This window comes from Nocardia sp. NPDC004123 (assembly GCF_053603795.1).
The window spans coordinates 1-42,656 of sequence record NZ_JBSGGG010000048.1 but is presented as its reverse complement, the minus strand read 5'-3'; the positions used below and the strand labels follow the sequence as shown (position 1 = coordinate 42,656).

Annotated in this window: 45 protein-coding genes and 1 riboswitch; of the genes, 19 read left to right on the top strand and 26 right to left on the bottom strand. The window is 69.1% G+C overall.

The window, feature by feature from the left end; translation table 11 throughout:
* Together ACWEQQ_RS43580 and ACWEQQ_RS43575 are read left to right on the top strand one after the other, a co-directional pair.
* A partial coding sequence (locus tag ACWEQQ_RS43580; protein ID WP_452352369.1) for a TetR/AcrR family transcriptional regulator occupies nt 1–540 on the top strand: 540 nt, incomplete at its 5' end.
* 164 nt (nt 541–704) lie between these two features.
* Nucleotides 705–1,019, top strand: coding sequence for a hypothetical protein (locus ACWEQQ_RS43575; RefSeq protein WP_452352368.1), 315 nt, complete (start codon nt 705–707; stop codon nt 1,017–1,019).
* Here ACWEQQ_RS43575 and ACWEQQ_RS43570 read toward each other — a convergent pair.
* The 3 genes from ACWEQQ_RS43570 to ACWEQQ_RS43560 form a co-directional block, all read right to left on the bottom strand.
* Complete coding sequence (locus ACWEQQ_RS43570) at nt 1,003–2,232, bottom strand: cytochrome P450 family protein (RefSeq protein ID WP_452352367.1); 1,230 nt, start codon at nt 2,230–2,232, stop codon at nt 1,003–1,005. The genes ACWEQQ_RS43575 and ACWEQQ_RS43570 overlap by 17 nt on opposite strands.
* An 11-nt stretch (nt 2,233–2,243) precedes the next feature.
* Nucleotides 2,244–3,473 carry a cytochrome P450 gene (locus ACWEQQ_RS43565; RefSeq protein WP_452339851.1) on the bottom strand — a complete coding sequence of 410 codons (1,230 nt, stop codon included), beginning with the start codon at nt 3,471–3,473 and terminating at the stop codon, nt 2,244–2,246.
* Between the two features lie 143 nt (nt 3,474–3,616).
* Nucleotides 3,617–4,675 (bottom strand): polyprenyl synthetase family protein, encoded by a 1,059-nt coding sequence (locus ACWEQQ_RS43560; RefSeq protein WP_452352366.1) that lies wholly within the window; start codon nt 4,673–4,675, stop codon nt 3,617–3,619.
* Between the two features lie 317 nt (nt 4,676–4,992).
* Between ACWEQQ_RS43560 and ACWEQQ_RS43555 the strand changes: the two genes are divergently transcribed.
* The gene (locus ACWEQQ_RS43555; RefSeq protein WP_452339849.1) at nt 4,993–5,616 is read left to right on the top strand and encodes a carbonic anhydrase; all 624 of its coding nucleotides are present in this window, start codon (nt 4,993–4,995) and stop codon (nt 5,614–5,616) included.
* 91 nt (nt 5,617–5,707) lie between these two features.
* Here the strand turns inward: ACWEQQ_RS43555 and ACWEQQ_RS43550 are convergent, their stop codons facing one another.
* The gene (locus ACWEQQ_RS43550; protein ID WP_452339848.1) at nt 5,708–6,493 is read right to left on the bottom strand and encodes a COG4705 family protein; all 786 of its coding nucleotides are present in this window, start codon (nt 6,491–6,493) and stop codon (nt 5,708–5,710) included.
* Between the two features lie 96 nt (nt 6,494–6,589).
* Nucleotides 6,590–6,775, bottom strand: a complete 186-nt coding sequence (locus ACWEQQ_RS43545) for a hypothetical protein (RefSeq protein ID WP_354833141.1) — start codon at nt 6,773–6,775, stop codon at nt 6,590–6,592.
* 233 nt (nt 6,776–7,008) lie between these two features.
* Nucleotides 7,009–7,178, bottom strand: a riboswitch (M-box (ykoK) riboswitch).
* Nucleotides 7,179–7,583: 405 nt separating this feature from the next.
* Between ACWEQQ_RS43545 and ACWEQQ_RS43540 the strand changes: the two genes are divergently transcribed.
* A complete protein-coding gene (locus ACWEQQ_RS43540) occupies nt 7,584–8,102 on the top strand; it encodes a fluoride efflux transporter FluC (protein WP_452352365.1) in 519 nt (172 codons plus the stop codon).
* The gene (crcB, locus tag ACWEQQ_RS43535; protein ID WP_379400082.1) at nt 8,099–8,458 is read left to right on the top strand and encodes a fluoride efflux transporter CrcB; all 360 of its coding nucleotides are present in this window, start codon (nt 8,099–8,101) and stop codon (nt 8,456–8,458) included. The genes ACWEQQ_RS43540 and crcB overlap by 4 nt, the downstream gene beginning before the upstream one ends.
* 96 nt (nt 8,459–8,554) lie before the next feature.
* Here the strand turns inward: crcB and ACWEQQ_RS43530 are convergent, their stop codons facing one another.
* A complete protein-coding gene (locus tag ACWEQQ_RS43530) occupies nt 8,555–9,442 on the bottom strand; it encodes an alpha/beta fold hydrolase (RefSeq protein ID WP_452339845.1) in 888 nt (295 codons plus the stop codon).
* A gap of 553 nt (nt 9,443–9,995) precedes the next feature.
* On the opposite strand from ACWEQQ_RS43530, the gene ACWEQQ_RS43525 reads away from it, so the two are divergent.
* Nucleotides 9,996–10,520, top strand: coding sequence for a hypothetical protein (locus ACWEQQ_RS43525; protein WP_452352364.1), 525 nt, complete (start codon nt 9,996–9,998; stop codon nt 10,518–10,520).
* On the opposite strand, the gene cbiE is transcribed toward ACWEQQ_RS43525, so the two are convergent.
* Together cbiE and ACWEQQ_RS43515 are read right to left on the bottom strand one after the other, a co-directional pair.
* Nucleotides 10,517–11,761 (bottom strand): precorrin-6y C5,15-methyltransferase (decarboxylating) subunit CbiE, encoded by a 1,245-nt coding sequence (gene cbiE, locus ACWEQQ_RS43520; protein WP_452352363.1) that lies wholly within the window; start codon nt 11,759–11,761, stop codon nt 10,517–10,519. The two genes, ACWEQQ_RS43525 and cbiE, sit on opposite strands and share 4 nt — an antisense overlap.
* A complete protein-coding gene (locus ACWEQQ_RS43515) occupies nt 11,758–12,519 on the bottom strand; it encodes an SDR family NAD(P)-dependent oxidoreductase (protein WP_452352362.1) in 762 nt (253 codons plus the stop codon). The genes cbiE and ACWEQQ_RS43515 overlap by 4 nt, the downstream gene beginning before the upstream one ends.
* Before the next feature lie 67 nt (nt 12,520–12,586).
* Between ACWEQQ_RS43515 and ACWEQQ_RS43510 the strand changes: the two genes are divergently transcribed.
* Nucleotides 12,587–13,009, top strand: a complete 423-nt coding sequence (locus ACWEQQ_RS43510) for a PPOX class F420-dependent oxidoreductase (protein WP_452339842.1) — start codon at nt 12,587–12,589, stop codon at nt 13,007–13,009.
* 87 nt (nt 13,010–13,096) lie between these two features.
* Nucleotides 13,097–13,783, top strand: coding sequence for a serine hydrolase domain-containing protein (locus ACWEQQ_RS43505; protein ID WP_452352361.1), 687 nt, complete (start codon nt 13,097–13,099; stop codon nt 13,781–13,783).
* Here the strand turns inward: ACWEQQ_RS43505 and ACWEQQ_RS43500 are convergent.
* Nucleotides 13,678–14,805 (bottom strand): M24 family metallopeptidase, encoded by a 1,128-nt coding sequence (locus tag ACWEQQ_RS43500; RefSeq protein WP_452339840.1) that lies wholly within the window; start codon nt 14,803–14,805, stop codon nt 13,678–13,680. The two genes, ACWEQQ_RS43505 and ACWEQQ_RS43500, sit on opposite strands and share 106 nt — an antisense overlap.
* 272 nt (nt 14,806–15,077) lie before the next feature.
* On the opposite strand from ACWEQQ_RS43500, the gene ACWEQQ_RS43495 reads away from it, so the two are divergent.
* Nucleotides 15,078–16,046: a 5'-3' exonuclease gene (locus ACWEQQ_RS43495; RefSeq protein WP_452352360.1), complete on the top strand. Its 969-nt coding sequence runs from the start codon at nt 15,078–15,080 to the stop codon at nt 16,044–16,046.
* Here ACWEQQ_RS43495 and ACWEQQ_RS43490 read toward each other — a convergent pair whose 3' ends face one another.
* From ACWEQQ_RS43490 to dop, 13 genes are all read right to left on the bottom strand, one after another.
* Nucleotides 16,047–16,454 (bottom strand): hypothetical protein, encoded by a 408-nt coding sequence (locus tag ACWEQQ_RS43490; RefSeq protein WP_452352359.1) that lies wholly within the window; start codon nt 16,452–16,454, stop codon nt 16,047–16,049.
* A gap of 154 nt (nt 16,455–16,608) precedes the next feature.
* A complete protein-coding gene (locus ACWEQQ_RS43485) occupies nt 16,609–17,334 on the bottom strand; it encodes a DUF4333 domain-containing protein (protein WP_452339837.1) in 726 nt (241 codons plus the stop codon).
* A gap of 112 nt (nt 17,335–17,446) precedes the next feature.
* Complete coding sequence (locus tag ACWEQQ_RS43480; protein WP_452352358.1) at nt 17,447–20,143, bottom strand: DEAD/DEAH box helicase; 2,697 nt, start codon at nt 20,141–20,143, stop codon at nt 17,447–17,449.
* Nucleotides 20,144–20,146: 3 nt separating this feature from the next.
* Nucleotides 20,147–21,121, bottom strand: a complete 975-nt coding sequence (gene tatC, locus ACWEQQ_RS43475; protein WP_452339835.1) for a twin-arginine translocase subunit TatC — start codon at nt 21,119–21,121, stop codon at nt 20,147–20,149.
* 134 nt (nt 21,122–21,255) lie between these two features.
* Nucleotides 21,256–21,525: a Sec-independent protein translocase subunit TatA gene (gene tatA, locus ACWEQQ_RS43470; protein ID WP_354832182.1), complete on the bottom strand. Its 270-nt coding sequence runs from the start codon at nt 21,523–21,525 to the stop codon at nt 21,256–21,258.
* A gap of 65 nt (nt 21,526–21,590) precedes the next feature.
* Nucleotides 21,591–22,610 (bottom strand): 2-dehydropantoate 2-reductase, encoded by a 1,020-nt coding sequence (locus ACWEQQ_RS43465; protein ID WP_452352357.1) that lies wholly within the window; start codon nt 22,608–22,610, stop codon nt 21,591–21,593.
* 8 nt (nt 22,611–22,618) lie between these two features.
* Nucleotides 22,619–23,722 carry a helix-turn-helix transcriptional regulator gene (locus ACWEQQ_RS43460; protein ID WP_452352356.1) on the bottom strand — a complete coding sequence of 368 codons (1,104 nt, stop codon included), beginning with the start codon at nt 23,720–23,722 and terminating at the stop codon, nt 22,619–22,621.
* Entirely contained in the window at nt 23,719–24,711 is a 993-nt protein-coding gene (locus tag ACWEQQ_RS43455; protein ID WP_364609941.1) for a helix-turn-helix transcriptional regulator, read from the bottom strand. Before ACWEQQ_RS43455 ends, ACWEQQ_RS43460 begins: the two co-directional genes overlap by 4 nt.
* A 221-nt stretch (nt 24,712–24,932) precedes the next feature.
* The gene (pafA, locus tag ACWEQQ_RS43450) at nt 24,933–26,291 is read right to left on the bottom strand and encodes a Pup--protein ligase (protein WP_433561033.1); all 1,359 of its coding nucleotides are present in this window, start codon (nt 26,289–26,291) and stop codon (nt 24,933–24,935) included.
* Nucleotides 26,292–26,493: 202 nt separating this feature from the next.
* Nucleotides 26,494–27,264: a proteasome subunit alpha gene (prcA, locus tag ACWEQQ_RS43445; protein WP_452339832.1), complete on the bottom strand. Its 771-nt coding sequence runs from the start codon at nt 27,262–27,264 to the stop codon at nt 26,494–26,496.
* Complete coding sequence (gene prcB / locus ACWEQQ_RS43440) at nt 27,261–28,121, bottom strand: proteasome subunit beta (RefSeq protein WP_452339831.1); 861 nt, start codon at nt 28,119–28,121, stop codon at nt 27,261–27,263. Before prcB ends, prcA begins: the two co-directional genes overlap by 4 nt.
* Nucleotides 28,118–28,312: a ubiquitin-like protein Pup gene (locus ACWEQQ_RS43435; RefSeq protein WP_033089305.1), complete on the bottom strand. Its 195-nt coding sequence runs from the start codon at nt 28,310–28,312 to the stop codon at nt 28,118–28,120. Before ACWEQQ_RS43435 ends, prcB begins: the two co-directional genes overlap by 4 nt.
* A gap of 192 nt (nt 28,313–28,504) precedes the next feature.
* On the bottom strand, nt 28,505–30,004 hold the full coding sequence (gene dop / locus ACWEQQ_RS43430; RefSeq protein WP_354832167.1) for a depupylase/deamidase Dop: 1,500 nt from the start codon (nt 30,002–30,004) through the stop codon (nt 28,505–28,507).
* A gap of 132 nt (nt 30,005–30,136) precedes the next feature.
* On the opposite strand from dop, the gene ACWEQQ_RS43425 reads away from it, so the two are divergent.
* Nucleotides 30,137–31,360, top strand: a complete 1,224-nt coding sequence (locus ACWEQQ_RS43425) for a DUF418 domain-containing protein (RefSeq protein WP_452352355.1) — start codon at nt 30,137–30,139, stop codon at nt 31,358–31,360.
* A gap of 80 nt (nt 31,361–31,440) precedes the next feature.
* Here ACWEQQ_RS43425 and ACWEQQ_RS43420 read toward each other — a convergent pair whose 3' ends face one another.
* Nucleotides 31,441–32,172, bottom strand: a complete 732-nt coding sequence (locus ACWEQQ_RS43420; RefSeq protein ID WP_452352354.1) for a TetR/AcrR family transcriptional regulator — start codon at nt 32,170–32,172, stop codon at nt 31,441–31,443.
* A gap of 94 nt (nt 32,173–32,266) precedes the next feature.
* Between ACWEQQ_RS43420 and ACWEQQ_RS43415 the strand changes: the two genes are divergently transcribed.
* Both ACWEQQ_RS43415 and ACWEQQ_RS43410 read left to right on the top strand, forming a co-directional pair.
* Nucleotides 32,267–33,187, top strand: coding sequence for an AurF N-oxygenase family protein (locus ACWEQQ_RS43415; RefSeq protein WP_452352353.1), 921 nt, complete (start codon nt 32,267–32,269; stop codon nt 33,185–33,187).
* Complete coding sequence (locus ACWEQQ_RS43410; RefSeq protein WP_452352352.1) at nt 33,184–33,534, top strand: DUF4873 domain-containing protein; 351 nt, start codon at nt 33,184–33,186, stop codon at nt 33,532–33,534. The genes ACWEQQ_RS43415 and ACWEQQ_RS43410 overlap by 4 nt, the downstream gene beginning before the upstream one ends.
* Before the next feature lie 18 nt (nt 33,535–33,552).
* On the opposite strand, the gene ACWEQQ_RS43405 is transcribed toward ACWEQQ_RS43410, so the two are convergent.
* Nucleotides 33,553–34,242, bottom strand: coding sequence for a TetR/AcrR family transcriptional regulator (locus ACWEQQ_RS43405; protein WP_452352351.1), 690 nt, complete (start codon nt 34,240–34,242; stop codon nt 33,553–33,555).
* A gap of 129 nt (nt 34,243–34,371) precedes the next feature.
* Between ACWEQQ_RS43405 and ACWEQQ_RS43400 the strand changes: the two genes are divergently transcribed.
* Nucleotides 34,372–34,827, top strand: a complete 456-nt coding sequence (locus tag ACWEQQ_RS43400) for a nitroreductase family deazaflavin-dependent oxidoreductase (protein ID WP_354832155.1) — start codon at nt 34,372–34,374, stop codon at nt 34,825–34,827.
* A 3-nt stretch (nt 34,828–34,830) separates the two neighbouring features.
* On the opposite strand, the gene ACWEQQ_RS43395 is transcribed toward ACWEQQ_RS43400, so the two are convergent.
* Together ACWEQQ_RS43395 and ACWEQQ_RS43390 are read right to left on the bottom strand one after the other, a co-directional pair.
* On the bottom strand, nt 34,831–35,193 hold the full coding sequence (locus ACWEQQ_RS43395; protein WP_452339825.1) for an arsenate reductase family protein: 363 nt from the start codon (nt 35,191–35,193) through the stop codon (nt 34,831–34,833).
* A 46-nt stretch (nt 35,194–35,239) separates the two neighbouring features.
* On the bottom strand, nt 35,240–36,613 hold the full coding sequence (locus ACWEQQ_RS43390; protein ID WP_452352350.1) for a hypothetical protein: 1,374 nt from the start codon (nt 36,611–36,613) through the stop codon (nt 35,240–35,242).
* Between the two features lie 412 nt (nt 36,614–37,025).
* On the opposite strand from ACWEQQ_RS43390, the gene ACWEQQ_RS43385 reads away from it, so the two are divergent.
* From ACWEQQ_RS43385 to ACWEQQ_RS43360, 6 genes are all read left to right on the top strand, one after another.
* Nucleotides 37,026–37,406 (top strand): nuclear transport factor 2 family protein, encoded by a 381-nt coding sequence (locus ACWEQQ_RS43385; RefSeq protein WP_452352370.1) that lies wholly within the window; start codon nt 37,026–37,028, stop codon nt 37,404–37,406.
* Between the two features lie 185 nt (nt 37,407–37,591).
* The gene (gene helR, locus ACWEQQ_RS43380) at nt 37,592–39,790 is read left to right on the top strand and encodes an RNA polymerase recycling motor ATPase HelR (protein ID WP_452352349.1); all 2,199 of its coding nucleotides are present in this window, start codon (nt 37,592–37,594) and stop codon (nt 39,788–39,790) included.
* A 235-nt stretch (nt 39,791–40,025) separates the two neighbouring features.
* Entirely contained in the window at nt 40,026–40,265 is a 240-nt protein-coding gene (locus tag ACWEQQ_RS43375; RefSeq protein ID WP_452352348.1) for a DUF6374 family protein, read from the top strand.
* A 107-nt stretch (nt 40,266–40,372) separates the two neighbouring features.
* On the top strand, nt 40,373–40,858 hold the full coding sequence (locus ACWEQQ_RS43370; RefSeq protein ID WP_452339817.1) for an aminoacyl-tRNA deacylase: 486 nt from the start codon (nt 40,373–40,375) through the stop codon (nt 40,856–40,858).
* A 480-nt stretch (nt 40,859–41,338) separates the two neighbouring features.
* Complete coding sequence (locus ACWEQQ_RS43365; protein ID WP_379400118.1) at nt 41,339–41,851, top strand: hypothetical protein; 513 nt, start codon at nt 41,339–41,341, stop codon at nt 41,849–41,851.
* A 98-nt stretch (nt 41,852–41,949) separates the two neighbouring features.
* Nucleotides 41,950–42,276, top strand: a complete 327-nt coding sequence (locus tag ACWEQQ_RS43360) for a DUF3467 domain-containing protein (RefSeq protein WP_364609878.1) — start codon at nt 41,950–41,952, stop codon at nt 42,274–42,276.
* The last annotated feature ends 380 nt before the right edge of the window (nt 42,277–42,656 follow it).

Genomic DNA, 42,656 nt, shown 5'->3' with positions numbered 1-42,656 from the left:
CGCGAGGCCCTGCTGGAGGCCGCGATCCGACTACTGGCCCGCGAAGGCGCCCGCGCCGTGACCCACCGCGCCGTCGCCGCGGAGGCGGGAACCACTCACGGCAATGCCCGCTACTACTTCGGCACGCTCGACCAACTGCTCGACGAAGCCCTGCGCCGGCTGGCCGCGCGGCAGATCGACGAGGTACGCGCCCTGTTCGACAGCCTGCCCGATGTGGATGTCCCCCAACGGATTTCACGCCTCGTCGACTACGTGACCGGAACCCTGGCCGGGGACCGTGACGCCGCCGTCGCCCGCTACGAGTTCTTCCTGGAAGTCGCCCGCCGCCCCAACCTCCGGGCCAGCCTCGACGAATGGGGAGCCACCCAGCGCGCCGCCTTCGCCGGTGAACTCCGCGGCGCCGGAGCCGCCGACCCCGAGGCCGCCGCCGCCGATCTCCTCACCCTCGTCAACGGCCTGATCCTCGAGCAACTCGCCCTGCCCGCCGACGATTTCGAATCCGCCCGCCTCCGACCGGCCATCGCCCGCTTCTTCCCCTGAGCCGCTGCTGCGGCACATGACGTCGGCACGCGTCATCGCCCTGAACGTCTCCGACGACAGGTTCGAGTTTGCGAAATTCGCTGGGGCACAGGAGGCGGCGCTGTCGGACGACTGGGCGGCCGAGAACGTCCGCGAGACCACCGGCGGACGCCGGAGCGAGCTCGGTGCTGGATTTCGTCGGCTATCAGCCGACCGTCGATATCGCGATGGCGGGGGGAGACGGAAAGTCCACGGCGCGAATCGGATTCGGCATCAGCCCGTACGAGGCGGCGGTCACCGCCCCGTCCTGGGGTTCATGCTGTGAGCCGATCGAGCTGATCGGTCTCGCGCAGGAGGGTGTCTTCGAGATCGCGACCGAGCGCTTCGGGCTCGACGTAGGCCCGGAAGCCTATCGGGGGCCGACGGCGGGCACGCTGCGCGGCCGCGCCGTCATCGTGCCCTGGATACCGCTGCCTGCGCGGGCTACCGGTCGGCGGTGAGATGGACGGGCAGCGAGGCGTGTCCGTTGGAGATGAAGCTGGACAGCGCCGGGAGTTCGTCCACCGGGACGGCCAGGCGCAGGTCGGGGAAGCGGTGGAAGAGCTGTGGGAGTGCGATGTTCGCCTCCAGGCGGGCCAGGGGCGCGCCGAGGCAGTGGTGGACGCCGTGACCGAAAGCCATGTGGCTCTTGTTCTCCCGGGTGAGGTCGAATTCGGTGGCCGTGTCGCCGTGCACCTTCACATCCCGACCGGGGGCGGCGTAGCAGACGATGATGGGGTCGCCCTTGGCGATGTGGACGTCCTCGTAGTCGATGTCCTCGACAGCGAACCGCAGCGGGGCGTGCACGACCGCGGTCTCGAAACGCAATGACTCCTCGACCAGTTCGGGCCAGGCGACATCCCCGCCGCGCAACGCCTTCAGCTGATCGGGGTGCCCGAGGGCGGCGGTGATGGCCTGGTCGAGCAGGTTGATGGTGGTTTCGTGGCCCGCGCTGATGACCAGCAGCAGGGTGTCCACCAGTTCCTGCTCGGCCAGTCGCGAACCGTCCTCGTCGTCGCGGGCGGCGATGAGCGCGCTGGTCAGGTCGTCGCCGGGCTCGGCCCGCTTGCGGGCGACGAGTTCGCCGAGCAGGCGGTAGAGCTCGAAGTAGTTGGCCGCCGCTTCCTCCGCGCCGAGGGTGGTGTCGAACAGCCTGTCGGCGCAGACCCGCAGGCCGGGCAGCATCTCGTCCGGGACACCCATCAATTCGGAGATGACGCGGATGGGCAGCCGGTAGCAGAACGTCTCGCGCAGGTCGACCACCTCACCGGCCGGCAGCGCGGCCAGCGTGTCGAGCAGTTCCGCGGTGATGGCCTCGATCTGCGGCTGCAGGGCGGCGCTGCGGCGCGCGGTGAAGGCGGGGGCGACGAGCTTGCGCAGTCGCCGGTGGTCGGCGCCGTAGGCGGTGAACATATTGTTCACCGCCACCCACGCGAACAGCGGCCAGTCGGTCTGCACCTCACCGTTGATGAACGCGGGCCAGTGCTGACGCGCGTCCTTGGACACGCGGGCGTCGGTGAGCAGCAGTTCGAGCAGACGGGTATCGGTGACCGACCACGCGCGCACCCCACCGGGCAGCTCCACCAGGGTGGCGGGCCCGCGCTCGCGGAGCCGGGCGATCTCGCCCTGGGTGTCGACGCCGGTGGGGTCGAGGGTGATGGGTTCGGCGGGCATCGGTGTTCTCCTCAGTTCACGTGCATGGGCAGGGCCGGCGGGAAAACGACGGGGAGTGCGCTCAGCGCGCGATGGAAAGGCCCCGGCCGCCAGATCAATTCGGCATCGGGGACGGCGAGCCGCAGTTCCGGCAGCGCGTCGAGCAGCTGGTCGATGGCGTCCTGGGCGATGAGGTAGGCCGGTGACCGGGCCGGGCAGGCGTGCGGTCCGACGCTCCACGCGAGATGCGCGCGGTTGTCGGTGAATTCGCGCGCGCCGACCGCGGGATCGTTGTTGCAGGCCGCCATGCTCACCACCACCGGCTGATGCGCGGGCAGCCACACGCCGTCGACGAGAATCGGATGCCGCGGATAACTGACGCAGTAGTTGGCGCCGGGCGGGTCGGTGAACAGCACCTCGTCCAGGGCGCCGCGGGTGGACAGGCTGCCGCCCAGCAGGTTTCCCGCGAACCGGGTGTCGGTGAGCATGAGCCGCAGGGTGTTGACGATGAGGTTCTGCTCGGGCTCGATGCCCGCGCCGTAGAGGGTGACGATCTGGTGGATCATCTCCTCGTCGGTGAGCTGCGCCGGGTGCGCGACCAGCCGCGACACGACGTCGTCGCCGGGCTGGGCGCGTTTGAGCACGACCAGCTCCAGCACCGCCGAGGTGATCATCTGGTTCCCGGCCTCGGCGTCGACGCCCTCCCAGATCGCCGCCTGACCGGCCGCGATGCGCTGCCCGATGGCCGGCGGGCAGCCCAGCAGTGCGTTGACCATGTGGAACGCGAGCGGAAACGCGTACTGCGACACCAGATCCGCACTCCCGTCCGCGCAGAACGCGTTGATCAGCGGTACCGCGACCCGTTCCACAGTGGCGTGCAGGGCGTGCGGATCCACCGCGTCGAGTGCGGCCACATTGACCGTCCGGTACCGCCGATGATCGGATCCACTGCTGCGCAGCGCATTGGGCCGCCATTCGAGCATCGGCATGACCGGGCTGTCGGGCGGCGCGGTGCGCTGCCATACGCGCGGATCGGCGGGAAAATGCTCCGGGTCGTTGAGGATTCGCAGTGCCGTCCGGTACCCGATGACCAGCGTGGCCGGCACTCCCGGCGCCAGCTCCACCGGCGCCAGCGATCCGAATCGCGCCCGCAGCTCACGATAGATACGATGTGGATCCGCCGCGAACTCGGCCGAGTACAGCGGCACGCGTGATTCTCCACCCACGGCCTGTGCCCCGTCGGCAACGCCGCCATGCGTCATAACCAGTCAATTCTCTTGTGCTCCAGCCGATCCCGGGACCGGCCTTCGCCACCGTAACAGAGGAACCGGTGTACGCGACGGCAACGAGCCAGAACGGCGAACTCACGCTCGGCGCGGGCCGCGAGGTGGCCGTTCGCCCCGCCTCAGCCGATGATCATGTCGGCGGCAGAGCGCAGTCCGGCCGCCGCGAATTCGGGGATCCGGGTGTCGTCGAGTGCGGTCCCGATCAGCATCCGGCGCTGCCCGATCATCCGCTCCACTTCGAAACGTGCGGTGACGGACAGGATGTCGCGGCAGAGCGCGGCGCCGGACTCGTCCAGGCGCGCGTTGCCGACGAGCCCGGTCAGGTGGTCACGGCGCTCGGGGGTGGCATGGCGCAGGGCCAGCGCGAGCAGGACCGTGTGCCTGCCCTCGCGCAGATCCTGCAGGCCGGCGTGGCCGACCGGCTCGACATCGTGGAAGACGTTGCGCAGCTCGTCCTGCAGCCGCGCGGCCTCGCCCAGCGGGCAGGCGTAGGCGGTCAGCGCCCCCATCACATCCGCGTCCGCGTCGGCCAGCGCCGCGCCGACGTGCAGGGGCCGCTCCACCATGCATGCCACGGTGCGATAGCGCAGGATCTCCAGCGCCTGATCCAGATCCGAGGTCGGGCGGCCACTGGTGACCAGTTCCAGGTAGCGGCCGTAGTTCACCTCGGTGCGCAGGGTGTCGAGCACCGCCGCGGCCGCCGCGCTCTGCGCCGGGGAGAGTCCGGCGCCGTGCAGCAGCTCCTGGGCCCAGCCCAGGCCGCAGTCGCCGAGGACGATGGCGCTGCGCGCGCCGAACCGTTCGGCCGCGTGCCCGTCCCGGACCCGACGGCTGCGGTCGGCGGCGATGCGATGCACGGTGGGCCGCCCGTCGCGGGTGTCGCGATCGTCGAGGAGGTCGTCGTGGATCAGCGTGGCGGTGTGCAGGAGTTCGACCGCGGCCGCAGTCCGCACCACCGCGTCCGGCAGTTCGATCCCGCCGCCCGCGTACCAGCCGAGGACGCAGAACAGCGACCGGATCCGGTTCCCGCGGGCGAACAGGAAGGAGCGGACCGCGCCGACCACGTCCGCGGGCAGCCGGCAGGCCGCCGCCGATTCGGCCTTCCGGTCGAGGAATTCGTGCAGGGCGGCATCGATCCGCACGCGAATCGCGCCATGGTCGAGGGGTGAATCGGTCACGGCCGACACCGTCATCACAGTCTCCAATCCCGGGCGCCGAAAACGTCGAACAACTCCACCGCGTCCGGCCGGGCCGAACGGGACTGAAACCAAAGAGATTGTAATGGATATCACGGAGGTGGGTAAACCGGCACCGCCGCCACGCCAGGCGGCACACCGGCCCCGGCACGTCACGAATCCCTTTGTTGCACAAACCAATAGACGCACGGATGGTCGCCCGATCGTCGAATCCCGCGCGTCATCGGACCAAGCGTCCGGAACACGAACGGACGGGGGTGGGTCGGCGCACCCGATCGCCGATGTGCAGAATCGGACATATGCCTCACTCAAATCCGATCAGCGCCTGGAAATCTCTTCGCGAAGGCAACGAGCGTTTCGTACGGGGCACCCAGGTCCACCCCAGCCAGGGCGCCGGTCACCGCGCCGAGCTGGTCGGCGGCCAGCACCCCACCGCCATCCTGTTCGGCTGCGGCGATTCCCGGGTCGCCGCCGAGATCATCTTCGACCAGGGTCTCGGCGACATGTTCGTGGTCCGCACGGCCGGGCACGTCATCGACAGCTCGGTGCTGGGTTCCATCGAATACGGCGTGCAGGTGCTCAATGTCCCGCTGATCGTGGTGCTCGGCCACGACAGCTGCGGCGCCGTCAAGGCCACCCTCGACGCGCTCGACGGCGGGGCGGTCCCCGGCGGGTTCATCCGCAGCCTCGTCGAACGCGTCACCCCGTCGATCCTGCTCGGCCGCCGTGAGGGCCTCAGCACCGTCGACGAGCTCGAGGCCCGGCACGTGGCCGAGACCAGCCGCGTGCTGATGGAGCGCTCGCAGATCATCTCGCACGCGGTCGACTCCGGCCGCTGCGCCATCGCGGGCGTCACCTACCAGCTCGAGGACGGCCTCGCCCACCTCAACCAGGTCATCGGCAATATCGGCGAACAGCCCTGAAACCTGCCGCGCGTCGACCTGGAACCTGCCGCGCGTCGATTCGACACCGTGGCAGGTTCCCGAACCCCCTGCGCTGCAGCCCTTCTCGACGTCACGGGTGCGCGCCGACCGCCTGCACCCGGTCCTGACGGCGCGCGAGCACCGCGATGAGCACGACCATGGGGACCGCCGCGGCCAGGGTGACCCAGCCGGTGCCCAGGTTCAGGCCGTCGCTGCGGTCGGAGGCGAGCCAGTCGGTCACCGACGCGCCCAGCGGGCGGGTGACCACGTAGGCGGCCCAGAAGGCGAGCACCGGATCGATCCCGCCCCAGCGCCAGGCCACCGCCGGCACCGCGATCGCGACGGCGAACAGCAGTGACGACACCAGGTAGCCCAAATGCAGTGTCGCGGCGGTGAAGTCGCCGGCGACGGTGCCGAGCGCGAAGGTCACCACGACCGTGGTCCAGTAGAAGCCTTCGCGCCGGCGGGTATCGATACTGTGCACGTCCAGGGTGCCCTCGACGCGATACCAGAGCAGCAGCACGCCCGCGAGCAGGGCCAGGAACAGCACTGTCGAGATCCCCAGCGGAATTCCGACCACGAAATCCACGATGTCGGCGACCATGGTGCCGAAGATGGCCACCATGACCACGGCGGTCCAATAGGTCCAGACGCGGTAGCGGGGTGCGCGGATCTGGGCGGCCAGGCTCACGGTGAAGAGCACCAGCGCACCACCGACCGCCAGCAGCGGCGGCAGATGCTTGACGAGGAAGTCGGAGAAGGTCTCTCCCATTCCGGTGGAGAGCACCTTGATCACCCAGAACAGCGCGGTGATCTGCGGGACCTTGACGGGCAGCCCGGAGCGGGCCGAATCAGGAAGTGTCACACGGTTTGTCACGCCGACACTGTGCCGTCCGGCCGCTGAGAAACCGCTGTGAAGACCACCCTCCCGCCGCGGCCGCGGCCGCGGGCGTCGGCCCGCGGCCCCGAGGGCCTACGCGTGGTAGGGGTGACCGCCCAGCGAGGCGGTGTAGACCGCGACCCGGGAGCGGGCGATGCGCAGGTTGGCACGCTCGGATTCGGTGAGGTGGTGGCGCGCGCGAACCCGCCGCGCGGAGTCGCCGAGCACGGACAGGACGGTCAGCGGGGTACGGGTACGCGGAAATGCGATGACGGCCATGAGAGAACTCCTTCGGAGGATCGGCCCGCCACGAAATTCCGAATGCTTCAGGAAGCGCTCAGTGCGCGGCAAGCCGGGAACGACAATGGTTTTCGAACCGGACTGGGATGCGGACTATCGCCGGAACTCATTCGCCCCTCACCTCCTTGCTGCCGGGACGCACGCGCGTCGACCACATCTACGGGTGTCGCACCGGGCGGAGGGGATGAACAATGCCACGACCAGTGACAGTGCGGGCACCCCTCTCGTCAGAGCTTCGGCACTGCACGACGTATCCCCTCGCGGGAAGCCACTTCGGATCACCCCTTAATCCGGGGAGATCTGTCCTAACCCTGGGCGTCTCTCGACGTCGTCGGATCAGTGGCCTGTGTTCGTACAGGAGCCTCGCCTAGCGAGGTGCTGACCAGCCCATACTGAACCCGGGGACACGACCGAGTCAAATCACCCGGCGCTCGAAGTCGTCGATTTCACCGCCCCGCAGCCGGGCCGGCTTCCCTTCGAATCCACCGGATCCGTTCCATCGCAACAAAACTCGGCCAGGACCCCGGTCCCTTCCGCCGCGCCTTCCAGCGTTGGCACGGCCACCCGAGGGCCACCCTGGATGCCGCGTCCGCACCCGGAAGCCGCGACGGAAGGGGCGTGATCTGACCCACATCGCCAGCGGAGATCCGCGTAGGCTCGCTATCCTGTTCGAGATGCGGCGGTGGGGCTCGCCGCTCCGAACTCACGGAACAACCGCGGCCACCGGCCGCCAACAGTCCCTACCCCACAATGACACCCTCGGGGTGCGCTGGAGTAGGAGACGCGTGTGAGCAGTGAGCTGGATTCGACCCATGGTGTCGAGACTTTCGAACCGATCGACCCCGATGTCGATCTGCATCAACCCGGGCAATCACAGGAACTGTCACGATCGCACGGTGCGATCCTGGCCGTGATCTCGATCGGCGGGGCGCTCGGCGCGCTGGCCCGATACGGGCTCGCGCTGGAGTGGCCCACCCCGATCGCCGGGTTCCCGTGGGCCACCTTCCTCACCAATGTGGCCGGCTGCTTCCTCATCGGCGTGCTGATGGTGATCGTCACCGAGACCATCACCGCCCACCCGCTGGTGCGCCCGTTCCTCGGCGTCGGCATCCTCGGCGGATTCACCACCTTCTCCACCTACGCCAACGAAACCCGCGGACTGCTGCAACCGGGCACGGTCGCAACGGCATTCACCTACATGGCCGCCACCCTGGTGTGCGCGTTGCTGGCGACCCTGGTCGCGGTCCGTCTCACCCGCGCGGCCTGCACCCACCAGATCGCCCGACGCCGGGAGGCCACCGCATGACCGCGTTGCTCGTCATTCTCGGCGCGATGGTCGGCGCCCCGGCGCGATATCTCACCGATCGCGCCATCCAGACCCGCCACGACAGCGTCTTCCCCTGGGGCACACTGACGGTCAACCTCACCGGCTGCCTGATCCTGGGCTCGCTCACCGGCGCCGCGGTCTCGTCTCCCACCTACGCGCTCGTCGGCACCGGATTCTGTGGCGCACTGACCACGTACAGCACGTTCGGCTACGAGACCATTCGTCTCGCCGAGCAGCGCTCGTATCTGTACGCCACGCTCAATGTCGCCGTGAGCATCATCGCGGGGCTGGGCGCGGCGCTGCTCGGTTACACCACCGCCCACGCACTGGGGTAGGGCGGCAACACATCTCGATCGACACCGCGGATAGTCCACGCCTGCGGAACTTGTCGGCCTCGGACCTCGGCCGCGCCATTGCCCGACGCCCGCCGGTCACGGCGTGTTGCCGATTCCGAGGGAGTCCAGGATGTCGGCCGGACGCTCGACGAACAGCAGGTGGCCCGCGCCGGGCACGAGGTGCAGCCGGGCGTCCGGGAGCGCCGCGGCGAGCCGCCGGGCATCATCGGCGGGGACATTGCCGTCGACCTCACCGTGCCAGACCTGCACCGGCACAGTCACGTCGGTCAGCCGGAATCCCCATTCGCGGGTGAAGACCAGGCGAATGTCGGAAGCGAAACCGCGGCTGCCCTGCTCGAAACTGCGCCGCAGATTGGCCTCCAGCTTGTCGGCCAGCTCGGGATCGCTCTCGACCCGCTCGCGATCCACATCCGCCATCTGCGCGACCAATCCCGCGACCCCCTGCTGCCGGCGGATCACCAGCGACATCTCCAGCGCCATCGGATATACCAGAAAAGGGGCCCGCCGCAGGACATTCAGCCCCCGCCGACGCCGGCGCGCCACCGGATCGAGGTCCGCGGCGGCGGCCTGGTCACCGAGCGGCGCGGGCGCGGAAATGAGCGCCACACCCGTCACCCGGCCGGGCAGCCCGGCCGCGACGGCCAGCGCGAACGGCCCGCCACCACTCACCCCGATGACCCCGAATCGCCCCAGCCCCAGCCGATCCGCCAGCGCGGCCACCGTGCCCACCCAGTCCGCCACCCGCTCCCCCGCCGGCAGCGACGATTCCGCCATTCCGGGCCGGTCGACCGCGATGACGCGAATTCCCGCCGCCACCCCGGCCGCATCGAAAGCCTCACCCTCCAAATGTGTTCCGGGCACGCCGTGGCAGTACAGCACCGGTATTCCCGCTCCCGCACCGTACTCGGCATAGCTCACCCGGCAGTGCGGCAAAGCAATCGTTCGCGACGCAGCGGCACTCACGCCGAGCAGCCTAGGCCAAACCCGACCCCCGCAGGTCGAGCAACCATGTTCCACACCTGCCGGGTCGCCGCGGCGTCACCGGGGTTCGAGAAGGACGACCGCTATCACCCGCCTTCCCACGGGCCGGGTGGACGATGTGCCGTTGGAAGGCGCCGACTCACCTTCGCCGAACTCGTGGCCCGGCGGCTTCGCAGGGATCCTTCCGGCCCCGCTGTGGCGGATCCTCCGCCCCGAGCGATCTCCCCGCTACAGATTCACGACGTCTGACCTGTGTTGTTGCCAGATCTGCGGAACGCCTGGACTATCGAAGGGGACGGGCTCGACGTGGTCGAGAAGTGTTGGGGCAGGGTGGCCCACGAGTGCCATGTGGTGAAACTCGATGGGCTGACCTGTGTGTCGCTCTTGTGCCACCGTGCCGGACCGGCCCACAGCGAGATGGTCGCCGCCGAATGAGCGAACACATGGCAATCGCTGTGTGGTGCCGTTGCACCGCCTCGCTCTGCGCCCGGCACCGAGCCCGGCAGTGGAATTCGGCACGGAAGGATCGAAGGCGATGACCGACATGATGATCGACCCGGCGGCCGCGCGTAGCCAGTTCGCCCGGCCCGGGGCGGCGGCGCCCGCCCCGATACCGGCACGCGGCGAAATCTCCGGCCCGGCCGCCGTCTGGCAGCAGGCGAAAACGGTGCTGGTGACCCGGACCACCGGCCCGCGCCGGCTGGTCACCGTGCCGCGGCTGGTGGTCCCCATCGGTGACAACGGTCTCGCCTTCCGGACCTCGTCGTTCTCCACCGAGGCCGAGCAACTCGCCGAGGACGGCCGGGTGCTGGTGCAGCCCGGCGACTGGCGCGGCAATCCCAAACTCGGTTCCCGCCAGCTCCAGGGCACGGCCCGCCTGCTCAGCACGGGCACTTTCGTGCCCCGGGTGCAGGCCGAGATCGAGGCCAAGTACGGGTGGCGCATCGCCCTCGCCCGAGCCGCGCACCGCCTCGCCAACGGGAACGCGCCCTACGGCGACCTCATCGTGCTGGTGACCGTGTTCGAACCCGGCCCGCTCGCCCTACCCCCGATCGACTAGCCTACTGCCGCACGGGGTTTCACGACCGACCACTGGGTCACCGGCAGCTGTGGTCGCCAGGCGGTGAAGCCGCCCAGCGGCTCGGCCCGATACACCTGGAAACGGCGCAACGCACCGCCGTGCCGCTCGGCCAGGCGCAGCAGCAGCACATCGGATTCGGCGGTCACCGCGCTCGCGACCAGCCGGCCCCCCGGGCGCAGCCGCTCCCAGCAGGCGTCGAACATGTCGTCCTGAGTGAGCCCGCCGCCGATGAACAGCGCGTCCGGCGCGGGCAGCTCCGCGAACGACTCCGGGGCCGCCCCACGCACCTCGATACCCGGAACACCCAGGGCCGTGGCATTGGCCGCAATCTGCTTGCGACGGCTCTCCATTCGCTCGAAGGCGACGGCGCGGCAGGCCGGGTTCGTGCGGCACCACTCGATGGCGACGGTGCCAGAGCCGCCCCCGACATCCCACAGCAGCTCACCCGGTGTGGGCGCCAGCGCCGCGAGGGTGAGCGCCCGCACCTCGGCCTTGGTGAGCTGGCCGTCGCCCCCGTACACCTCGTCGGGCAGGCCCGGCATCCGCGTCAGGCGCGGCGAAACCCGGTCGGCGACACCGTCGATGGCCACGACGTTCAGCGCATCTCCGGCCGGATGGTCCCACCGCGCGGCGGTGCCGCACACGATCCGCTCGTCCGGCCCGCCGAGTTGTTCCAGCACCGTGAGCGCCGACCCGCCGAAGCCATTGCGCGCCAGCAGCTCCGCGACCTGCGCCGGAGTGTGCTGGTCGGAGCTCAGCACCAGCACCCGGCGCCCGCCGGACAATTCCGGGAGCACCGTCTCGACAGGCCGCCCGACCGCGCTCACCACCGGCGTCTCGTTGAGTGCCCAGCCCAGCCGTGCACACGCCAGCGACGCCGACGACGGCGACGGCAGCACCCGCAGGGCCTGCGCCCCAAGCAGTTTCGTCAAGGTCACGCCGATACCGAAGAACATGGGGTCGCCGCTGGCCAGCACACCGAGCCGCCGCCCCGCGTACCGTTCCAGCAGCCCCGGCAGCGCGGGCACCAGCGGCGAAGGCCACGGCACCCGCTCTGCCCGCGCCGCATCCGCGGGGATCAGCACCAATTGCCGTGCGGAGCCCAGCAATACCTCACACGCGGCGATCTCGCGCCGCGCCGCGCCGCCCAGACCGTCCCAGCCGTCAGCACCGATGCCGATCACCGGAATCGGCACCGACGGGCGTGAGGTTCCGGTCATCGCGGCATCCGCCGCCACACCGAGTACGGCACATAGCGCATGGCCACGAACAGCAGCCGAATCCGCCGCGGCACCGCCACATCCCGCACCCGCCGATACAGCCCCGCCACCACCGCGTCGGCCACCTGATCGGGTGTGCTCGACAGCGGCGCGGGCTCCATCCCGGCCGTCATCCGCCCGATGACGAATCCGGATCGCACCATGAGCAGGTGAACTCCGCTGCCGTGCAACGCCATCTGCAACCCGGACGCGAACCCGTCCAGACCGGTCTTCGCCGAGCCGTACACGTAGTTCCCGCGCCGCACCCGTACGCCCGCGATGGAACTGAACACCACGATCTGACCGTCGCCCTGCTCGCGCAGCAGATTCGCCAGACTGGTGAGCACGCTCACCTGGGCGACGAAATCGGTCAGCACGATCTCGACCGCGTGCGCCGGATCCTCCTCGGCCCGAGCCTGATCCCCGAGAATCCCGAACGCCACCACCGCCACGCCGATGCGCCCGTGCTCGGCGATGACCTTCTCCAGCAGCGGCTGGTGCGATGCCATGTCGTCGGCATCGAACTCGACGCAGTGCACCGCCGCCGCCTCGGCGATCAGCAACTCCTTCGTCTGTTCCTGTAGCTGGTCACTGCGGCGCGCCGCCAGAATCACCACCCGGCCGGGCGACAGCCGTCGCGCCACCTCCAGCCCGATCTCACTGCGCCCGCCGAGCACCAGCACGACGCCCTTGTCGACGTCCCGCGATCCGAAACCCATGGCCCACAGTTTGCCACCCGGGCACCGCTGTCCGGTGCTCCCGAGGCCGGATTGCTAGCGTCGGATCATGACCAGCACCGCCGCACGCCCGGAACTGTCGCCCGCCGCCGCCGACTTCGTCACCGAACGCCACCTCGCCACCCTCTCCACACTGCGCGCCGACGGCACCCCGCATGTGGTCGCGGTCGGGTTCACCTGGGATCCGGAGGCCGGCATCGCACGCATCATCACCAATGACGGGTCGGTCAAGGTCAACAATGTGCGGCGCTCGGGCTACGCGGCGGTGAGTCAGGTCGACGGCCCGCGCTGGATCACCCTCGAGGGTCCCGCCACCGTCCTCGACGACCCCGATTCGGTGGCCGACGCGGTCGAGCGCTACGCCGGGCGCTACCGGCAGCCGCGGGAGAACCCGACCCGCGTCGTGATCGCCATCGATGTGCAGCGCGTGATGGCCAGCAGCGTCTTCAAGGGCGATTCCGCCGGGCACTGACACCCGATCCCGGTTGGTGCGCGACCGATTACTTTGCGGCACACGGCACGTCCAAATCTCTCGAGTGCGCACCAGAGAGGGAGAGCCATGTCCACGCTCCGAGAGGTGTTGCAGGCACACGTCGACGACGGCGGTGTGCCCGGCGCGGTCGGCCTGATCGCGCGTGGCGACCGGGTGGAGACCGCCGCCGTCGGCCTGGCCCACGCGGGCGGGACGGTCCCGATGACCGCGGATTCACTGTTCCGCTGGGCGTCCATCACCAAGCCGCTGACCGCCGCGGCCGTGCTGATGCTCGTCGAGGACGGGGTGATCGGGTTGCACGACCCCATCGCCCCGTGGCTGCCCGAACTCACCCGCCCGCGCGTGGTCCGCACCCCCGGCAGTCCCCTCGACGAGGTGGTGCCCGCCCATCGCCCGATCACCGTCTTCGACCTGCTCACCTCCCGGGCGGGCTACGGCTGGGCCTCCGATTTCGAGCTGCCCGCGGTCCGGGCGCTGTTCCCCGTGCAGCGCGACGGCCGGGAACCGCAGAGCTACCCGCCCATCGACGAGTGGCTGCCGAGCTGGCCGCGCCGCCACTTTCGACGCGCAGGCCACCGGCAGAGAGACCCCCGAACCCCGGGATTAGCCGTTGATCACCGAGGCTGCGGGCTGGAGGCGATCGGGCGCTATAGGCGGGTCAGTCCGTGGGGGCGGTTGTTCATCGACTCGCAGCCGTCCTCGGTGACGATCACGATGTCCTCGATGCGCGCGCCCCAGGCCCCCGGGAAGTAGATGCCCGGCTCGATGCTGAAGGCCATGCCCGGTGCGAGGACCAGGTCGTTGCCGGCCACGATGTAGGGCTCCTCGTGCACCGACAGTCCGATGCCGTGGCCGGTGCGGTGCACGAAGTAGTCGGCCAACTCAGCCGCGGCCAGGACATCGCGGGCGGCGGCGTCGATGGATTCGGCGGTGACGCCCGGGCGCACGGCGGCCACCGCGGCGGCCTGGGCGCGTTCCAGTTCGGCGAACTGCGCGGCGACCTCCTCGCTCGGCTCGCCCAGCACGTAGGTGCGGGTGGAATCGGAGAAGTAGCCGGGCTCGACCGGACCGCCGATATCGATCACCACCACGTCACCCGGCTCGATCACCCGATCCGACACCAGGTGGTGCGGGTCCGCGCCGTGCGGGCCGCTGCCCACGATGACGAATTCGGCCTCGGTGTGGCCCTCCTCGACAATGGCGGCCGCGATATCCGCGCCGACCTCGGCCTCGGTGCGGCCGGGACGCAGGAACTCGGCCATGCGGGCGTGCACCCGGTCGATGGCCGCGCCGGCCCGGCGCAGGGCCTCGATCTCGCTGGGGTCCTTCACCATTCGCAGCTCCCGCAGCAGCGGGGTCGCCGAAACCGGTAGCGAGCCAAGCTGATCGGCGATGGGCAGCAGGTGCAGGGCGGGCATGACATCGGTGACCGCCACCCGCGCACCGGCATTGAGCACGTTCCGGACAATGCGATAGGGGTCCACCCCGTCCACCCAGTCCACGATCTGCAACCCGAGCTCACCGGCCGCCGATCCCTTCAGCGAGGCCAGCTCCAGCTTCGGGATCACCACCGAGGGCGTCTCCCCGCTGGCCGGGATCACCAGACAGGTCAGTCGCTCGAAGGACTGCGCCCGCGACCCCATGAGGAACCGCAGGTCAGGACCCGGTGTGATGAGCAACGCGTCGAGATGGGCGTGGCGCGCCAACTGGGCCGCCCGCTCCAACCGTGACCCGTAGACCTCCGCCGCGAACCGTGACTCGTCATGAGCGCTCATGCCCACCGACGCTACTCCCCAACCCCGCCACCCTCCAGCCACTGTCGAACTTCGCACCCCACCACTGTGTGCCACCACCGGACAACACCCCGAGCCCCCTGCCGCTCAGCACTTTTCGGCCCACGTGCGAGCCAGTGCGGCTTCGACCGCACCAGCGCGCCACCACACCGGGTCCCGCGAGCAATCCCCCGGCGGCGCCCGCGTGGGACGACGACCGGTGGACACGCGGCGCTGCGCGGACCTGTCGGCCGGTCCCGGTAGGGTCGACCGCTATGAGCACCCCTGCCGCCGGTCCGCTGCTGCTGCTCGATGGGGCCAGTCTGTGGTTCCGGGCGTTCTATGCGATCCCGGAGAAGATCACCGCGCCCGACGGGCGGCCGGTCAATGCGCTACGCGGGTTCACCGACATGGTCGCCGCGCTGGTCAAGCAGCACGCGCCGAGCCGGTTGGTGGTGTGCCTGGACCTGGACTGGCGGCCGCAGTTCCGGGTGGACCTGCTGCCGTCGTACAAGGCCCATCGGGTGGCCGAGGATGCCGGCGAGCCGGTCGCCGCGGTCGTGGCAGAGGAAGTGCCGGACACCCTCACTCCGCAGGTCGACATGATCCTGGAGGTGCTCGAAGCCGCCGGCATCGCGACCGCCGGCGCCGAGGGCCTCGAGGCCGACGACGTGATCGGCACCCTGGCCACCCGGGAGGGCACCGACGAGGTGATCGTCGTCAGCGGCGATCGGGACCTGCTGCAGCTGGTCCGCGACACCCCCGCACCCCCGGTGCGCGTCTTCTACGTCGGCCGCGGCCTGGCCAAGGCGGAGCTCTGGGGCCCGGCCGAGGTCTCCGCCAAATACGGTGTGCCGGAAGAGAATGCGGGCCCCGCCTACGCCGATATGGCCACCCTGCGCGGCGACGCCTCCGACGGCCTGCCCGGCGTCGCGGGCATCGGCGACAAGTCCGCCGCCCAGCTCATCTCCCGTTTCGGCTCGGTGGAGGCCCTGCGCGCCGCGGCCGCCGATCCGGACTCCGATCTCGCCAAGGGTGTGCGCGCGAAACTCGTTGCCGCCGACGACTATCTGAAGGCCGCGGCCCCCGTCGTCCGGGTCGTCCGGGATGCCGACGTCGCACACTCGGGCCCGGACCTGCTGCCCGTCACTCCGGCGGACCCGGATCGCCTCGCGGAACTCGCCATCGCCTACAACACCGAGAACCCGGTCAAGCGGCTCATCACCGCCATGGCCAAGCGCTGATCAGTGTCGTAGCGGGCCCACGGGCCAGGTCTCGGGCTTGCCGTCGAGATCGGTGATGGCGGCCTCGGTGAAATAGCCGTCCTGCAGATTGCGCAGGGTGATGTGGGTGGTGCCGCTGGCGGTGTTCCCAGCGGCGCAGCTCGGCCGGCACACGCGCCGGTACTCGGTGCCGTCGCCCTCGGCGGTGTCGGGACCCCAACTGCTCCAGGTGATGTCGCGGACGCTGAGCCCGCCGTCGCCACACGCCAGCACCATGGCGGCAGGCTGCACATCGGCCTTGTTGGTAATGCAGTCGTTGACCACGGGACCGGTTGCCTTGGCCCCCGCGAACGGCGCGGACGCCAGTCCGGCGCTCGCCACGGCCACCACGGTCGCGGTCCAGCCCACGATACGAACAGTCGAATTCATCTTGCCCCCCGATCACGATCAACGAGAAGATTTCGGCCCACTGTACTCGTCAGCGACGATTAGCCAACCCCTGGCAAACGCGAGAGCCCGGCCGCGATCGTCCGATCACGCCCGGGCCCAACACAATTGCCCAGTTTCCCCCGCCCGAAAAAAATCAGCTGGGGCGGCCCACCTCGTAGGTGCCGTCATCCTTGGTGATCTTGATGGTCACCTTCTTGCTCTCGCCACCCACCTTGAGGGTGCAGTCGAAGGTCTTGTCGACCTCGACCTTCTGACCCGACGGGCAGCTCACGTCCTGGACGTCGTCGATGCCGTAGGAGTCCTTGAGCACCTTCTGCACCCCGGACTGCACGGCCTTGTTGTCCAGCTGGTCCTTGCTCAGCAACCAGGCCAGACCACCGCCGGCCGCGGCCAGGACCACCACGACGGCGACCACGATCCCGATGATCAGACCGGTCTTCTTCTTGCCGGCGGGCGGCTGCTGCGGCTGCGGCCACTGCTGGCCCGCCTGCTGGTTCCAGTCCTGCTGACCCGGCTGTCCGGGCTGACCCTGCTGCGGCCACTGCGGCTGCGACTGCCCCCACTGCTGGTCGCCCTGCGGCTGCTGCCACTGCGGCTGGCTCTGCCCCCACGGCTGCTGCACCGGCTGCTGCGGCTGCGACTGCGCCCAGGGCTGCTGCGGCTGGCCCTGCCCCCACTGCTGGGCCGGCTGCTGCTGCGACGGGTCGCCCCACTGCGTGGTCGGCTGCGCGGGCTGCTGGCCACCCCACTGCTGAGTCGGTCCGGCGCCGGGCGCGGGCTGCTGGCCGCCCCACTGCTGCGTCGGATCGTTGCCTCCCCCTTGACCAGGGGCGTCATTCGGTCCGTACGGGCCGCTCATCTGCTTGCCTCCAATAGCAATCCGTTGTACTCACGCTAGCCCCCCGAGCGGGAACACGCTCGTGTCCCCACTGCGGTCGGTACATCCAAGAATCAAAGCACAGTCGTATCTACTACGCCGCGTCCACGGCTACGACACCCCGGCGGATGGCCCGCACCGCCTTGCTCGCGGTGGCCGCCACCTCGAGGTCGTCGGCGGTGCTGTGAATCTGGTCCAGCAGATCGATCACCTGGCGGCACCAGCGCACGAAATCGCCCGCGGAGAGCGGGTTTCCGCGATCACCGCTGGCGAGCAGCGCATCGGCGAGATCGTCGCCGCGAGCCCAGGTGTAGACACCCGTGACGAAACCGAGGTCGGGTTCCCGGGTGGGCTGCACCCGGTGCCGGGACTCGTCGGCGCGCAACTGCGACCACACCCCGATGGTGGCGTCCACGGCCCGGCGAATCGGCGCGGTCGGGCCCGAAGCGCCCAGGTAGCCGCCCTCCTGCCGGGATTCGTACACCAGGATGGACACCACCGCGGCCAGCTCGGCCGGGCCGAGCCCGCGCCACAGTCCCTGCCGGAGGCTTTCCGCCACAACCAGATCCGCCTCGGCGTAGATGCGGGCCAGGCGGCGGCCGTCCTGGGTGACCTCGCCGTGCTCGACGTAGCCGCGCTCCTCGAGCAGCCCGAGGATGCGGTCGAAGGTGCGTGCCAGGGAGTTGGTGGTGGCCGCCACCTGCTGGCGCAGGTGCTCGGTCTCGCGCTCGACCCGGTTGTAGCGTTCGCCGATACGCGCCAGCTGCTCCCGGTCCGGCCGCGCGTGCGCCGGATGATTGCGCAATGCCCGCCGCAGGGTCTGCAGCTCGCGGTCGTCGGCGGCCTTGGACTTGCCACCGCCCTGCCGCCCGCGCCGGGGCGCGGTGATGCCGGTGCTGCGCAGCGCGGATGCCAGGTCACGGCGCACCCGCGCGGTGCGGTGGTCGACATGCTTGGGCAGCCGCAGCCGGCCCAGCGATTCGGCCGGGGTCGGGAAGTCGGCGGCCGAGACCCGGCCCGCCCATTTGTCCTCGGTGAGCACCAGCGGACGCGGATCACCCGGTGTCGCATCGGGTTCCAGGATCACGGCCAGACCCTGCCGGCGTCCGGACGGAATCGCCACCACGTCCCCGCGCCGCAACGCGGTGAGCGCCGACACCGCGGCCTGCCGCCGGTCGGTGCGGCCCTGCCGTTCCAGGTGCCGCTCCCGGTCCCGGACGCGTTCGCGCAGCTGGATGTATTCGAAGAAGCTCTCGTCGCCGAGCTGCGAGCGCAGCTTGCGGAGCTGGGCCTCGTTGCGTTCGATGCCCCGCACCAGGCCCACGACCGACCGGTCGGCCTGGAACTGGGCGAAGGACCGCTCCAGCAGCGCCCGCGACTCCACCGCGCCCATGCGATCGACCAGATTGATCGACATGTTGTAGCCCGGCCGGAACGACGACCGCAGCGGATAGGTCCGCGTCGAGGCCAGACCCGCCACCGCGCTGGTGTCCACCTCCGGCTGCCACAGCACTACCGCGTGGCCCTCGACGTCGATCCCGCGCCGCCCGGCCCGCCCGGTGAGCTGCGTGTACTCCCCCGGCGTCAGCTCGGCGTGGCTCTCACCGTTGAACTTCACCAGCCGCTCGAGCACCACGGTCCGCGCCGGCATGTTGATGCCGAGAGCCAGTGTCTCCGTGGCGAACACGGCCCGCACCAGCCCGCGCACGAACAGTTCCTCGACCGTGTGCCGGAAGGCGGGCAACATGCCCGCGTGGTGCGCGGCGAAACCGCGGTGCAGCGCCTCGCGCCACTCCCAGTACCCGAGCACCTCGAGGTCACTGCGCGGCAGGTCCCCGGTGTGCTTCTCGATGATCGCGTCGATCTGCTCGCGATCGTCCTCGCGCGAGAGATCCAGCCGCGAGCGCACGCACTGTGCCAGTGCCCCATCGCATCCGGCGCGGCTGAAGATGAACGTGATCGCCGGCAGCAGCCCCTCGTCGTCGAGCCGGGCGATCACCTCCGGCCGCGGCATGGGCCGGAACGAGCGCCGCGGCCCGCCGCGACCACGACCCGGCACCGCCCAATTGTCCATCCGGTCAACGGCTTCGCGGTGCTTGATGTAGCGCTGCAGGTCCCCGTCCACGATCACCTTGGCGTCGCTGGACTTCGGGTCGAACAGATCGAACATGCGCCTACCGACCATGACGTGCTGCCACAGCGGCACCGGCCGCGTCTCGTCCACGATCACCGCGGTGTCACCGCGCACGGTCTCCATCCACGCGCCGAACTCCTCGGCATTGGAGACCGTCGCGGACAGGCTGACCAGGCGCACCTCCGGCGGCAGGTGCAGGATGACCTCCTCCCACACCGCGCCGCGGAAGCGGTCGGCCAGGTAGTGCACCTCGTCCATGACGACGTACGACAGCCCGCGCAGCGCATCGGAACTCGCGTACAGCATGTTGCGCAGCACCTCGGTGGTCATCACCACCACCGAGGCGTCGGGATTGATGGACTGGTCGCCGGTCAGCAAGCCGACCTCGTCGCGGCCATAACGTTCGGTGAGATCGGCGAACTTCTGGTTCGACAGCGCCTTGATGGGCGTGGTGTAGAAACACTTCCCGCCCGCGGCCAGCGCCAGATGCACCGCGAACTCGCCGACCACGGTTTTGCCGGCGCCGGTGGGCGCGCAGACGAGCACACTGTGCCCGCCCTCGAGCGCCTCACACGACTGCCGTTGGAACGGATCGAGCTCGAATTTCAGTTCGGCGGCGAATGCCGCCAGTTCGCCAGTAAGCGACCTTGATGTCACTTTTCAGAGAGTATCGGAGTAATCCGACACGCCTCGCGTTGTTTTCTCGAGCGGTGCGGCAACCACGGGTTCCGCGGTCGGCACCGGGGTCGGGGCGTCGACACCGCCGGGCGCGGTGTCCAGCGGGGACGCCTCGTCGTCGGCCAGCTTGTCCCAGGCCTCCGCATTGCGGGCCCGGCGCTTGTCGTTGAGGCGCGCGAACTGCACCGCGACCTCGAACAGCAGCGTCAACGCGAGCGCCAGCGACAGCATGGAGATCGGGTCCTGCGGGGTCACGATGGCCGCGAACACGAACAGGCCGAAGATCAGTCCGCGCCGCCACTTGGTGAGCCGCTGATAGGTCAGCACCCCGAGGAAGTTCAAACCCACGATGAGCAAAGGGGTTTCGAAGCTGACGCCGAAGATGACCAGCAGCTTGATGATGAAGCTGAAGTACTGCGCACCGCTCAGCGCGGTGATCTGCACGTTGTTGCCGATGGTCATCAGGAAGCTGAGCGCGTGGGCGACCACCCAGTACGCCAGCACCGCACCGGTGACGAACAGCGCCGCGCCCGCCGCCACGAACGAGATCGCGTACTTGCGTTCCTTGGCGTACAGACCGGGCGTGATGAACGCCCACAGCTGATACAGCCAGAACGGGCTGGCCACCACCACACCCGCGGTGGTGCCGACCTTCAGGCGCAGCGTGAACTGCTCGAAGGGCGCGGTCGCCAGCAATCGGCAGGCGCCGTCGGTGCTCAGATTGGCCCGCGAGGAGGCGGGCAGATCACAGTAGGGACCGCGCAGGATCTCACCGAGACTCTCGATCCCGAAGATCGAATGCGAGTACCAGAAGAACCCGAACAGGGTGCCGACCGCGACCCATGCCAGCGCGATGAGCAAGCGCCTGCGGAGCTCCGAGAGGTGCTCCACCAAGGACATGGTGCCGTCGGGGTTCGTGCGGCGCTTGCTGCGCCGGGGATCGAACGGGATGCGCATGTGTGTGTGACTGCCTCCGCCTTGCGGCCAAAGAAGACGCGGGCGCGACTGCACGCCCCTGAAGATCCGGAGAAGCCGGACCCGGACACCGCCTCATCCGGGATGAGCGGCGCTCATCCCGGCTGGTCGTGGCCTCAGGCCTTCTGCTGGTCGTTCGGCTGCGGCGTGGGCTGCACCGGCTGGGCGGGCGGCAGCTGGGCCGGCGGCTGCACCGGCTGGGCCTGGGCCTCGGGAGCGGCCTCGCCCGTCTTGCCCTCGTTCTGCATCTGGCTGACCTCGGTCTTGAAGATGCGCATCGAGCGACCCAGGCTACGGGCCGCGTCGGGCATGCGCTTCGAACCGAAGAACAGCAAGAAGATCAGCACGACGATCAGCAAGTGCCACGGGCTGATGGCGCCTGTCATTCCATTACCTCCAAAGACTCTGGTGAGTCCGATGCTACCGGACCCGCATATCGCGAAGCTTGTTGTCAACCCTTGTTCGCCGCGCCGTCACGCGCGGCGTCGGTGAGCTGTTCCAGCAATTCCGGGCCCGACCAGGTGCGCCGGTCGCCGTTCTCCGCAGCTGACACGAGTTCGATCAGCTTCTGGTTCACCGGCGTGGGTATTCCTACCATGGCCCCGAGACTCACGATTTCACCGCACAGCCAAGGGATTTCGGTTCTGCGCCCGGCGGCCAGGTCGTCGGCCATGGACGAGCGGGCCACCGGATCAACTGCCAGCACCTTTCCGGCAACCCGGCGGAAGACGCCATCGGGCACGGTCAGCAGCCGGGCCATCATCTCCGGCGGCAGCGGCGTGAGCCGGGCCGGGCGGATGCGGGCCGCCGCCATCACGGCCAGGGCCTCCCGCTGGGCCAGCGCCAGACAGCGGCGGTAGTCGCGGGCACCGAGCTCCTCGCGCAGCGGGCGGCCCGACAGCGCGTTGATGGGGTTGTTCAGGTTCAGCAGCAGCTTCGCCCACTGGATGGGCAGCAGATCGGCATACCGTTCGAAGCCCAGCCCGGACTTGGCGAAGACCGGGCCGAACCGGTTGAGCACCGGGTCGTCGGCGACGTCGACCGTGCCCGCGGTGCCGCGATGGAAGCGGCCCTGACCGTGATGAACGACATTGAACATGACCATCCCGGCCAGCACCACACAGGTGGGCAGGAGCTCGCGGATGACCGCGTCGTTACCGATACCGTTCTGCAGGCTGATCACCACCGTGCCGGGCCGCAGCAGGCCGGCCAGTTCGGCGGCGGCGGTGGCGGTGGCCGCGGATTTCACGGTGATCAGTACCAGATCGGCATCGCCGGCGGGCTCGGTGACCGCGCGGAAGGCGTCCGGTTCGACGCGCGCGTCATTGCCGTCCAGATCGGTGAGCCGCAGCCCGAAGGTGCGCAGTTCCTCCACCACGCGCGGCCGTCCGACGAAGGTGACCTCGGCCCCGGCCGCGGCGAGCCGGCCGCCGACGTAACAGCCGATGCTGCCCGCCCCCAGCACCGTCACACGGAAACTCAAGCGGGACCGACCCCCTCGAGCCCGGCGTAGGCGGCCAGCGCCGAGCTGGACCGCTCGCGCACCGCGGTCACCAGTTCGGCCGGGCCGAGCACGGTGACGCCGGCGCCGAAGCCGAGCAGCAGCCGCGCCATCCAGTCCAGGGTGGCGAAGCGCATGGTGGCCTCGACGCTGCCGTCCGGGTGGGCGGTGACCCGGTGCATCGGGTACTGCTCGAGCACCCAGGCGTAGTCGGGGCGAATCAGCAAGCGCGCCAGCGGGACCGCGGGATCGTCGACGAACAGGTCCAGGGCGGCGGTCTCGTCCGCGGCAGCCTCGGCGGGCGGGCGGGCCGGCTCGTCGAGCTCGGTGGCCTCCTCGATGCGGTCGAGGCGGAACAGGCGCACGCCTTCGGCCTGCCGGCACCACGCCTGCAGGTAGCTGTTGTTGTCCACCAGCACGATTCGGATCGGGTCCACGATGCGCTCGGAGACCACGTCCCGGCTCGCCGAGTAGTAGACGAGGCATAGCGCGTGATCGTGCTCCAGCGCGGATCGGACGGTCGCCACAGCGGGGGCCTCGACCGGCACGGGGAGCGGCGGTCCGGCGAATTCCCGTCCGGTGATGGCGGATTCGATCTTCGCGATGGCGGCGTGCGCCGCGCTCGGATCCACCATGCCGGGCAGGTCCGCGATGGAGCGCAGCGCCACCAGCAGCGCGGTCGCCTCCAGCGAGGTGAGCCGCAGCGGTCGGTCGATGCCCGCGGAGAAGGTGACCTCGATGCTCTCCTCGGAGAACGACAGGTCGATGAGATCGCCCGGACCATATCCGGGCAGGCCGCACATCCACAGCTGGTTGAGATCGGTCATCAGCTGCTTGGAGGACACGCCGAGTTCGGCCGCCGCCTCCGCCGCGCTGATGCCCGGATTGGCCTGGAAGTACGGAATCATGTTGAGCAGCCGGGCCAGCCGGGTCGAGAGCCGGCTGGTGCTGGCCGTCGCGCTCCCCCGCCGGTCCTTCGCGCCCTCGGAAGCCCGTGCGCCGTCACCGGTTCCGCCCCGGCGCGCGCCGCCGGCGTCGATCACATTGTCTCCCCGGCGTTTCCGCGACGCAGCCTCGCTCATGCCGACACCTCCGTCCGCTCCAGCACCGACTTCAGGCGCGCGATCACATTCTCGCGCAGGTCTTCCGGGGCGAGCACCAGGGCGTCCGCGCCGAGTCCGGTGATGAGCCGGGCCAGCCAGTCCCGGGATCGGATGGGCACCTCCACGATCGAGCCGGAACGTCCGCCGAGCGTGCGCTCCTCCATGACCGGTCCGAGCCGGCGGATCTCCTGCCCGCGGCCCTCGGCCACCCACACCGTGGCCGAGCCGCTGATCGGGGTCTGCGCGGTGACCTCGGCGACCACGGCCCGCAGGTCCAGGTCCTCGGGCTTGTGCACCGCATTGGCCGGGCCGTACTCGGTGACGTCCTCGTCGATGCGGGAGATGCGGAACACGCGCTGCGCGTTGCGGACATTGTCGTGCGCGACCAGATACCAGCGGCCGTGGTGGGTGACCACACCCCAGGGCTGCACGTCCCGTTCCACCGGATCCCCGTGGGACTGCCGGTGTTTGAACGTCACCGCCCGTCCGGCGTCGATGGCCGCGAGCAGTTTGCCGAGCACCGGTTCCGAGCCGCGGGTGCGGGCCGGGACCGCGGGCACCGCCGACACCCCGGCGTCGGGCTCCACGTGAATACCGGCGGCGCGCAGCTTGAGCAGTCCGCCCTCAGCGGCCGCGGCCAGCTCCGGGGACTCCCACAGCTGCACCGCCACCGCGACGGCGGCGGACTCCTCGCTGGTCAGATCGATATCGGGCAGTTCGTACGCATCCCGGTTGATGCGGTAGCCCTCGACACCCGAATACCGGCTCACCGGACCGATTTCCAGGGGTATGCCCAGATCGCGCAGCTCGTTCTTGTCGCGCTCGAACATCCGGCTGAACGCCTCGTCGCTCGCGGACTCCTCGTACCCGGCGACCGACTCCCGGATACGCTCCGCGGTCAGGAACTGCCGGGTGGACAGCAGCGCGATAACCAGATTCATCAACCGCTCGACCTTGGATATCGCCACCCCGTAGAGAGTAATGGACTGGGTTCGATTTGCCTCCGCGCGCTCCGGCAGGGTGCGCGGGGAGGCGGCGGAGCCGTGAAGGTCTCGTTCTTCCCTCCCTCCGCTCCTCCGCTGCGCTCCCCCGCTCCACTCGGTCCGGAACGAGACGGGCCGCGAACCTTCGGGCGTCCTCCGAAATCGGAGAATCCGAGTGTTCGCGGCCCGTGATCAGGCAGAACAGCTCACATCGAGGCGATGAGGCGATCCACGCGCTCGTCGACCGAGCGGAACGGGTCCTTGCAGAGCACCGTGCGCTGGGCCTGATCGTTGAGCTTGAGGTGGACCCAGTCGACGGTGAAGTCGCGGCCCGCCTCCTGAGCGGCGGTGATGAAATCGCCGCGCAGCTTGGCGCGGGTGGTCTGCGGCGGCGTGGTCACCGCCGCGTCGACCGCCTCGTCCTCGGTGATCCGCTTGGCCAGACCCTTGCGGGCGAGCAGGTCGAAGACGCCGCGGCCGCGCTTGATGTCGTGGTAGGCCAGATCCAGCTGGGCGATCTTGGGATCGGACAGCTCCATGTTGTAGCGGTCCTGGTAGCGCTGGAACAGCTTGCGCTTGATGATCCAGTCGATCTCGGTGTCCACCTTGGCGAAGTCCTGCGCCTCGATGGCATCCAGGGTGCGGCCCCACAGATCCACCACGGCGTCGACCTGCGGGTCGCGGTCGCGGTTGCGCAGATGCTCGACGGCGCGGGCGTAGTACTCACGCTGGATGTCGAGCGCCGAGGCCTGCCGGCCACCGGCCAGCCGCACCGGGCGCCGGCCGGTCAGATCGTGCGACACCTCACGGATGGCGCGAATCGGGTTGTCCAGAGCGAAGTCTCGGAACGCGACACCCGCCTCGATCATCTCGAGCACCAGCGAGGCCGTGCCCACCTTGAGCATGGTGGTGGTCTCGGCCATGTTCGAGTCGCCCACGATCACGTGCAGGCGCCGGTACTTCTCGGCATCGGCGTGCGGTTCGTCGCGGGTGTTGATGATCGGCCGGGAACGGGTGGTCGCCGAGGAGACGCCCTCCCAGATGTGCTCGGCCCGCTGCGACAGGCAGAAGGTGGCCGCCTTCGGCGTCTGGAGCACCTTGCCCGCACCGCAGATCAGCTGGCGGGTTACCAGGAACGGCAGCAGCACGTCGGAGATCCGGGAGAACTCGCCCGCGCGGACCACGAGGAAGTTCTCGTGGCAGCCGTAGGAGTTGCCCGCCGAGTCGGTGTTGTTCTTGAACAGGTAGATATCGCCGCCGATACCCTCCTCCGCGAGCCGCTGCTCGGCGTCTATGAGCAGATCCTCCAGGACCCGCTCGCCGGCGCGGTCGTGGGTGACCAACTGCACCAGGCTGTCACATTCGGCCGTGGCGTACTCCGGATGGGAACCGACATCGAGGTAGAGCCGGGCACCATTACGAAGGAACACGTTCGAGCTACGGCCCCAGGAAACTACCCGGCGGAAGAGATACCGGGCCACCTCGTCAGGACTCAACCGACGGTGACCGTGGAACGTGCACGTCACCCCGAATTCGGTCTCGATCCCCATGATTCGTCGCTGCACCCTATCGACATTACAGCGGAGTTGTCGCCGGTAACGGGCTTGTCGGACAGCTGATGCAAACGTATTCACAACGATTTAGCACGGGATGCAACGTGGCACGCGCTCTACCCTGCGAAAAAGCAAGGCTCCTTTGCACTCTGCTATTGAGAGTGCAAAGGAGCCTTATCCCGAATAGCGGGATTTGCCTACGCCGGCGCGGGCCCTATGACGGGTCCCCGCTCGACGGCTTCTCGGCCTCGGCCGCCGCGTTCGCGGTCGGCGCCTGGCCGGTCACCAACTCCTGCAGCGCCGCGCCCTGGATGCGGCGGAACGCCCGCCGCGGCCGGGACTGCTCCAGGGTTGCCACCTCGAGCGAGGCGGAACCCAGGGTGCGCTGCTTGTCCTTGTCGCCCTCGGGGACGGCCTTCTGCAGCGCGGCCACCGCCGTGGAGATGGCCGATTGCAGATCCAGGCCCGGCTGGTAGGAGGCCTTGAGGGCGGTGGTGATGGGGTCGGTGTTGCCGCCCATCACCACGAATTCCCGCTCGTCGACGATGGATCCGTCGAAGTTGATGCGGTACAGCACCGAGTTCGAGGACTGCTCCGGATAGCCCACCTCCGCGACGCAGATCTCCACCTCGTAGGGCTTGAGCTGGTCGGTGAAGATGGTGCCGAGGCTCTGCGCGTAGAGGTTGGCCAGGAAGCGGCCGGTGACATCGCGGCGGTCGAACTGATAGCCGCGCAGATCCGCCTGCAGGATGCCCCCGCGGCGCAGCGCCTCGAACTCGTTGTACTTGCCGACCGCGGCGAATCCGACCCGGTCGTAGAGCTCACTGATCTTGTGGAGGGTGGCCGAGGGGTTCTCGGCCACGAACACCACACCCTTGTCGTACACCAGCACCACGACACTGCGGCCCCGTGCGATGCCCTTGCGCGCAAGTTCGGTCTTGTCGCGCATGATCTGTTCGGCCGACGCGTAATAAGGCAGTGTCATGCTTCGCCGATCCCCTCTGCCGCCAGCGCGGCCCGCTCCTCCACCATCGCCCGCGTGATCTCCTTCAGGCGCTCCTCGGTCACTTCCTCGGAGCCCTCGGCGTCGATCACGATCGCGGTCGGGTAGATGTTCCGCATCGTGTCGGGCCCACCGGTGGCGGTGTCGTCGTCAGCGGCGTCGAAGAGCGATTCGATCGCGATCCGCAGCGCCCGGTCCTGATCGATCCCGCGCGCGTAGGTCTTCTTCAGCGACGACTTGGCGAACAGTGAACCCGACCCCACCGCGGTGTACCCGAAGCGCTCTTCGCTGCGGCCGCCGACCACGTCGTAGGACACGATGCGCCCGGACTTGTCCGCGTCCTGCGCGTCCGGGTCGAAGCCGACCAGCAGCGGCACCACCGCGAGACCCTGCAGGGCCGCGGGGAGGTTGTCGCGCACCATCTTCGACAGCTTGTTGGACTTGCCGTCGAAGGTGAGGGGCACGCCCTCGATCTTCTCGTAGTACTCGAGTTCCACCGCGAACAGGCGGATCATCTCGATCGCCATGCCCGCGGTGCCGGCGATGCCGGCCGCGGAGTAGGTGTCGGTGATGTACACCTTCTCGATGTCGCGGCTGGCCAGCAGGTTGCCCTGGGTCGCCCGGCGATCGCCCGCGATCAGCACACCGCCGCGGTAACTGACCGCGACGATGGTGGTGCCGTGTGGCGCTATGTCCGACGGCACGCCCGGATTGGGGTGCGTGCCGTCGGGTCGGATTCCGTTGCCGGGCAACAGTTCCGGAGCGTGCAAACGCAGGTACTCGGAGAAAGAGGATTGGGCGAACCCCAACTGGAGCCGCAGGGGGTCACCTTGGGTCACTGGCCGCCCTTCTGCACGTATGCGCGGACGAAGTCCTCCGCGTTCTCCTCGAGCACGTCGTCGATCTCGTCGAGCAGGTCGTCGGTTTCCTCCGCCAGCTTCTCGCGACGCTCCTGTCCCGCCCCGCCGTCGCCGACCGGGCCCTCGTCCTCGTCGCCGCCACCGGCGCGCTTGGTCTGCTCTTGTGCCATAGCAGCCGACCTCCTCTGTGATCATCGGCGAGCACCGGAGAAGATCCGATGCTCGTCCCCCAACACTACCCACCAGCGGGGACAACATGCCGGATTAAGCGTCATTGTGCTGTTGCCGCGATCTCCCCGCCGCCATGTCGCGGACACGAAAAAGGGGCACGGGATTCAGTTCCCGTACCCCTTCCGCATGGCCTAGTGGGTCAGCTGCTGGACCAGTTCCGAGGCGGTGTGCACGCCGTCCAGGAGTTTGCCCACGTGGGACTTGGTGCCACGGCGGGGCTCCAGGGTGGGGATGCGGACCAGGGAGTCACCGCCCAGGTCGAAGATGACCGAATCCCAGCTCGCGGCCGCGATATCCGCGCCGAAGCGGCGCAGGCACTCGCCGCGGAAGTAGGCGCGAGTGTCGGTGGGCGGGTTGGTCATGGCGTCGGTGACATCCTGCTCGGTCACCAGGCGCTGCATGGAGCCGCGGGCCACCAGGCGGTTGTAGAGGCCCTTGTCCAGGCGCACATCCGAGTACTGCAGGTCGACCAGGTGCAGCTTGGGGGCGGCCCAGGACAGGCCCTCACGGTTGCGCATGCCCTCGAGCAGGCGCAGTTTGGCGGTCCAGTCGAGCAGGTCCGCGGTTTCGAGGGGGTCACGCTCGAGCAGGTCCAGCACGTGGGCCCACTTCTCGATGACGTCCTTGGTGCGCTCGTCGTCGTTTCCGGTGCGGTCCATGAACTTCTCGACCCGGTCGAGGTAGATGCGTTGCAGCGCAAGGCCGGTCAGTTCCCGGCCGTCCGAAAGCGCAACGGTGGCACGCAGAGTCGGGTCGTGGCTGATGGTGTGCACGGCGGTGACCGGGCGGGCCAGCTGCAGATCCGAGAGATCCTCGCCGGCCTCGATCAGATCCAGCACCAGGGCGGTGGTGCCGACCTTGAGGTAGGTGGACCATTCGGCGAGGTTGGCGTCGCCGATGATGACGTGCAGGCGGCGGTACTTGTCGGCGTCGGCGTGCGGCTCGTCGCGGGTATTGATGATGCCGCGCTTGAGGGTGGTCTCCAGGCCGACCTCGACCTCGATGTAGTCCGCGCGCTGCGACAGCTGGAAACCGGGCTGGTCACCGGACTGGCCGATGCCGACCCGGCCGGAGCCGCAGATCACCTGGCGGGACGCGAAGAACGGGGTCAGGCCCAGGATGATCTGGTTGAACGGGGTCTCGCGGCTCATGAGGTAGTTCTCGTGGGTGCCGTAGGAGGCGCCCTTGCCGTCGACGTTGTTCTTGTACAGCTGCATGCGGGGGGCGCCGGGGACGCTGGAGGCGAAGCGGGCGGCGGCCTCCATGACGCGCTCACCGGCCTTGTCCCAGATGACCGCGTCCAGCGGGTCGGTGACCTCGGGGGCGGAGTACTCCGGGTGGGCGTGGTCGACGTAGAGGCGGGCTCCGTTGGTGAGGATCATATTGGCCGCGCCGACTTCGTCGGCGTCGATCACCGGCGCGGGCCCGTTGAGCCGGCCGAGATCGAAACCGCGCGCGTCGCGCAACGGCGATTCCACCTCATAGTCCCAGCGTGTGCGCTTGGCGCGCGGCACGCCCTCGGCCGCGGCGTAGGCGAGCACCGCCTGGGTGGATGTGAGAATCGGGTTGGCCGACGGCTCGGTAGGCGTCGAAATGCCGTACTCGACCTCGATTCCGATGATGCGCTGCATGCGATCGAGCCTAGGCGAAAGGCACGCCCGGACGCGGGTGGACTGTCCGGGTTGGGGTCATTCGCTGGTCGTAGCCGGGGTCGTTCTCCCGGGCGATCCGCGCCGAACCGCGGCGACGGCACAATGACCGCCATGGTCGAATCGGCTTCCGCCCCGCGTCCGGCGCTCGCGCCCACCCCCGCCGCGGACCCGAATCCCGTTTCCGCGCAGCCGCGTTCGGGGCGGCTGGCGGCACTGGACGTGCTGCGCGGCATCGCCATCCTGGGGACGCTGGGCACCAATATCTGGATCTTCACCAATGCCGAAGGACTGCTCGGCTACATCTCGCGCGGTGACGAGCCGCACGGAGCCTGGTTGTGGACCGAGCGGCTGCTGCAGCAGCTGGCGCAGGGAAAGTTCCTGGGATTGCTGACCATCATGTTCGGCATCGGGCTGGCTATCCAGCAGCGATCGGCGGAGCGCGGCGGCCGGGCCTGGCCTGGCGGATATCCGGTGCGGGCCGGGCTGCTGCTGCTCGACGGGCTGGTCAACTTCTTCTTCGTCGCCGAGTTCGACGTGCTGATGGGGTATGCGCTCACCGGGCTGGTGGTGGCGTTCATCCTGGCGACGAGCCCGCAGGCGCAACGGCGCTGGCTGATGGTGGCGGCGGGCATCCACCTGACCATGCTGTCGCTGATCGCCGTGGCGATCGTGCTGGGCCCCGGGGGCGGGGACGGCGGGCACCGGCCGCTGGACCCGAATCCGTATGCGGACGGGTCGTTCTGGGATCTGGTGGCCTTCCGCTGGGATCACGTGCTGCTGTTCCGGCTGGAGCCGATCTTCATCTTGCCGATGTCGATCGCGCTGTTCCTGGTGGGCGCGCGGCTGTTCCGAGCCGGGGTGTTCCGGCCCGAGGGCGCACGAATCCGCAAGCGCCTCATGGTGATCGGGTTCGCGGTCGCCGCACCGGTCGATCTGATCCTGGGCCTGACCGGCGGCGACCTGATCCTGGTGACCCGCTACGGCACCGCGCCGCTGGTCTCGCTCGGCATCCTGGCCCTGGTCGCGGAGTGCTACGCGCACCGCCCGGACCCCGGGTTCGTCGCGCGCCGCTTCGCCGAAGTGGGCCGAATGGCGTTGAGCTGCTACATCGTTCAGAACCTGGTGTCGGGATTCCTGTGCTACGGCTGGGGTCTGGGGCTGGCGAGCCTGGTGTCGGCGAATGCGCGGGTGCCGTTCACCGCCGGGATCTATGTGCTGGTCTGCGCGCTCATGCTGGTGTTCGCCCATGTCTGGCTGCGCCGCTTCGACCGCGGGCCGGTCGAGTGGCTGTGGAACCGCAGCTACCGCGCGCTCACCGGGCGCGGGAGCCGCTGATCACTCAGCGGCCGTCCGAGTCACTCAGCGGCCGTCCGAGCCTGTCGCGGCGGCAGGCGAGGCGGATTCGGTTGTGCTGGTTACACCACCCGCGCGGCCTCCGCGCGGGACAGCAGTTCACTCACCACGGTGTCGCGGGTGAGTGGGACATCCAGGCTGCGGGCGTTGCCCTCGAGCAGCGCCAGGACGGATTCGGCGAGGATGCCCTCGACTTGCTCGGAGGACAGAGTGGGGGCGGCGCGCCAGCTGTTGACCACGCCGTCGACGAAGCCGACGGTGCCGAAGGCCATGGGGCGGGCCCGATTCCGGTCGATGCCGAAGCGCTGTAGGGCGTCGGCGAACAGGTCGGCGAGCCGGCCGCCGATGCGGTCGCGAGCGCCGGCCAGGGCGGTCGAGGCCTCGCCGTGCGGGTCGCCGGCGGCCAGGAAGCGGTGCAGTTCCGGGTGGCGTTCGACCCAGCCGACGTAGCTGCCGACCGCGCCGCGCACCAGGTCGCGGACGGTGCCGTCGGGGTGTAGCCGCGGCAGCAGTTCGGCGGTCAGGGATTCCAGGATGTGGCGGCGGATGGCGTCGTCGAGGTCGGCGCGGCCGTCGAAGTGCCGGTAGACGACCGGGCGCGGTACCTGCAGGCGGTCGGCGATCTGCTGGACCGAGATCTCGGTGCCGTTCTCCTCGATGACGGCCAGCGCGGCATCGAGCATGTCGGCACGGCGCTGGGCCTTGTGGCCGTTCCAGCGGGTGCTGCGACCGTCTGCCGCCCGCTCTCGGTCCCGGAGGGAGGGCTGCGCGGGTCTGCGTCGGGTGCCGGTCACGGGCCTCACGATACTCACCTCACCGTTGACCGAGACAGTATGTAGCACTAATCTGAGTGTAACAGCCGGTATCAGTAATGAATCAGGAGCTGTCATGGGCGACAACGCTGTCTCCGCCCCCACGGCCGCCGCACTGCCCGGGCGTGAGTCCTTCGCTCAGCGCTTGCTGACCGGATCGGTCAAGAAGTCCTACGACCCGGTCGTCGACATGGACTGGGACGCCCCGCTGGATCCGGACCAACTCTTCCTGCCGCCCGAGGTCGTCTCGCTCTACGGCACCCCGCTGTGGGAGGGCTTGACGCCCGCGCAGCGCCGCGAGCTCTCCCGCGAGGAGCTGGCCAATGTGCTGTCGGTCGGGATCTGGTTCGAGAACCTGCTCAACCGGCTGCTGCTGCGCGAGCTCATGGCAGGCGATCCGACCTCCCGGCATGCGCACTACACGCTCACCGAGATGGGCGACGAATGCCGGCACATGATGATGTTCGGCAAGCTCATCGAGCGCATCGGCACGCGGCCCTACTGGCCGAACCGGTTCGAGCGCTGGACGATCAGCGCCCTGCAGCTCTTCCTGCGAGGCTCGATGGTGTGGGTGGGCGCCCTGGTGGGCGAGGAGATCTTCGACGCGCTGCAGCGCCGCACCCTCGACGATCCACAGCTGCAGCCGCTGGTGGCGCGGGCCATGCGGATTCACGTCACCGAGGAGGCGCGGCACATCGGCTTCGCGCGCGCGGCCCTGGCAGACCGGGTGCCGACCATGTCGAAGGCCGAAGTGCACTACACGCGACTATGTGTCGCGGTCGCCGCTCCCCTGTTCGTCTACCTGGTGACCAACTGGCACATGTACGTCCGCGCGGGCATCGAGGACGGGCGGGCGGCCCGGAAGCTGGCCCGCGCCAACCCGCATTCGCGGCGGGCGCTCGGGCTCGGCGCCGCGAATCTCGGTGCGTTCCTGGACGCGCAGGGGCTGATGGGGCCGATCGGCAAGCGTCTCTGGCGGCGGCGAGGGCTGCTGTGAGGTTCCGGCGGGCCCGGCGCGACTCCCCCGCACCGGCCGACCCGCCCGCCGGCCTCACCGAACCCGAAGTTGCACCGGACTATTCGGGGCCGGCACTGCTGGACGCCCCCGGCACGGAGGTGGCGGTGCGCGTGGCATTGACCGGGCATCTCGATCCGATCGACGGCCAATTCCATTGGCACGGGCGAATTTCCGCGGCCGACGGGAGCGAACTGCCCGACCCCGGCCGCGGGCAGGTGTTCCTGACCGTGCCGGGCGGTGCGCCCGCGCCCGGCGTGCTCCAGGAGCGGGACCCGTGGGGGAATCTGCGGATCGCCGGGGTCGGCGCGCCACCGTTCCCGCTGTAGCGCACCGAGGTTCGAGCGCTACCCGGTGAGCCCGATGAGGTCGGCCATGGTCTCGACCGAGTAGGCGAAGAACGGCCCGGCCGGGTCCATCGTGTTGTCCAGCTGCCCGAACAGCTCGAAGGTGACCACGCCGAACAGCTGGGTCAGGCCCAGCATGGCGCGCGCCACCGCCGGTTCGGGCATGCCGGAGTTCAGGAATGCCGCGATCAGGGCGGATTGGGTCTCGAGTTCGGGGGTGAGGGTTTCCGTGGGCGTGGCCAGGGTGCCGGACTGCCAGGCCCGGTGGACGATGCCGAGGGCGGCGAGGGGCCCGCGTGACGCGGGTGCGACGGTGGTCTGCGGGGCGCGATAGCCCGGCACCGGCGATCCGTACACCAGCGCGTACTCGTGGGGGTGCGCGATCGCCCAGTCCCGCACGGCATTCGACAGGGCCCGCCACTGGGCGCGGGGGGCGGTCTCGGTCGCGACCGCGTGCTCGACGGCATCGCCGAGGGCGTTGTAGGCCTCGATGATCAGCGTGGTCAGCAGCTCGTCGCGACTGGGGAAATACCGGTACAGCGCCGAGGACACCATGCCCAGCTCACGGGCGATGGCCCGCAGCGAGAGCGCGGGTGCGCCGGATTCGGCGAGCTGCCGGCGCGCGGCGTCGGTGATCTCGCGGGTGATCTCGGCGCGGGCGCGGGCACGGGCGGTACGGGGCACGCTCATTCCGACAGTGTGCCACGAATCGGATCACCGACAAATTTCGAGAGCACTGCTCTTGACAGTCCGAGCGTCGTGCGCGCACACTGATCACATCAGAGAGCACCGCTCTCACAAGTCGAAGGAAGTGCCCTCATGGACGCCCACACCGCCGCCACCCGCTACCTCGGCCCGAAGGGCCTGGACCCCTACATGAACCGCTTCTTCAACCTGCTGCCCAAGCTCGGCATCAGCATCGCCGGCTCCCGGCTGCTGGCCGTGCGCGGCCGCAAGTCCGGCGAGTGGCGCACCACCCTCGTCAATGTCCTCACCACCGACGACGGCGCCCGCTACCTGGTCGCCCCGCGCGGGCACACCCAGTGGGTCCGCAACCTGCGCGTCGCGGGATCCGGCGAACTGCGCCTGGGCCGCAAGGTCCAGACCTTCACCGCCACCGAACTCCCCGACGCCGACAAGATCCCGGTGCTGCGCGCCTACCTCGACCGCTGGGGCTGGGAGGTCGGCCGCTTCTTCGAGGGCGTCACCAAGCACGCCACCGACGCCGAATTGGCCGACATCGCCCCGGGGTTCCCCGTTTTCGCGCTGGCCTGAGGCTCAGCGGAGTTCGTCGAGGGTTTCCTCGTCGCGGGCCAGATAGGCGCGGCCGTCGGCGGTGAAGACGATGGGGCGCTGGATCAGTCGCGGATGCGTGGCCAGGGCCTCGATCCAGCGGTCGCGGTCGGCGGGGGTCCGGCCCCACGCCGAGACGCCGAGTTCCTTGGCCTCGGGTTCGGCGGTGCGGGTGATGTCCCACGGTTCGAGGCCGAGTTTGGTCAGGGCGGCGCGGATCTCGGTGGCCGAGGGCGGATTGTCGAGGTAGCGGCGCTCGACATAGTCGGCGCCGGTGTCGTCGAGCACCGCCTTGGCGGTACGGCTCTTGGAGCACTTCGGGTTGTGCCAGATTTCGGTCGCTGCCATGGGTTCAGCCTAGGCGGCGGCGACCGGGCCACCGCTCACCGGCACATCAGACCCAGTCGACGACCCAGCGGTAGGGGCGCATCCAGTACAGGCCGCCCTCGGGAACCGGCGCGCCCCAGCGCTGTTCGGCCTGGGTGAGCTGCCAGCGGTATTCGGGGGCGGGCTCGCCGCCGTGGATCTCGTAGAGGTGACGCCGCCAGGTGTTGATCATGGCGGGAACGACCTGCTGGTCGTTCTCGTAGGCCCACTCCACGTTTCGCATCATGAGGCTGTCCACGGCATGGTTGGCGGCATTGGGGTCGCCGCTGCTCAGCGAGTGCAGGAAGGCCGCGACCAGGTTGTAGGCGATGGCGTCGTGGACCGAGGTCTGGCCGTTCTCGAGCGACCAGATGCCCAGGTAGGTCGGCCCCTGCTCGTCGATCCACACCGCGTGCGCCTCGCCGACCCGGTTGTCGAAGATGAGCGCGGTGAGCAGGCCCAGCGTCGACTTGCCCATGATGAGCGGATCGGGACTGCCGCTGGAGAGGGCGTCGTCGATGAGCGCCCGGTAGGCGGCCGCGGCGATGCCGGGCCGGTTGGCGTCCATGAGGGCGTCGGCGGTCTCGCCGCCGGCGAGCTGCGCGGCCGGCGGCTGGGACGGACCCGAGACCGCCTGCGGCGCACCGTCGCCGACCTGCAGGAACTGGGTCTGCATGGCGTCGGGGGCAATCGGATCCGACAGCGGCACGCCATTGCCCAGCGGGTCGTCCAGATCCAGGTTGACGGCGAGGGGTTCCTGCAGGCTGGGCGCGGTTTGCAGGTATTCCAGTGCCACCCGGGCGAATTCGTTGTCCTGACTCTCCAGCCACTCGCGCCCGGCGCGCAGGGTGTCGACGAGATGGCCGCCGACGCCCTGTTCGATGGCGGCGCACAGCGCGTAATAGCCGTAGCCGCGGTAGTCGTCGTGGCCGACGCCCTCGGTGATCAGCAGCTGCGCATATCTGCTTGCCAGATCGTGTCTTTCGATATCGCCGAGCAGCGTGCACGCGGTCATTGCGGCCATCAGCACCTCGGCGTGTTCGCCGTGGGCGCGCCGCAGGTCGATGCAGCGGTCGGCCATGACGACGGCGCTGTCGGGCAGGCTCTGCTGGGTGGCGGCCTCGACGGCCATCGAGTACATGGTGGCCAGTGTGGCGGGCGGGATGTCGGCCGGGTAGCGGGCCGGGCCGTGTTCGGCCAGGCGCAGGGCCTGCGCGTAATCGCCCGCGCCGAAGGCCGATCGGAAGCGGTAGGAGACGATCCAGCCGTACTCCTTGGGATCGGGCGCCGCGTCGAGCCCGTCGTCGAACGCCGACAAACGGGCCAGCGCCTCGTCGGCCCGGCCGCTGTCCAGCATGCCGCTCGCCTCGTTCATCACCTCGACGAACGCATTTCGATCCATGGCCTACTCGCCTTCCCGCATATGTCAGCCCCGGATCGTATGACCGTGCCACCACAGTGCGTGGCCAGTGAGGTCAAGGTCATAGTTCGACTCCACCCCACATGACCACGCGTTGTCATTCGCGTGGCACGTTGTGTCACAACGATATTCCCGCACCCCGACGCGAACCCGCCTCCCTGCGGGCCATTCTCGCTTCGCGGCCGATCCGTCCGGACCCCAATCTAACGACAACACGCCAGCCCGCCCCGCAACCACGCTCGGCGCGTCGGGGCTCACCTCACCGGGAGATGATTCGCACCGCATCACCGCACAGAGTGTGCATATCCTGCGGATCCGAGGTCATTACGATCACGGGCGGCGGCTGCCGCATTGCCATTTCGGCCACGGCGGCGTCGGTGGCGTATTTGTGACCATGCAGCCCCGCCGCGAGCAACAACTCGATTACTCGAGCATCTGGGGCGGCGAGCCCGCGACCGTCACTCCGGCGCAGATCCGCGCCGACTGGGAGAAGCTGATCGGCAGCTTCGACGCCACCCAGCATTTGCTCGGCAATCACCTGGTCACCGTGGACGGCGACCGCGCGGAACTGACCGCGATCTTCCAGGCGATCCACCTCCTGGCCAATCGATTCGGTTCGCCGCGGTGGACGCTGGGCGGCACCTACCGCATCGGCCTGCACCTGGTCGGGGGCGAGTGGAAGGTGGATTCGATGGTGATGACAGCCCAGTGGGCCGACGGCAACAAGGACATCCTGACCCTGGCCTCGGGCGGGCAACGCCCTGCCGCGGCCTAGGAAAGCCCGGATGCGGCGAGAGGAATTCGGAAGGGGGAAGAGGGAGGAATGGAAAGGATCGTCATTCTTTCCCCTTCAACCATATAACACAGTGGGGGACTTGCGGCAAGGCCCCGGTATTGGCGCACAATCGCTGGCCGAGGGCTGCAACCTGCGCGAATGGGCGCGCGGGCGGGCAGCGGGGAATGGCTAGGCGGGAAGGTGTGGTGCTGGTGTCGGATCAGGGGTACGAGAAGGAACTGCTCGCGGAGCAGGAGTATGTGACCGGGCTGTACGCGCGGCTGGACGCCGAACGGGCCCGGGTGAAGGGCCGCTATGGCGAGACGCTGCGTTCGCGCGGCACCACCCTGGTGGAGCGGGACGCTGAGGTGCGGGCGCTGGGCAAGGAGGTCCAGCGCCTCGAGGTGGCCGACAACGGGCTGTGTTTCGGGCGGCTGGACAGCGTGACCGGCGAGCACTCGTACATCGGGCGCCTCGGGATCTTCGACGAGGCGAACGAATTCGAACCGCTGCTGCTGGATTGGCGGGCGCCGGCGTCGCAGGCGTTCTATATCGCGACCGCCGCGAGCCCGGAGAACATGCGGCGTCGTCGCCAATTCCACACGCGCGGGCGGCTGGTGGCCGATTTCACCGACGAGGTGTTCGGCCGTCCCGGTGACGGCGAGCGCGGTGACGCGGCCCTGCTGGCCGCGGTCAACGCGCCGCGCAGCGAGGGTATGCGCGACATTGTGGCCACCATTCAGGCCGAGCAGGACCGGATCATCCGGCTCGATCACCCGGGCGTGCTGGTGATCGAGGGCGGGCCGGGCACCGGCAAGACCGTGGTGGCGCTGCACCGGGTCGCTTATCTGCTGTACACCCAGCGTGCGCAGATGGAACGCAACGGCGTGCTGGTGGTGGGCCCGAACACGGCCTTCCTCAGGCACATCGGGCGGGTGCTGCCGTCGCTGGGCGAGACGAACGTGGTGTTCACCACCGCCGGTGATCTCGTGCCCGGGCTGAGCATCACGGCCGAGGACGGACCGGAAGCGGCGCGGCTCAAGGGTTCCCTGCGCATCCTCGACGTGCTGAAGGCCGCGATCGCCGACCGTCAGCGGGTGCCGCAGGAGCCGATGTCGATCGAGTTGTCGGATGTGACGGTGCGCCTCGGCGCGGATATCGCCGGCTGGGCGCGGGAGGAGGCGCGCGGTAGCGGGTTGCCGCACAACCAGGCTCGCGCGACCTTCCTCGAGGTGCTCACCTGGGCGCTCACCGAGCGGGCCATCAAGCGGATCGGCGAGGGCTGGCTGACCCGCGACGACCGTGAGGCCTGGGAGAACATGCGCGCCGATCTGCGCGCCGAACTCGCCGAGCACGAGGGCTTCACGGCGCTGATGGACGAGCTGTGGCCCACGCTGACACCGGAAACGCTGCTGGCGGAACTGCTTTCGTCCGCCGACCGGCTGCGCGCGGCGGGCGCCGACGAGACGCTGTGGCGCGCGGACGGTGCGGCGTGGACGGTGTCCGATGTCCCGCTGCTCGACGAACTGGTCGATCTGCTGGGCCGTGACACCTCCGCCGAGGAGGCGGCGGCCGAGCGGGAACGCAAGGCCCAGGCCGCGTACGCCGAAGGCGTGCTCGACCTGCTGGTCGGCCGCGCCGACCACATGGACGACGAGGATCACCTGTTCGCCACCGACCTGCTCTACGGCGACGACCTGGCCGAGCGCTTCCTGGAACGCGACACCCGGGAACTCGCCGAACGTGCTGCCGCGGACCGGGATTGGACCTACCGGCACATCGTGGTCGACGAGGCGCAGGAGCTGTCGGCGATGGACTGGCGGGTGCTGATGCGCCGCTGCCCGAGCCATTCCTTCACCGTGGTGGGCGATCTCGCGCAGCGCCGGTCCGCGGCGGGCGCGACCTCCTGGGACGCCGTGCTGGAACCATACGTCCCCGGCCGCTGGGCGTACCGCTCGCTGACGGTGAACTACCGCACCCCGGCGGAGATCATGGCCGTGGCCGCCGCTGTCCTGACCGGCTTCGCACCCGAGGTGACGCCGCCGGAGTCGGTGCGCTCCTGCGGCGTGCGGCCGTGGGCGCGACAGCTCACCCTCGGCGAGATGCCTGCGGCCATCGAGGAATTCACCCGCGACGAGGCGGGCCGCGAGGGCACCAGCATCGTGATCGGCCCGCCCGGCATGCCGGGCACGGTCCCCGCCTCCGAAACCAAGGGCCTCGAATTCGACGCGGTCCTGGTGGTCGAGCCCGAGCACATCCTCGCCGACGGCCCCCGCGGCGCGGCCGAACTCTACGTCGCCCTCACCCGCGCCACCCAGCGCCTCGGCGTCCTGCACGGGGGCCCGCTCCCACCGGCCCTCGCCGGCCTCTACACGTCGAAGTAGAGCTCGGCCTACATCCTGGACGTCTGCGGTAGGTAGATGGCCGTATCCGTTGCCTAACTGCATGTTTGGATGTCGGCACCGTTGGTGGGCCTGGGCCTCGGCGAGGCGCGCTGCGGACGGACCGCGGACGATTCCGGGCATTCGCGCAGCGGTTGTCCATGCGCTTACGTCCGGAACCTGTCGGACCACTCGCCTACTATCGAAAGTTTGTTCGACTCGAGGTAGCCTTGTGATCATGCCGGAACTGCCTCGCCTGGAATGGGCACGCATGAATCTCGATCAGGTGCGTGCCCAGCTGCTCGCCGCGGCCTCCCGTGGTCGGTTCCTCACGCCCGAGCAGCTGGAGAATGCGGCGGGCAAGATCGAAGAGGGTTTGCGGGTCTACGAGGAGGAGACCGGCCACGCGGCACCCGAGCCTCGGCCGGACAGCCCGCGGCCGATCTGTCCGAACCCTCGCCGCCACCGGAGCCGTTGAGCAGGACGAGGCCCTCGTCCCGGCGCGGGAAATCCACGATGACCTATGCTGAAAGCCCAGGTCCGCTGGGGTTAATGGTGGTACCAACCAGTCATTGGAGGTCCGTCATGTCCATATCGCTAACCGTGCAGCAGTGCCTGACGGATGCGGGCGCCGAGTATGAACTCGTACCGCATCCGCACAGCCACAACAGCTCAGAAACCGCCGAAACCGCCCATATCCCCGGCGACCGCCTCGCAAAGACAGTCCTCCTGGAAGACTCGCAAGGCTACGTCGCCGCCGTGCTGCCCGCCAGCCACCACCTGCGACTCGCGAAGCTCTGGTCGCAAACGGGTCGGCGGCTGGTGCTCGCCAAGGAATCGAACTTCCGCGAAACCTTCACGGACTGCGAAGTCGGCGCTATCCCGCCCATGTGCACCGCCTACGGCATGACGACGCTGATGGACGAGAGCCTCACCACGCAGCCGGATATCTACTTCGAGGCCGGTGATCATGAGACGCTCGTCCACCTGCAGACCGACCAGTTCATGCGTCTGATGGAGCAGGCCGAGAAAGCACACTTTTCCCACCGCTCGCAAACCACCCGCCACTGAGTTCGCGCAACTACTGATGCAGCGGCGTCAACCGTACGTTCGACGACGGTGGCTGCAGCGATGCCGCCATGCCGGCTTGCACGAGGGCCGGCATTCGCGAAATCCGTGCTCGCGCAAGACATCTGGATTCATTGTCAGCTACGGCCCGTAGCCGTTCGCCCACTAGCGGCCCACCGATTGGCGGAATCGGTTGCCGAGGATGTCAACCCGACTGCCGAGGACGGCGACGGGGCGGGCCGGTTCGGCTGTTCGAGGTACTGTCACGCCCCCGCGAGTGGCTGCCATCGCGTATTGCTGTTCCCGCTGGTCCGTTTCTCCCCCGAGCCCGGGTTTGGGTATGTTTCGTCGGCTTTGCGTACTGGTTGCCGAAAAGTTACTGACGTGCGGTGATGGATTGGGCAGAATGGCACCGGTCACACGAGTTCTTCCCGCAACAACCTCAGTGTCTCAATCCACACATCGTTGAAAGGGAGCTCGAACATGGCACAGGAAACCAGCGGTACTGCGACGGCGGAAGCTCGACGCGGAGACATCGACGTACAGGCGGAAGTGGAATTGCTGCGGCTGCGAATGGACGAAGCCCGGCAGGAGGCACAGAACGCCCGCCAGTACGCGATGCAGGCCTCGGGTCTCGCGCGCCAGGCGCAGGCGCAGGCCCGGCAGGTACAGCATCAGGCCCAGCATGCGCAGCAGGACGCCAACCAGGCCAACCAGCAGGCACAGCAGGCCCGCCAGCAGGCGATGCTGGCCACCAACCAGGCCCAGCAGGCCCAGAGCGAGGCCGACCGGGCTCAAAGCCAGGCCCAGCAGGCGCAGGGCGAGGCCAATCAATCCCAGCAGCGGGCCAGCACCGCCCAAGACCAGGCCGACCAGGCCACCCAGATGGCGCAGCAGGCCGAGGACCAGGCCAACCGGGCACAGGACCGCGCCGGTCAGTGGGAGATACAGCTCCAGCAAATCCGCCAGCAAGCCCGCCTCCAGCAGGGCCGCTGACCCGGCGAGGATGACGCAGTGACCACAGTTCTGGCGGCCGGCCACACCGGGCACCCGGTGTGGCCGGTTCGCCGGCCCCGCTACCGAGGAGGTTCGCGGTGAGTGGCCCCGTTCCGCCGCCCGCGGACGAATCCGATGTCGACGTCGAGGTCATCGTGCCGGAGACCGTCAGTGCCGGGGTGTACGCCAACGGGTTCACCTGCTGGTACAACCGCACCGACTTCACCCTCGATTGCCTGGTCTACCTGCCCACCGAACCGGGCGCTGTCAACCCGGCCGGTCAACCCACGATGCGACAACCGGTGCAGGTCACCTCCCGGGTGAAGTTCCCGCCCGCGCTGATCTTCCGGCTCATGCAAACCCTCAACGACAGCATGAGCAACTACGAACGCCAATTCGGACCCATCACCCACCTCGGTGAATAACCTGTCCACGGAGAAATGCATGCAGACCCCGAAATCAAGCCCCATCATCATCATCGCCGGCCCGGCTGACCGTCCCGTCGTCTGCGACCCAGCCGTACGGTATCGGCCGCAGATAATCCCGGGCCGCCACTACCTCGTCGCCCCCGCCGCCCCGCACCCACAACCCGAACCTTCCTGAATATGAAAGGCAGGGGGTTGTTCGCGGGCTTGCAACATTGTTGGCGTCTCCCGCCCATCACGCGCAGTTACGGCTGTCTCCTTACTACCGGGCAAGGAGACAAGAACAGTTGCCGAAGGAGACAGGCACCAACGGCGGCGGCTTCTACAACGGTTTCGGTGATGGCCTCGGCCTCGGCGACCACGTCGGTGGTCTCGTTGTC

Excerpts from the sequence above, each read along its gene's own strand:
- ACWEQQ_RS43570 (WP_452352367.1), bottom strand. The coding sequence starts at position 2,232 with ATGCCCGCCGAACCCATCACCCTCGACCCCACCGGCGTCGACACCCAG.
- ACWEQQ_RS43565 (WP_452339851.1), bottom strand. The coding sequence starts at position 3,473 with ATGACGCATGGCGGCGTTGCCGACGGGGCACAGGCCGTGGGTGGAGAA.
- ACWEQQ_RS43555 (WP_452339849.1), top strand. The coding sequence starts at position 4,993 with ATGCCTCACTCAAATCCGATCAGCGCCTGGAAATCTCTTCGCGAAGGC.
- ACWEQQ_RS43545 (WP_354833141.1), bottom strand. The coding sequence starts at position 6,775 with ATGGCCGTCATCGCATTTCCGCGTACCCGTACCCCGCTGACCGTCCTG.
- crcB (WP_379400082.1), top strand. The coding sequence starts at position 8,099 with ATGACCGCGTTGCTCGTCATTCTCGGCGCGATGGTCGGCGCCCCGGCG.
- ACWEQQ_RS43525 (WP_452352364.1), top strand. The coding sequence starts at position 9,996 with ATGACCGACATGATGATCGACCCGGCGGCCGCGCGTAGCCAGTTCGCC.
- cbiE (WP_452352363.1), bottom strand. The coding sequence starts at position 11,761 with ATGACCGGAACCTCACGCCCGTCGGTGCCGATTCCGGTGATCGGCATC.
- ACWEQQ_RS43515 (WP_452352362.1), bottom strand. The coding sequence starts at position 12,519 with ATGGGTTTCGGATCGCGGGACGTCGACAAGGGCGTCGTGCTGGTGCTC.
- ACWEQQ_RS43510 (WP_452339842.1), top strand. The coding sequence starts at position 12,587 with ATGACCAGCACCGCCGCACGCCCGGAACTGTCGCCCGCCGCCGCCGAC.
- ACWEQQ_RS43505 (WP_452352361.1), top strand. The coding sequence starts at position 13,097 with ATGTCCACGCTCCGAGAGGTGTTGCAGGCACACGTCGACGACGGCGGT.
- ACWEQQ_RS43500 (WP_452339840.1), bottom strand. The coding sequence starts at position 14,805 with ATGAGCGCTCATGACGAGTCACGGTTCGCGGCGGAGGTCTACGGGTCA.
- ACWEQQ_RS43495 (WP_452352360.1), top strand. The coding sequence starts at position 15,078 with ATGAGCACCCCTGCCGCCGGTCCGCTGCTGCTGCTCGATGGGGCCAGT.
- ACWEQQ_RS43490 (WP_452352359.1), bottom strand. The coding sequence starts at position 16,454 with ATGAATTCGACTGTTCGTATCGTGGGCTGGACCGCGACCGTGGTGGCC.
- ACWEQQ_RS43485 (WP_452339837.1), bottom strand. The coding sequence starts at position 17,334 with ATGAGCGGCCCGTACGGACCGAATGACGCCCCTGGTCAAGGGGGAGGC.
- tatC (WP_452339835.1), bottom strand. The coding sequence starts at position 21,121 with ATGCGCATCCCGTTCGATCCCCGGCGCAGCAAGCGCCGCACGAACCCC.
- tatA (WP_354832182.1), bottom strand. The coding sequence starts at position 21,525 with ATGACAGGCGCCATCAGCCCGTGGCACTTGCTGATCGTCGTGCTGATC.
- ACWEQQ_RS43460 (WP_452352356.1), bottom strand. The coding sequence starts at position 23,722 with ATGAGCGAGGCTGCGTCGCGGAAACGCCGGGGAGACAATGTGATCGAC.
- prcA (WP_452339832.1), bottom strand. The coding sequence starts at position 27,264 with ATGACACTGCCTTATTACGCGTCGGCCGAACAGATCATGCGCGACAAG.
- ACWEQQ_RS43435 (WP_033089305.1), bottom strand. The coding sequence starts at position 28,312 with ATGGCACAAGAGCAGACCAAGCGCGCCGGTGGCGGCGACGAGGACGAG.
- dop (WP_354832167.1), bottom strand. The coding sequence starts at position 30,004 with ATGCAGCGCATCATCGGAATCGAGGTCGAGTACGGCATTTCGACGCCT.
- ACWEQQ_RS43425 (WP_452352355.1), top strand. The coding sequence starts at position 30,137 with ATGGTCGAATCGGCTTCCGCCCCGCGTCCGGCGCTCGCGCCCACCCCC.
- ACWEQQ_RS43415 (WP_452352353.1), top strand. The coding sequence starts at position 32,267 with ATGGGCGACAACGCTGTCTCCGCCCCCACGGCCGCCGCACTGCCCGGG.
- ACWEQQ_RS43405 (WP_452352351.1), bottom strand. The coding sequence starts at position 34,242 with ATGAGCGTGCCCCGTACCGCCCGTGCCCGCGCCCGCGCCGAGATCACC.
- ACWEQQ_RS43400 (WP_354832155.1), top strand. The coding sequence starts at position 34,372 with ATGGACGCCCACACCGCCGCCACCCGCTACCTCGGCCCGAAGGGCCTG.
- ACWEQQ_RS43395 (WP_452339825.1), bottom strand. The coding sequence starts at position 35,193 with ATGGCAGCGACCGAAATCTGGCACAACCCGAAGTGCTCCAAGAGCCGT.
- ACWEQQ_RS43390 (WP_452352350.1), bottom strand. The coding sequence starts at position 36,613 with ATGGATCGAAATGCGTTCGTCGAGGTGATGAACGAGGCGAGCGGCATG.
- ACWEQQ_RS43385 (WP_452352370.1), top strand. The coding sequence starts at position 37,026 with ATGCAGCCCCGCCGCGAGCAACAACTCGATTACTCGAGCATCTGGGGC.
- helR (WP_452352349.1), top strand. The coding sequence starts at position 37,592 with ATGGCTAGGCGGGAAGGTGTGGTGCTGGTGTCGGATCAGGGGTACGAG.
- ACWEQQ_RS43375 (WP_452352348.1), top strand. The coding sequence starts at position 40,026 with ATGCCGGAACTGCCTCGCCTGGAATGGGCACGCATGAATCTCGATCAG.
- ACWEQQ_RS43370 (WP_452339817.1), top strand. The coding sequence starts at position 40,373 with ATGTCCATATCGCTAACCGTGCAGCAGTGCCTGACGGATGCGGGCGCC.
- ACWEQQ_RS43365 (WP_379400118.1), top strand. The coding sequence starts at position 41,339 with ATGGCACAGGAAACCAGCGGTACTGCGACGGCGGAAGCTCGACGCGGA.